Consider the following 40,787-nt stretch of genomic DNA (forward strand, 5'->3'; position numbering starts at 1 on the left):
ATAATTTATTGACGAGCAAGGATACTATACTAATTGATGATGATTTACCTACAACTCCATTTAGCTTCAAGCGATAAATTCCTTTTAAAACAAGCTAAAAACGCCCGATTATAAAATAAATAACGCGATTAAATAGTGCTATTATTTGCCTAGATTTATGACACAACGGTTCAGTATTCAGCAACAATATATTGCACAGAGTAACTCTTGATATTTGATTGAACATCAGTAAACAGCTTTAACAGAGCGCTTGGTGGGTAAGTGGCAGATAAGTGCTAGGTAGGTTCATCATAATAAATAGCTTATTAAATCTCACACACTCAAGAGTTTTATTGTTACATAGAGCAGTGCTAAGCTGATAAAAATGAAAACGATTGCGGCTAATTTAAATATACTTTTTGCGAGCCAATGTTTCATCCGGGCAAACCAACCTTTGGGCATATTGTCAATATTTGGCGTATTAACTAATAAACCTAATATCGCACTTAATAACAAGCTCCATGTAGCTAATAACAAACTCGGTACACCATAGCTATTTTGCTCAGCAATCGAGCCATTAAGAAACAAAATCACAATAAACACCAGGCAGGCAACAAAGGCAAAATTTAATAACGGCTTGATAATAAACAAACGCTGCGCCAACTTCTTAACTGTCATACTTTATGCCTCTTTAACTTAGTTTTAATGTCACTTTAATTAAATCTCACTTAACTTTCATGTCACTTTCATATTAGGTTCATGTGATTAGCCACACAGTCATAGCCTAGTGTGATTATCTCGACAGCTTAACGTTTTTGCCCGCAGACTCAAACCACTAGTTTTATTATTTACACTCATTATCAGTACTTTTTCTGGACCTAAAGTAGCATTCTACAACTTGGTTTTATAAGCCATGCTGCTAAGCTGAAATGATTTTATTGGCCTCTTGATTGTACGCTTTTATTTTTTACTTTTTGATTTTTTACTATGGAGGAAATTTAACATGACTAAATATTTATCGATGTTTATCATCATTGCCATCAGCTTGTTAAGTGCTAGCAGCCTAGCTAAGCCAACGGCATTAATTGGATTTGGCCTTAATCCTGGTGAGCTAAGCGCCAGTTATTTTCAAGGCGCTAAAGACAATAAAAACCTTATTGTTTTGTTACACGGTTGTGCTCAACAAGGGCAAGTGCTCGCACAGCAAACTGGCTTAATGGCTTTAGCAGACAAAAAACAATTTTCGCTACTGATTCCACAGCAAAGCCAAGACAATAATATTCAAGGTTGCTTCAATTGGTTTTCTTCACAAGATATAGAGCAAAACCAAGGTGAAAGCCTGTCAATAAAAAACATGATCACGAGCGTTAATGCTGTTCATCATTTTAACAAAATTTATATTATAGGGTTATCAGCCGGTGGTGCGATGGCAAGTTCGATGTTGGTTAATTACCCACAGCTATTTACTGCTGGCGCCATTATTGCAGGCATACCCTACCCTTGCGCCCATAATTTAACCACGGCTATTGCCTGTATGCGCAGCGGCCCCTCACAAGACCCTGAGCAATTAACCCAATTAGTGCATCAAATAAACAGCTCAACAAACCATTGGCCTAAGCTGTCAATTTGGACCGGTTCTCAAGACACAGTTGTTAACCCAAAAAATTCACAACAACTTGCTATCCATTGGGCTGAACTAACTCAGTCGTCAAAACAGCCCATTATCTCAAAGCACCCGGGCTATAAAGTTAGCCAATGGCAAGGGCAAAACAAGCAAGTGAATGTCGAACTCATTGAGATTGAAAATATGGGCCATGGCATTGCGGTAGCGCCACAGAAAGTTGATGGCGGCAGTGAAGCACCGTTTGTCATTAACACCTCTATTAGCACCGTATTGTACTTACTCGAGGCTTGGGAGCTATAAATGCTTAGCTATTTCGCTAACACTAGGCTGTAGCAATAAATAAAATTATATTTAACAGCTTTAATTACAGTCACTTAAATACGAATACCGACGACATACTACTATAGTACAAATTGTCATCTGGAAAATTTACTATAAAGTTTTAAGCACACTAATGAAGAAATAAAAACCGCGCACATTAGCGATTAATTAGATTTAAAACACAGGGAAATATTATGAAGCATTACAACCTAAGGCTAAGTGTTTTGGCCATCACCATTTCAGCCGCACTGACCAGTCAAAGCATCTTGGCCGCAGCAGCGAATGAACAGCTAAACAATGATCCAACATTGGAGCGGATTGAAGTCACCGCTCGAAAATCATTGGAAAGTTTACAATCTGTACCTGTCGCAATCACTTCTATTGGCGCTGAACAATTAGCACAAAATGGCATTAGTGTGATGACAGAAGTTCAACAGTTCTCACCGAATACGACTTTACAGGCCAGTCGTGGTACTAACTCAACCTTAACGGCTTTTATTCGTGGTGTTGGTCAAGATGATCCACTTTGGGGCTATGAACCTGGTGTCGGCATTTATATTGATGATGTTTATATTGCCCGTCCACAGGGAGCCGTATTAGATATTCTTGATGTTGAACGTATTGAAGTATTACGAGGTCCTCAAGGTAGTTTATATGGTAAAAACACGATTGGTGGTGCGATTAAATATGTCACTAAAAAAATGTCTGGTGATGTAGAACTTGATCTTACAGGAACCTTTGGTACTTACGATCGTAAAGATTATAAAGTTGCGGGTAAAATTCCAGTGATAGCTGATAAATTATATGTTGGCTTTGCTTTGGCTGATCTAAAAAGAGGTGGTTATGGGGAGTTTTTACAATCCGCCTTACCGGGTCAAAACTTAGAGAACTACAATAAAGATATTTTTGCTGGTCGACTTACCATTGAGTTCGAGCCAACAGAAGATTTATTCTTACGTTTTAATTATGATAAAACCATCGACGACTCAAATGCTAAAGGTGGCTATCGTTTATTGCCAAGCATAGTAACTAATGCGCCAGTACCCAATAGTGTTTATGATTCTTACACCAGTATGCCTACGTGGAATAGTGTTGAGTCAGAAGGCTTTAGCCTAACAGCTGAATATATGATCAATGATACTTGGTCAGTTAAATCAATCACCTCAAGCCGAGATAATTATTCAAAAACAAATATTGATTTTGATAATACCGCCGAGCGTATTTTTGATGTCCCTGCCATTTATGATGATGAACAATTTACGCAAGAATTTCAGCTAAACTATAACTCAGATAATTTAAACTTTGTCTCTGGTCTCTACTACTTTGATGGTGAATCATGTGGCCACTTCGACGCTATTTTAGAAAATTTCGGCAAGTCTTTGGCTTTACCTGGGCTAACTCGAGAAGTAACGGGTTGTAATAACAGTGAAAGCTATGCTGTTTATGCTCAAGGTTCCTACAATATTACCGATAAATTCTCCATGACCTTAGGTGCGCGTTATACCAAAGAAGAAAAAATAGCTAAGGTTAATAATGATGTGGCATTTGAAACAGTTTACCCCGAAAGTGGCTGGGTACCCGGTTATGAACGTGGTGATGTTCAATTCCCTGAAGTGCTTAATGATAAAGAAGATTGGTCGCGCTTTACCCCGCGTGTAGGCGCAGAATATCAATACTCAGACGACATGATGTTTTTTGCAAGTTATTCGCAAGGCTTTAAATCAGGTACTTTTAATCCAAGAGCCAGTGGTCCAGAGCCAGCAGTAGATCCAGAAGTGGTAGATTCATTTGAAGTTGGCCTAAAAAGTGAGTGGAATAATAATTTAAGGGTAAATGCGACAGCCTTCTATCTTGATCATAAAGACAGACAATTTGTTACGGTATTACCCACAGCAGACAACAGTGCATTAAGTCAACGTTTAGGTAATATAGGCACCTCGACAGCATCAGGTTTAGAGTTAGAAATTGAATATGCCGTAGCAGATAACTTAAATGTTTTTGCCAGTTTAGGCTTGATTGACTCATCTTTTGACGAAGTAACATCATTTGACAATGACGGTAACCAGATAGATATTAGCGATAGCTTCACTATTACGAATACGCCTGACACTACCGCTAACCTTGGTTTTACTTATAATATCGACACATCGGTTGGTAATTTTGTTGTTAATAGTAACTACTATTATCGTAGTGAGTATGACTTAAACGTTACCGAAAACCTATTAACTCAAGACGGCTATGGCCTACTTAACTTTGGCGTTAATTGGTATAGCAATAACGGAGATTGGACTGCAGCACTGCATTGGAAAAATATTACCGACAAAGAGTACTTAGTTGGTAACTACGCCTTCTTAGGCGCACAAAATAATGATGGCAGTTATCAACCTGGTTTAGGTGGAGATACCACACTGATTGGTTATTACGGGGATCCTGAAACCCTTGCATTGACCATAGGTTATAGTTTCTAAAAATCATGCTGTTTTCAACGCATAGAAAGCGCTGGTTTTTACTGGCGTTTTTTTAATAATAAAAAATTAAGCCGTCTGTTAAATTAGTTCCCGCTGAGGGAATAAAGCTAATAGACTTGATAATACGCCCATTATTTTCAGTGTATTGGGCGACCTCCTAGTGTTGTCATCATATAAAAGGCTGCTGTAATGAAGCAAGCAAAAGTAATTATCGCCGACGATCACCCCTTGTTTCGCACCGCATTAAAACAAGCCATAGTCGAATGTATTGAGGATCACGAAAGCTTAGAAGTAGACAACTTTGACGATCTACTCAAAGCGGTTACCCTTAACAACAGCTTAGAAATCGTTTTTCTAGATTTACATATGCCAGGTAATGATGGTTTTACCGGCTTAACTCAACTGCAAAACCATTTTCCTGATATTGTGGTGATCATGGTCTCATCAGACGACAATTCTGAAACCATGCAAAAAGCGATTAACTTTGGCGCAGCGGCATTTATTCCTAAATCGGCTGATTTAGCCACCATAGCACAAGCCATTGACAGCGTTTTAGCCGGGGGAATTTGGTTACCAAAAAACATCGAATTTAATGCCGACCAAAAAATAGATTTAGCGCACCAGAAACTGGCCAAACAATTAAGCCAACTTACTCCTCAGCAATACATAGTATTAACTCAAATAGCCGATGGTCAGTTAAATAAGCAAATTGCCTATGATCTCGACATCAAGGAAACCACGGTTAAAAAACATGTTTCCGCGATATTATTAAAACTAGAAGTGAATAACCGAACATTAGCTGGGCTTGCTTATCAACAACTCATGCTAAGCCCTTCACAGCATTTGAATCTGTCTTAATCGCCCTAAAACAGCGGCAAAGCTTATAAACCTCTCGCGTTTAACAACAAAGTTTTTCTCAAAATTTCCATGCTCTTTTGGCGATTTTTACTGGTTTAAATCTCTGGCGGTGCTAGTGTTAATCTAGATAAAACAGACAGTACAAGGAAATAATAACACCTGCCGCTTGGCTGTAAATTGAACAGGCTTACAGCCATATTGTAGCCGTGAGTCAAAGTAGAGGTTTAGCCATTTTTATTCGTTACTTAGCGCAAGATAAGCGCTGCAATAAATTCACTGTTAAAAGGATAATGACATGAAAGTAAAATACACAGCGGTAGCCTTACTTATCACCATTTTAAGTGGTTGTGCTACACAAAAACTCATGACTGAGCAGGAAATGTTCGTACAACACCCGACATTGGCTCAGGCTAAAACTAGCATTGAGGCGGCCGAGCGTGAAAACTTAGCACTCTACTCGCCCGTACAGTTGAAAAATGCCGAAAATATTTATCAAAACGCACTTGAACAAGCTCAAAATAGTAGCCCAAAAGTAAATGATAGTGCCAGCGAAGTTATAGCGCGTATTGAAACGGCGAAGAAACAAGCCGTAAAAGCAAAATATGTTTTTGAAGAGGTTTTCAATGCCCGAGACAGAGCGATAAGTGTCAATGCTAGCTCAGCTGCACCTGCTGCTTTTAAAAAAGCTGAAACGGAACTGGCAAAAGTATTAGCCTTACTTGAAGTTGGAGAGGATGAAAAAGCCACACGCGATGTCAATGCCTTGCGCAATCAATATTTAGACATAGAGCTAAATTCGTTAAAGCGTAATATGCTCAGTGTTGCTGAACAAGCGCTAACTAACGCCAAGAAAAATGATCTAGCTGATATAGCACCTAGCACTATGGCGATGGCAGAAGATGAATACCGCCTTGCTTTAGCGACAATAGAAGCCGATCGAACTGATACTCAAAAAGCCAACGTGCATTCTAACCGGGCAATATGGTTGGTACAAAAGGCTAAGGGCATAGTCGATATTGAAACGGCCTTTAAAAATGCCAACTTTGATGCCGAACAAAGAATTCTTTGGTATCAAGATCAACTTAGCCAAGTCGTTAAATCTATTGATACTGATGTTGGCTTCAACCGGCCAAACAAAGAAGTGGTGAATAATCTAAGTGCAGCAGTAGCAAACGTTGTTGAAGAACGTAAAACCTTGTTAACGGGGATGGAATCTGCTGAAACAAAACAAACTCAGTTAGCAAAAGATAAAGCAGAAGCTAAGATGGAATTCGAGCGGGAACAGGCGCAAAAAAGAGCGGATGATGAACGTTTCTCCAGAGTACAGTCAATGTATAACCCTGAAGAGGCCAATGTATATCGTCAGTTAAACAATGTGCTTATTCGCGCCCAAGGCTTTGCCTTTAAGTCAGGTAGTAGTGAAATAGAGTCGAGTAATTTTGTTTTACTGAATAAGATTATTGAAGCCATTAAGAACTTCCCTGGTGCTAACATCATGGTTTCAGGACATACCGATAACCTTGGTAGCGAGGAGTTGAATATGGCGCTGTCGCAAGCACGGGCCCAAACGGTTGCTAATTTTATTACCCAAGTAGGCCTTATTCCCAAAGATAAAGTAGATTCTAGTGGCTTTGGTAAAAACAAACCTGTGGCGTCAAATGAAACCGTAGAAGGTCGCGCTGAAAACAGACGAGTAGAGATATTAATCATTAATGATTAATATTAATTAGACCCGCGATAAAAGCCTGCTTAATACAATTAAGCAGGCTTTTCTTATTTGAACACTGATTATTTAAACGCTAGTTATTCGAACGCTAGTTATTTGAATAATCATAATTATCTAAAAACATAACATTTAAAATAAATAGTTAATTGAAAGGTTTTTTGTGACTGAGTTCATCTTTTCAACGCAAGCAGAAATATGCCCTTAAAACAAAGTACAGCAAGATGATTAATCTTGATGCCAACTAACTTTGCCCTTTTCTTTTTAGGACAAAATATACGCTCAGCAATAGCAGACTTTTTACTCATCAATTTTATCTCTGTAATTAAGATTATCTCGGCGATAAAATCTACATAGTGACTACGTTAACTAGCACAAAGGCTATAAAAACATCATGTAGAAAGCTTGCTTAGTCGTAACACAGAATAAGCACAGAATAAGCACAGAATAAAAAAAGCAACTCAGCTTATACCAGTAATTGCCGCATCATGCGCTTTAATGCTAATGACTTAACGGGTTTACGTAAAAACAAAAAATCAGCATCACTGGTATGTTGTCGAACACTTTCTGATGGGTCAGCAGAACAAATTATCACTGGTAGTTGCCATTGTTGTGCTCGCAACATGGCTCGCACTAAATCAACGCCATTGGTGCCATGTTCAAGGTGATAGTCAGCAATAATAATATTAGGGATAATCTCGCCATTGGCTAATGTTTGCTGGCATGACGGTTGATCATATGCAGTTAACACACAACAACCCCAATCACTAAGCTGTGAGGCCATTGCAGTTAGCATCAGTTGGTCATTATCGATCAATAATACCACCATGTTATTAAAGGATTTTTCGAGTGAACTTTCGGCTATAGCCTCCAAAATTTTATTTAACTTACCTTTATGGTGTATTTTTGCCTTAACGATGGCGGCCTCACTAGCACTGACGCGCGGTATTTCAATACTAAAACACGTACCTTTACCGAGTTGCGATTTAACCGAAATTGACAAACCGAGCAATTTTGCTATGCGCTCTGATATCGCCAAGCCTAAACCTAATCCTGGTATTTCACGGTTTTGCGCTAAACGTTCAAATTCACGAAAGATGGCTTTTTGCTGTGCTAACGCGATCCCTGGGCCGTTATCCCAAACCTCAAGCCTTATCATTGTTTTGCTGCGTCGTATCCCTAATAAAATGCGATTTTGAACCCCCGCTTTTACCCCCTGTTTATCATTGCAATAATGTACGGCGTTCGATAAAAAATTTTGTACTATTCGCCTTAGCATGCGTTTGTCAGAATGCACAACACATTGGCTAACTTGATATGAGAAACGTATGCCGGCTTGCGCGGATAAGGCCGCAAATTCATTCTTGAGTGGCTGTAATAAGTCATCAAGGGCGAATTGACTTTTTACTATTTTTTCAGAGCTACTATCTAAGCGAGAAATTTCAACTAAGTCTGACAACAAGGCTTCGACCACGTTCAATGAATCATCAATATGCTGAGCAAGTGCGGTGAGTTCCTCACCTTGTACTTTGTTTTTTAACATCGAGGTAAATAAAGATAAGGCATTAAAAGGCTGCATAAGGTCGTGACTTGCTGCCGCTAAAAATCGACTTTTACTGCTGTTGGCCGCTTCCGCTTCGGCTTTGGCGTTTTGTAATTCTTGGGTTCGGCTTGCCACACGTTTTTCAAGATTTTCGTTGGCTTTCTGTAAGGACTTTTCAGCTTCTATATGGGCGGTAATGTCTGAAAATGTACTGACAAATCCGCCAGCAGGCATCGACTGTCCACGAATTTCTAATACCATGCCATTAGGCATTTTTCGTTGAAAATGATGGCTATCACCTTTTTTCATATGCGCGATACGTTTGGTGATCATCTGCTCATTATTAACACCACCGGCAATAATGCCTCGCGCAATATTAAAATTTAACAAGGTTTCAATCGGTAGGCCGGCTTGAACAAAACCTTCAGGATAATCAAGCAATTGAATATAACGCTGATTCCACGCCACTAATCTCATATCCGCATCAACCACACTAATGCCTTGTTCAATATTTTCAACACCCGACTGTAATAACTCGCGGTTAAAACGAAACAGTTGGTTTGCTTCATCCACAATACTCACCACATCTTCAAAGGGCATTTGTGCTGACCTTGAGACCGCTTTCATGACCATACGTGTTGAGGCTGAGCCCAGCACACCAGAAAGTTGCACACGGGTATATTCAACCAGATTTACGGGCTCAACGTCAGAGGATACTTGATTGGCTTGATTAGTCTTGGCGATCAACTTAAAGGCATCAGCGGCGTTTTTATCGATAAAACGCATTAATAAACTGTAAAGGTCTTCTGTACTTAACTTACTCTCAATTTGCTGTTGAGCTTTACTAATGAAAATGTCTGCTTGTAATTTTTCACCTAGACTGCGTTGGGTCAATAATGAAACACCGACAAAACAAACGATATTGCTCATTAAGCTATAGAATACGCCATGACTGGTTAAGTCTAAAAAGTTGACGCCAAACAGCGCAGTCGGCTTTAACCAAGCAAGGCCAAAAACGCCATCTTGTACCCACACTAAATTAGGAGCTATGATGGGTAAAAGTAGGGTGAAAAACCACATCAAACTACCAATAATTAAGCCGGTTAATGCGCCTTTAGCATTCGCTTTGCGCCAGTACAAAGCGCCGATAATCGCCGGCGCAAACTGTGATAACAACACAAAGGAGAGTAAGCCAATACTGGCTAAATGACTTTGCTGATTAATACTACGTTCAAAGGCAAAGGCAAGTAACAATATGGTGATAATGGTCAGTCGGCGCTGCTTTAACAACAAGCTAGAAAATTGCGGTGCACCTTCCTTACTGAAATAGTTAAATTTTAAGGTTATTGGCGTTATAACTTCGGTTGAAATCATGGTGCTAAGCACAATAGCAGAAACAATCACCATACTGGTTGCCGCCGCTAAACCACCAATATAAACCACAATACCTAACCAAGCTTGCTGAAAAAACATCGGCAAGGTAAGCACATAAGTGTCGGCATCAACACCGCCGCCAGGAAAGGTAATTAAGCCTGCGATTGCTATGGGTAAAACAAAAATGTTAATTAAAATAAAATACAGTGGAAACAACCATCGGGCCGTTTTTAGCTCTTGTGGGTGATGGTTTTCTATCATCATCATATGAAATTGCTGTGGTAAAACAAAAATGGTTATTGCGCCTAATATCGCCTGAGTCACCGCAAGATAAACCGAATTACCGTCAGTAAATAAGCCCTGACTTTGTTGCTGAGCAGCTAAGTCGGCAAAACCATCAAAAACAAAAAACGTCGCGAAAATACCTACGGCAGTTAATGCTAATAATTTCACCACTGAGCTAAAGGCAATGGCTAACACTAAACCTTGATTTTGCTTACTAGCAGCAATTTGCCGAGTACCAAATAAGATACTGAATACAATTAATACGAGGGTAACGACAAAAGCGGTACTAATACCTGATTGAAAAGTGCCGGTGAGTAAATCAAAGCTGGTGCTAATAGCGCGTAATTGCAAGGCAATATAAGGTATGGTGCCAACTAAAGCGATTAGTGCAACACTAATCGCAATTTTAGGCGAACGGTCATAACGAAAGGCAATAAAGTCGGCAATTGAGGTCAGGTTTTGTCGCTTAATAATGTTTAACATTTTCAGCAACATTGGCCAAGCTAATACCAGACAAAGCATGGAGCCAATATAAATCGGTGCAAGCCAAGCGCCGGTGGTGGCGGCTTGACCCACTGTGCCGTAAAAAGCCCATGAGGTGCAGCTAACCGCTAAAGATAAGCTATATACCCACGGCTTACAGCGCCATTGTTCAGGCGATTGATTTTGGCCTTTATGAGCAACTAAAAACAATAGGCACAAGTAGCCAATAGAAAGAGCGGTGATCAACCACGTATCAATAGATAACCAAGCTAACAAATTCATTCCTTTGTTTTAACAATTGTATACTCGCATAACCACTTATCTCATCTAGCATATCATGCTCGTTTGTTGATGTTAGTGCACTAAGGTAGTACTTATTTCCCTAACATCCTAGGGTAATCTAACCCTTCATTATTAATCAATTTGAAAGTTATTATAGATGAAAATCACTAACAAATATTTAGTAGAAGCTATTGTTTTCTTTAGTTATGTATTATTTGCCATGGCTTGGGTCGGTGGCACCGCTAGCATGCAAAGCATTATGCTTACACTTGACGTGCATAGCTTAGCGTCAGCAAGTTTTATTAGTGGTGCCGTCACGTTAGCTAAAATTGTTGGTACTTTCATTGCGGCTTGGATAGCGATTAAACTTGGTATTAAATATGCTTTTTTTGTGGCCAGTTTATTAATCACCATCGGCTTATTAACCCCTTACGCACCAAATTATGAATGGCTGTTACTCAGTCGATTTTTAATGGGGCTGGGGGGCGCTTTTATGGTGGTGTATTTTAATCCTATCGTATTACAGTTTTTCAAAGCAGAAGAACGCTCAACCATTAATGGCATTAACGCCGTGGCTTTTAATATGGGTACAGCAATAATTTTGTGGCAAATGCAGAGTATTAATCAACTTACCGGTAGTTGGCAGAATAGTTTAACGCTATTTTCTGTGCTTAGCTTGGCGGTTGCCCTACTTTGGCTGTTGGTTAAATTTGAGCAACCATCAAGAGCAAGCAGAGATCAAAATACCTCACCAGAAAATTACACTTACTGCCAAGGCTTAACAGACCGTTTTAATTGGTTATACGGTTTAGCCTATTCAGGCATTTTAGCCTTTTATATTTGTTTATTCACCTTTTATCCCAAGGCCGGTATTGTGCAAAGTAAATGGGTGATTGGCTTTGGTATTGTCGGTACTATCTTTGGCATTATTTATAGTAAAAAAGTGCCCTTACGCTTGCCGGTTATACGTTGGTCGGGCTTAATGGTTATTATTAGCACCGCCGTATTTTCCTTTAGTGATTTATATTGGCTACAAACCTTTGCGGCTATGGTGTTAGGTTTTTTTATATTTTTGCCCGTCACCGCACTTGTTTCAATTCCACATGAGCTGCCAAAAATGACTTCCGCTCGTATCACCATTATCTTTAGTATGTTTTACTCAATTAGTTACATAATATCGACGATAATTCTCTGGGTATTCGGGCGCTTGGTCGATATTAATCAAGGTGATTACACCGGATCGTTTATTTTAATCACAGTACTGAGTTCAACCTTATTTATAGGTAGTTACTTTTTACCTGAAACCGGCCATAAAACTAAAACACTGCAACAAGGAAGTTAATATGCGAGGAAATGTATCAAAAAATTTAATACCGTTACTTGAGCAAGTTAATATCGCTATTGAGCAAGCTAAAGCAAGTAGCGCAGCATTTGAGCCAGCCGTTATTAGGCAAAATTTGGAGAATTTATCCGCCTATATGATACCAGGTCCTGAACTGGCGCTGATAGAAGACAAGATTATGACGATAAATGAGCGTAATATTGCCGCGCGAATCTATCATCCAAACCCAGAAAAAGCACTACCGGTTTTACTGCACTTTCATGGCGGTGGCCATATGTGTGGCAGCATTAATTTATATGACCCCATTAGTCGTGAACTGGCTATTGCCACCAATGCCATTGTTATTTGCATTGATTATCGCTTAGCACCAGAGCACCCTTACCCTTGTGGCTTAGACGACTGTCAATATTTGTTAGAAAATTACCCCGCGCTACTAAAAGATCACCGCCATAGCGACCAACTCTATATTGCTGGCGATAGTGCCGGTGGCGCAATTTGCACCAGTTTAGTGATGAACAACATTGACCAGCCTAATATCAAGATTGATAAACAGATATTGATCTATCCCAGTGTTGATTACACCATGAGTTGCCCGTCAATTACCGAAAATGGCCATGGTTTTCTGCTAGAGGCAGATAAAATGTATTGGTACTTTGCGCAATATTTCAATCTTAAAAATCAAAATATTGGCGAAGAAATAACTAAGCAAACAAAGACACTGATAACCAAGGCATCGCCTTTACTTGGCGTGTTTGATCGCCGAATGCCCAAAACCTTAGTCATAACCGCAGGTTGTGATCCCTTGCGAGATGAAGGCATTTTATATGCTGATAAAGCTAAAAAAGCTGGCGTAAGTGTTGAACATTATCAATTTGATGAACTGATCCACGCCTATATGTTGCTGTCAAAACTGATACCAGAGCAATACCAGCAAACTTACTTGCTGATTAAACGGTTTATTAATGAGTAAGTCACACTCTCTGTCTTGTTAATAAGTTAATAAGTTAATAAGTAATTAAACCTAACTATGCCTTGAATCAAGCAATAACTTTCATGGCATAATTCTCTTATCGGTCAGTCCGATGTGGTGAAGTTAGCTGAGCGAATAAAACATTTAATATAAGCCGATTGACTAAAAACCAACGACAAAAAAGCGACAATAGCGCTTCGTGCTAGATTGTTGTCAGTCGGTATTTACTCCATCCATGGACATTTAATCTCAACAAAAAAATGCTTTATAGCTCAAGATCAAATACCACACTAATTGACGCTGAAAAAACAATACTCTCTTGTAAATAACGCCCAGGTTTTGCGGAGCTATCAGCCATACGAACACTGGTTTTATAACCTTCATTATTAGCGCCATACCGCTGCTGAATTTGAGTTGAGTTCGCATTGATACTGTAAATTGCCCCTAAATTTACGCCAAAGGCTTTTGCCAGTGATTGGCCTCTGCTTTTCGCATCTTCAACCGCAAGCGCATTAACTTCTTGCTGTAGTTGCTTTTCGTTGGAAGATTTTAATTCGATATTGCGAATAGCATTAATTTTCACCTTTAAAGCAAAGTCCATAAAGGCATTCAACTTCGCTATATTTTCTAATGTCACTGTTAAGGTTCGCCGGGCAACATAACCTTCAATTTTATCGCGCTCATCACGGTTATAGGCGTAACGCACTTCGGTTGAAATATTTGACGCCGAGACATTTTTTTCATCAACGTCAAAGTCAGGTAATCCGTTCAATAAATTGTTTACCCGTTCATCGACTTCTTTTTTGGCCGCTAAACTGCTTTTTTGTTCACTTTCAACATGTAGATATACCACCGCAATATCTGGCATCGCCTGCATTTGTGCACTGCCCGTCACGCTAATATGCCTGTTACTGGGTAAACTGGTATTTGAAAAAGCTAAGGTAGAAAAGATAAACAGCACAACACAAATAAATAATTTCATAACATATCCTATTAAAAAGCCCTTTATACTTGCACAGTAAACACAAGCTCGGTGACTACGTTTCTAAATTTACGTTTCTAAATTTACGTTTCTAAACTTAAGTTTCTAAATTATTGGTAGTTTCTTGTAACCACACACTATTTTATGACAATATAAATGAACTTTAGCTGAACAAAATAGTTTTTGGTTTCATCATGACAAATAAATAATCAATAATTAAAGTCATATTTCACTCGATTTGTTGGGTGAAATCATCTACCGTGCACGTTTTAGCGCCAAAGTAAGTCGTTATTGTAGTAATCTACCGGGCAAAACATGATCGAATCTCTTTTAGAAAATAAATCTTTAGTCACCGCTGTATTAGCTATCGCTATTATTACGGTAAAGTTAGTTATTACACGCTTAATTAAACGTCGCGCAAAAAAGAAAAAATTAGATAAACGCTTAAGCGTTAATTTACTGAATAATCTTTTCAATTTTGCACTCATTTGTGTCGTGTTTAATATCTGGTCTGTTGAGATTCAAAAGTTTGCTTTTTCAATTGCTGCATTTGTTGTGGCAATAGTGCTTGTTACACGCGAGTTTATTCAATGCCTTATTGGCTTTATTTATGTAGTATCAAATCGTCCCTTTCGTATTGGTGATTGGATACAAGTAGGTAATTATTGCGGTGAAGTAAACTCTATTGACTGGATCAATTTAACGCTATTAGAAGTTAACATCAGTAATTATCAATTTACCGGTAAAACACTTTACATGCCCAATAATCAATTGGTGACATCGGCAATTAAAAACTTAAATTTCCTTAAACGTTACGCCGTTCATCACTTTACTATTACCCGAGATGGTAGCGTTAACCCATTTGAATTTATTGATGCGCTAAAAATCAAAGCTGACACCTATTGTGCCGACTTTAATGATGTTGCCGTAAGATATAACCAAGTGATTGAAAGTCGATTAGATATAAAAATTGCCGGACCTGATCCTCATATTGAAGTCGCCACGTCAGAGCTTGGTGATACCCAGATTATTTTCACTATTTTTTGCCCAACCGAGCGCGCCATGGAAATTGAAAATAAACTCACCGCTGATTTCATGAACTTTTGGTTTAGTGCAAAAAGTCATAACTAATGACTATGTTTTTAAAAATAAGCGCTAAGCTCGAGATACAGTTTCAGCGCTAAACGAGAAAGTCAGATCAAGATGTGCTGCGCTATAAAAATCAATACCTTAGCTAGTTCAGCCCTTATAGCGAATTAATATTACTTCTTATTTGCGCGTTAACTGGTTAGACTGACTTGTTTTTCAAATGGGTTGTCTGCATGTTTTTCCGCTTTATCGCGCTTTTTTTTACCTTGTTTTTAACATTAACCTCCTATGCTACTGACCTAAATAGCTTAAATAAAAAGTTATCGGCTAATATCGCCAGCGAATTAAAAAAATTTAGTATTCCAGGCGCAGCGTATGCCATTGTTAAAAACAATCAAGTTTTTGCCATGCAAAGCTTTGGCTATACTGATAAAGCGAAAAGCCAAAAAGTAGATCATAATACGGTGTTTCGCCTAGCCTCAGTATCTAAGCCTTTTGCCGCCACTATTACCGCGATGTTGGCACAAGAGCAGCAGCTAAACTTATCAGACCCAGTCACTAAGTATGTGCCTAACTTTGCTTTAGCCACCGAAGGCGCTGCAGACAATATTCAATTAAAACACCTGCTCAGCCATTCAAGTGGCTTGATGCCAAATTCCTACGATAACTTACTACATGAAAATTGGAGTATGGAAAAAATAATTAGTCGCTTTGATCGTATTACACCGATTTGCCAGCCAGAAAAATGTTACGGCTATCAAAATATTGCTTACGGATTTTTACAACCGGCCATTGAAGCGGTTAGTGCTAAAAGCTACGCCACTTTACTACAAGAAAGAATTTTTTCGCCCTTAAAAATGGCCAATGCCTCAGTGGGTATTGAGGTGTTTTTACAACAGCAAAACACCGCCAAGCCTCACATTCTCAGAAAACGGATAAAAACAAGCAAAAAAAATAGAGCAGGCAGAAATATCACACGCTATATTTGGCGTACAGTAGATGTTGAGCCTGACTATTATAAAGTGGCTCCCGCTGCAGGTATTAACGCCAGTATTGCTGACTTATCAAAGTGGTTAATTGCCAATTTAGGTCATAACCCTGAAACACTTTCTCCTGCACTACTGGCTGAACTTACTACACCACGTATTAAAACAAAAAAAGATTTGCGCCGCCGATATTGGCGTAAGCATTTAACTGATGCCCACTACGGATACGGCTGGCGTATTTATCAATTTGACGGTCATCCTATTATTTATCATTCTGGCTGGGTTGCTGGCTTTCGGGCCGATATTGGTTACTCGCCAGAGTTAGACATCGGCTTTGCGATTTTAATTAATGCAGAGTCAAATGTGATTAACAAAATATCGAGCAAATTTTGGTCACAAGCCCATCAATTACTTGTCAACAATGATAAAAATAAATCTTAACGTCTTACTCAGGAAGTAGCAGAATTGCGCTTTGTTGTTTGCAACTAGCTCGCTTTTAAATAATGACTTAATCTAATGCCATTTAAGTAAGTAACAAGCACTGAATTAAACTTTATCTCCAGTAAACTTCAATAGCTGAAAATAACCAAAACAGCGTCAATATACAGTTTTAATAGACTGCTTTAATAACAGAGACACTTTGCTGAAAAATCAAACATACCCGTTGCACTTTAAGGGGTTTATCAATCAAAAACCACACAACAAAACTTATACTAAGCACTTAAAGCCCCTGACATTTTAATTATTTTGCTGACTTTACCGCTCTGGTTACCGTTTAGCTTTTAGTTATTACGCCAAGTTATTAAAAGTCTAATTAATAGCGAAACAAAGACTAAACAGGCAACAAAATTAGGGGCTGCAAAGGGTATTTTCACACTATATCAGTTTGCATTGCCGCGTTTGTTCGACTATTTTTACTTAATTAATGTAGCGAAGTAAGTCATATTTTTTTTGAAATCTGATTCATAACAAGCCTTGAAAGGTACTGTTAAAAGATCCCTGAAAGGTATTGTTAAAAGGTCTTGTTGAGCGTATTAATGCTAAATTAACCTCAGTATTGAATCAGACAAGAAAGACTGGTTGTTAGCCTACCGTATTTGTACCTAGTACATTATCGGGTAGTTGTTCATTGTTTATCACCGCCACGATAATTACTTTTACACAATAAGTGTCTAAGAGGAAGGATCATGGAAACAATGAGTGTTAATGGAAAATTAATTCCTACCAACGATAATGAAAGTATCACTGACCAATATCTAGGTCATTTTCTAAAAATTAGCTACAGCCAAGAAATTTCTGGCCACCCAGTATTTAGTAAGGACAGGGTAGATGTCGAGCTAGACGGTATTTTTAGATTTTATTTACCGCTCAAAAACCTAGTGATTAATGAAGCCGTTAAAATAGCCCTTTTTGCACCTGATGGCGAAATGCTAGGCCAACAAAATTATAGTTACACCAGCTTAAAACCAAGCAATGTCCCTATTAATGTTGTTGATGAAAGTCCAGTCTTCAACATCAAAATCAATCCTAAAGTTATTGCTTTTAATATTGAATCACCGGTAGAGAAAGCCATAAAAAAAATTACCGGTAAAGTCATTGATAGCACAGCAGAGCAGGCAACAGGCGGTTTACAAGTTGTGATTATGGTCAGTGATGACCCTGTTGCTTTACTTGATAGTAGTAGTTTTCATGCGGTGTTTTCTGCTACCACTGATAACCAAGGCTACTTTTATGGTCAAGTGCCAAATAAAAGCATTCAGCAAGCTTTCGGTGTTATTGCCGGTAATCTAACTCAGCCTATTGTCATTGGATTAGACGACAATAGGCTACCCAAAAATATTTTATTAGTCTCTGATTTATCAGCTTTAGAGCAAGACAATGACTGCGCCTGTAATGAAGCCGTCCCCCTCTTACCCGACAGTGATGACCTAGTCAATTCAGGCGCTTTTTCTCAAGACATAGGCGGCAAGTGTGTTGACTTTACCGTGCCTAATAGAACATTAGAAGAGACTAGCTTTTATCATACCGTTAGAACAACAGAGCCTGAAATTAGAGGTTTTATTATCACAGTCAAAGACAGTAAAAAATTTAAATTTGAATTATTTGAAATATCAAAAAATATTTTTACTACCATCAATAAATTAAATGATTCGTTTTCTTCATTATCAATGCAGCCGTTAGTGATAGAAGAAGTTGCGATGAAAGATGACACCGTAAATATGACAAGAGTTATGGCATCGCGGCTAGGTGAAAAAACAGCCCCTGCCCTGCCAAATTATATGCTAAAAATGAACTTTGCTGATACGCAACAATTAAAAATTCACACTCATGACTTACAGAGTATTAATAAAAACTTAGTATTTTCAGATCTTTTAAGCATTCTTAAACAACAAGAGCAACGCAGAAAAAAACTATCGAGTTTACAACATAAACTTGCCGCTGCTTATTGTGGAAAAAATGGCGTGGAAAGTGCCAAAACCTTTTGTGAAACCCTGACAGCAAAAGACACTTTAAATCGCGAAGAAGTTCGAGCATTATTAGGCCATATTGAAAAGAACCTCGGTTTGTTAGCGCTTTCACCTGCCAATAAAAAACACCTTACTAAAGCTATTTTAGAGCTTGAAAAGCTTGTTAATAACACACAAGTAACGGCACAAATGTTAAACAACGCCATTAAAGTGGTCGAGCAAACAATCCTGCTAATCGATGATGTGCCAAATTCAGTTAACCAAGAAAGAATGTTAGGTGACCTAAGGCGCTTAATGATAGAGCTTGCCAATGCCAGTGAGACAACTCAACTAGGGTTTGAGCCTTGCCCTACTGCAACTAAACCAACCACTATGGGTATTATGTGCTTAACCATAGAGTTTGAAAAAATAAAAACTACATTAAAAAACAGTGTGTTACTTTCCTTACCTGAAATAACCATGATTCGCGAATATTACCTTATATTTCAAGATAGCATCACCGCCTTTATTGACTTATTGGACGAGTATTATAACTTCTACCGTAATGGCAGCACTTTTGTGAACGAGCTAGTCGATGATTACTTTTACCGCCATTATGATGAAATAAGAAGTCGATTATTGGGTTTAATGAAACAAATTAGTTCGGGCATTAGCCAAATTGAAAACATTGAACAGGCTTATATTGTCAACCATCCCGGTCGAGTTAATTTAACGGTAGAAAGTAGTATTAATTGGGATGAAAACATTACTATTCATGAAAATACCACTATCGCCAATGGCCATATTTTACATATAAAACAAATTTGGAAAGCGGCGGGGTTTTCTTTAGGCGATTGCTTATATAGCATGCCACTAGCGCCATGTCAGGAGAAACAAATTGCCATAGTCGATTGGGATCGAAAGGAAACCTCCGCCCGCACCGAAGCTCAAATTGTGAGTGAAGAAATAACCGCAGATATTATTCGCGATCGAGATATTACCGAAATTATGCATTCATCGCTAAATGAGTCACTTGTCGCAAACTCAAGTAATAGTACCAGCTCAACCAGCGCAGGTATTGGCGGTGGCATTGGTGGTTTTATTGCGCCCGTAGTGTTTGGTGTCGCCGGTGGTATCTCGCATTCTGGCGCTTCTTCAAAATCAAACGCATCACAAAATTCAGCACGAAATGTTTCTGGTAGTGCTTTAAACCGATTAAAAGATTCCACCTCACAATCAGCTTCTAGCGTGCGAAGCCAACGCAGTACAGTGGTACAAACAATAGGTCAAAATGAATCGGTTAATGTACAAACTGAAGTAATTAAAAATAACAATCACTGTCATGCAGTCACCATCGAATATTTTGAGGTTTTAAAACATTATGCCATTGAACAAAAATTAGTTGATGTTCAAGAATGTCTTTATGTCCCTCTACCCATGAGCCTTTTCGATAATCAAAAAGTATTACGCTGGAGAAACACCTTAAAAAGAGCGGTTTACGGTAAAACCTTACATAGAGGCTTTAGCGCTATAGAACGTATTGAAGATGAATATATTAATGCTGATTTACCTGATGGGCGCTACGTTGATGAAGTAATTCAAAACTTCTCCGGTTACTTTACTTTGTCATTTGAATTAGCCCGTCCCTTTATCAGAATAATAGAAGAAGCGACGAAAACTGAAGAGTATGATCTGTTGATATTATTCCCTTGGTTTCCTGGTCGCATGGTACTAAATTTAGAGCGAGAAGTTCCCTTAACTGAAGCTGAAAAAGACACCATTTTTGAGCAGGAATACGCACCAAAAATTATAAAAAAATTCATTGATACACTGCAATTTGACGCCATTGCTGATGATGGCAGTGAGCTGCAACTCGATTTAGATATGACAATTTTATCGAATTATCGCAAAGGTGCCCCCTTAAAAGTCAATATTGCCAGTAAGTCTATTCCGACAATAACGCGGGCACAAATCAATCACTTAAGGTTACGGGCCAATACTAATGTAAATTCATCATCTAAGATTATTCTTCGCTCGCTTTATTTACATTATAAAACAAAATATTTAAGTGAATATATTGTTCGCAATCATAGGGTTAATAACGACATCATTAATTCAATGCAGATACAGAACTTGTTTGACATTATTACCGTAACTGATGCAGCCTTAATGTATGTTCCTGCCAATACTAATGAATTACGTAACCCTAAAAAAGAAGACAAAGCGGCTGCTTCAGCATTAATTAGCTTTCTCAATGAACATTTAGAGATGGCGCATAAAGTAATTTGGTCAAGTATGGATGCAAGCCGTTTATTTGGCTTGCTAGATGGTTTTATTGCTCCCTACAGTGGCGGTAAAAGTGTCGCGAGTGTGGTTGAGAATAAAATCATGGGTATTGTCGGTAATAATTTAGTGTTAAAAGTTGTACCCGGTGAGCGTTTAGACCCGACCTTTAGAGGCGTTGACGACTTACTGGCCTATTATCAACCCACCACGGCACCCGATCCCTTTAGAGTCAGTGTGCCAACAAAAGGCGTGTATGCTGAGTCGGTAATGGGTCAGTGTAATAGCTGTGAAAAAATTGATGAATCACGCCATTGGCGCTTTAATGATGAGCCTTGCGGCACAACACCCACGGCAATTAATCCTATTGATACCGGTAGCCGACGCAGTGACCCAGGTAACTTACAAGCGAAAGATTTCCCTGCCAGTATCATTAATATGCAAAATGCACCCTCAGCGCCAGACCCTACCAGCTTGGGCAGTGCTTTTGAGCTATTGTCAAAAGCTGATGTCTTTAAAGATATTACTGGCCTAACAGGCACACAACAAAATGCGCTAGCAGCGTTGCAAACCACCTCAAAAAGTGTGACTGATTTAGCCAGTATTTCAAAAGACTTTGCCGGTTTATCTGTGATGGCGAATCAGAAAAAAGATGGTGCTAAATTGATTGAGCAAATCAAGAAACTGAACAAAGAGGGTTATTTAACCGATGATGAAGCTCACGAACAAATTACCAAGGTGCTGGACTCATTTACTGACGCCGCTAAAAGTGTCACTAAAAAAGCAGACGACCCGATAACCACCCAAGAGATTGAAGATGTTGCAAAAACCTCTGATGCCAATAAAGTTGATGTCGCGGTTGATAAAAAATCAGGTACCATCACAACAAAATCGAATAGGAGTAAACCTAGGGTTAGTGCAGTCGAAGCACAGAAAGTGGTGATAGGTTTTAATCTTTCTGATGATAGTGCCCTACCAATGAATGGTTTATTAAGAGCTGACATCCTATTATTACTACCTGATGCAGAACCAGTATTAATAGGTGATTTAATTGTCGATGCTGGTTTAACCAGCGTGACAGCAGAAATGCCAGTTAAGTCAGGCGTTAAAGGTCAGTTACATGTGAAGTTTTTCTCAGCATTTAATCCTTATCAAGCCGCTAATTCGTCGGCAGATATTGACTTAAACAACCCATTTAAAGGCAGTGTTAGCTTTACTATTACTAACGATGGCCAAGCGCTAGTATTTAATATCGTTCCTAAATCGATAGAATACACCATTATTTCATCGAGCAAGCAAGCGGCAATTCAAGCGGTGAGTAATAGTGAAAAAGTCACTAAAGGCGGCAAAATATATGCCGAAGCAGAAGGCAGTATTCCTTTTATTTCTACCGTAAAAGCCGGTGTTGAAGTCAGTGGTAGTTTAGAAAATGATACCACCATCGTTGATACTAATATGGTTGAAGGTGAATTAGGCATTTCCTTTAAAATGCGACTACCTACAGGGGGTTTAATCATTACCAAAGGTTAAGGCAGTAAACGCAAAGTAAGACAAAGAAAGACAAACTGCCCGTGTAATGCTGGCAGTTTAATCAATTACAGCAAGGCCTGGTTAGCCAATAGTTTAGGGTAGCTAAGCCTTTTTTTCTGATAGTAAATGCTCAAGTAAATTGAGTTACGACCAGGTAACTTTATTAAACCTAAAATAATGGCTTTAGTGCTGGGTAAAATCCAGTCAACGCAATGCTAATCCAACAAAAGAATCAGCAAAAAAAATTTAATTTTAAGTAACAAAGTCTACTTAACTACATAGATTAATAACCATTAACTTTACTGACCGCTTTGGGTATCTCACCAGTCGCCCGAAAAATCATAATGTTTTTAGCGACAATATCACAAGCACTGTTCAGGTTTGTGGGCGCCGATATATGAGGCAGAATAGTGATGTCAGGGTGATGCCAAAGTTCGCTATTAGCGTTTAATGGCTCATGTTCAAAAACATCAAGCACGGCATGGCTAAGGTGATGACTGTTTAGCGCATTTAACAGTTCATCAGTATTAATGATGCCGCCACGGGCAAAATTAATTACCGCACTACCTTGAGGTAATTGCGCTAATAATTCTTCATTCACCATACCGCGTGTTGCAGGCGTTAATGGTAGTAAACACACTAAAATATCACTTTGTGCTACCATTTCAGCCAAGCCCTTATTTCCACTGTAACTGCTAATATTTGCTATTTTTTTAGCCGTGCGGCTCCAGCCCATGACCTTAAAACCATTTTGTTGTAATTGCTTTGCGCTAGCTTGGCCTAATGCTCCTAAGCCAAGAATACCAATACGCCGTTCACTTGCTGGCACAAGTTGATGTTGCTGCCAGTGCTTATTTTTCTGCTGCTTAGCATATCGTGGCATGTCTCGATGAAGATATAAACTCCAGGCTAACACCGCTTCAGACATAGCTCTACTTAGGGTTGGGTCAATTAAACGCACCACGTCAATCGGCGAGTTATCCAATGACATCATCAAATGTTCAACACCGGCCCAAACACTATGTAGCCATGTTAAATTTTCAAATTCAGCCAATAACTCAGTATTTGGGTTGGCAACAATCGCCAGCTGACAGTGTTTTTTTTCTGCCGGATTGACCTCAGAAAAAGCAACAATATTTTCATCAGGCAAGGCCTGATTAAGTGCTGTTATCCAAGTAATTTCTTCATCTTTAGGTAATTGACTAATAAATGGGATCATATGGCTTTGCGTTTATGTTGAAGAGATTTTATTATATTACCCAAGATTTACCTAAACCAGACAATGTTTTAATTTTTTGATAAATAAAAAGTTATACTTTTGCTCTGGCATCCAACGCCCAACTAAGGTATAACGGCGCTATGAAAGTACCTAAACGCATACAGCCACTTGTTAATGATGGCTTAATAGATGAAGTAATAAGCCAATTAATGAGTGGAAAAGAAGCCACCGTTTATATGGTTCGTTGCGGCGACGAAGTTCGCTGCGCTAAAGTTTACAAAGAAGCCATTAAGCGTAGCTTTAAAAAAGCAGCGCAATATCAAGAGGGGAGAAAAAGTAGAAATAGCCGTCGTGCCCGAGCGATGGAAAAAGGTTCAAAGTATGGTCGCGACCAACAAGAGTCTGCTTGGCAAAATGCTGAAGTTGATGCACTTTACCAGTTAGCAGAAGCTGGCGTTCGTGTACCGCAACCTTTTGGCTGTTTCGACGGTGTTTTATTAATGGAACTTGTCACCAATGATACTGGTGATGTAGCACCGCGCTTAAATGACGTGGTAATGTCAGCGGAACAAGCACAAGAAGATCACACGCTCGTTATGCATTATGTCCAGTTAATGCTTTGTGCCGGTATTATTCATGGCGATTTATCAGAATTTAATGTTTTAGTTGATGATTATGGCCCGGTCATTATTGATCTACCACAAGCGGTAGATGCATCAGCCAATAACAATGCCAAAGCTATGTTAATGCGCGATGTTACCAATATGACTAACTATTATGGTCAATTTAGCCCGGCGTTAAAACAAAGCAAGTATGGCCAGGAAATGTGGGCACTGTTTGAAAGTGGTGAGCTAACACCAGAATTAACACTGACCGGCTTATTCAAAGAAGACACAGCCAGTGCAGACGTTGATACGGTATTAGAAGAAATTAAAGCTGCCTTTGAAGAAGAAGAAGCCAGAATAGAACGTATTAGTGACGCTAATGCGGTTGATAGTGACTATTAATATTGCTGATAAATGGTCACTATTTTTTTGATTTAGTTTGATTAAACCCAACTTGTTTGTTCGGCTTAATCAAACTAAATAAAACTAAATAAAGCTAAATCAAATTGAATAAAGTAAAGCTGAGTCTGGTTAAGTTATGTGAAATCGCCTTGCTACAGCAATATTGCTAATAAAAAAACATGATACCCGCAATAATCAAACTCGCTAAAAATATCGTTTCACAGCCCATCAACATCACCGGTCGCCAGCCAAGAGAAAGCACTTGTTTTAATGAAGTTTTAACACCGATTGCCGCAATCGCAATCACTAATAAATGACTCGACAGACTGCGAATAAAATCAATGAGCCAAACGGGCAAGACACCAACATTTTTTAAAAATGCCAGCACAAAAAACATAATCAAAAAGCCTGGAATAAAGGCACTAACACCCCCCGACATTTTGCTATTTTTTTCTTTAAAAGCAAAAAACACCATCATGACTATTGGCATTAACAACGCTACTCTGAGCAGCTTAATATAAGTTGCTACATCGCCTGCTTCAGGCGATATGGTATAACCCGCACCAACCACTTGAGCCACATCATGAATGGCGCCACCAATAAAAACTCCGGCCAATTCATCTGAGAAACCTAAATAACTGGCAACAACAGGATAAAGTATCATTGATAAAGTACTAAAGGTGGTAATACCTATCACGGTAAAAGCAAAGTACTTTTCTTGAGATTTATCGTTTGGCAGCACGGTTGAAATCGCGGCTGCCGCTGAGACACCACAAACCGCCACCGCGCCACCAGACAATACCCCGAAAATTTTCGACAAGCCTAAAGCTCGCGCAAACAACACCCCAAAAACCATGGTCAACGCCATGCTCACCATCACAATTAAGGGCGGAGTAATACCGAGCGAAACAATATCAGCAAAAGCAATACGCACACCCAATAAACCCACACACAAACGTAATAGCTCTCGTGAGCAAAAGTTAACACCCGCTTGAATATTTACCTTGCTGTAAAATGAATGCAGACTCAAACCCATTAATAATGCAAAGAGTATAATGGGTGCTTGATAACGCGTGGCAACGATTGTGGCAATAATGCCAACCAATACACATAAGGCAATACCTAATAATTTAGCTTGTAAATTTATCAGCATTTTTAGTTTAACCGTAAGATTTTGTTGCTAAAAAAGAGGTTGTAAATTGTACCACTAGTGGTAACACTTATATTGTTTTTTCTAATGCTAAGCATTAAAAAGCCTGCAAGTGCAGGCTTAAAATATAACAGATTATAGGGTTTAAAAATCAAACATAATAGCGACTAACTAAACCCGTGGTTATTATTACCTTTGGCCGCAAAGCGCAGTAATATTAAAGCAACAGTATCAAAGCAATAGTATCAAAGTAATACTAATCGGCATTATTTACCGCCAAGCCCGAAGACGATATCAGCAGTATAGAACCAGCTAGCTATCACAATAAGGTATCACAATACTTTCTAGGTTTGGCTTACCGTTCGTCATAATATAACTTAATGATCATTTAAAACTGCTAAAAACCTTAGGTTATTTATAGCACAGATATCAGTTTGTTAAGTGTTACTATTCACCCCAAATATCTTTAGGTTTAAGTTTTAGCACTTTACGTTCACCGGGTTTGCGTTCAACTTTAGTTTTATTCGGGTTAACATAAATTTTACTGGCCTTAGCATTAGCTGAATTATAATTTTTATCCGCTAAAACCTCTTCTAACTTATCTTTAACCTCTTCAACTACTGGCTTTTTTACCTGTTCTTTCGCACGACGTTGGACATGAAATTTCTTGTCAACGCCCTGTAAAAAGTTGCGTAATACCTGATCTTTACATTCACGATAATTTTTATGATCTGGCTTGCGAGAAAACGCACTCAGCTCTGGTTTATTTAAACGAAAGTTTGCTGATTCCAACATCTCGATAATATCTTCTGCTTTTAAATTAAAAGCAATTTTCAATTTAGTGAGAATAATATTATTGTTTAAACGCTTTTCAACCTTGGCTGGTTCGCCTTCTTTTTTACCGCGGCGCTCATTAATAAAGCCATTTAAAAATGCAGCAAACGTCGTATCAGGGCAATTGACATAAGCAGGGTCTTCTTCTTGCTTTAGCCAGTTACTTATTTGATCTCGGGTCACGGTTAAATCACCGGCGGCAAAAATAGCAATAACCTTTTGATCGTTAAAATTAAAGGTATATCTCAGGCGACGTAAAACATCGTTGTTAGTCACAAACTTCTCCAAAAATCCAACGAGTGTCGCTGGTTAGTTTTACTTTCAGGCTAAACAGGCTGACATTAGCCCATGAGCGACTAGCAAAACTCTAGTGATTCAATTACACGATATTATACACGCTTTAAATAAGCAGATCTTTACCTGCATGCGCTATTTATTAATTGAATAATGTAAAAGCATTAAGGCGTTAAATTTAGCGGTTAAAGATCAGGTAAAACTCATGTTAAGATACTAGTAATTTTGATGTAAACGGCATTTACTGGTGCAAATACTAAAGTTTAAAAACACCAAGGTCACGGTTCAGTAAAATGCTTCACTAGGTTTCTTTTCAACGCAATTAAATTACGAGCAGTCATGAGCAAAAATGTTAATCTCTTCAATCCGGTATTAGCTAAAGGCCGGGGTAAAAGTGCCGATAAAAAAGTTTGGCAAAACCTACCCGGTAGTAGTGCCACTGTCGCTATTTTTCACGGCGCGTTATCAACGCAACAGCCCATATTACTACTTACTCATGATACGCCATCGGCATTGCGCTTAGAGCAAGAACTCACCAGCTTAAATCAACAAGCTCAATTACCTATTTGTTTATTTCCTGATTGGGAAACCTTGCCGTACGATACTTTTTCGCCACACCAAGATATTATTTCCCAGCGTTTAGCCACCTTGTATCAATTATCGCGTATGGATAAAGGCATTGTTATTGTGCCCATTTCTACTTTAATGCAACGTTTAGCACCAAAACAATACATTGAAGCCAATAGTTTAATTATCCAAAAAGGCGATAAAAAAGATTTACATCAATTAAGACAAAGCTTAGAAGCCAGCGGATATCGCTGTGTTGAACAAGTAATGGAACACGGTGAGTTTTCTGCTCGTGGTGCCATTCTTGATATATTCCCTATGGGCAGTAAAACACCGTTCCGTTTAGACTTTTTTGATGATGAAATTGACGAAATTCGCTTATTTGATCCAGAAAACCAACGCTCTAGTGACAAAATAGAGGGCATAAATTTATTGCCCGCGCATGAGTTTCCAACCGATACTGACGGCACTAACTTATTTCGCAGCCAATACCGCGAACAATTTACCAGCACCATTGACAAAGCATCTATTTACCACCAAGTCAGTAATGGCATTATGCCCGCAGGCATAGAATATTATTTGCCTTTGTTTTTTCAGCAAACCAATACCTTATGTGATTACCTTGCTGATAATACCTTAGTAATTATCAGTGGCGATATTGATAAAGCCTTAGCCCATTACTGGACCGATATTGACTATCGCTATGAAGACAGACGCTATGATCCCACTCGGCCACTATTGCCACCAAAGCATTTATTTCTCAATAGTGAAGAGCTCTACAGCGCCTTAAAACCTTTTGATCGAATCAATTTAAAACCCGAAGTCATCGAAGACGAATTAAAAGCGTCACAAGTGCAGTTTGACGTACACACCTTGCCAGATCTGACCATAGATCATAAATTAAAGCAGCCATTTGAATTACTCAATAACTTTGTTAACAGCAAAGAAACACCAAGCAAACTCTTATTTGTTGCAGAGAGCCAAGGTCGACGTGAAAGTGTCTTAGAGCTACTAGAGCGTAATCAAACCAAGCCAAGTATCTTTAAGAGTATTGAAGACTTTGTTAACAGTGACGCGCTCATTGGTATTACGGTTAACGCCTTAAGTGCTGGCTTTATTTTTCAAGCTAAAGGCAGTGCGAAAAAAAATGCCATTGCCTTAATAACAGAAGCTGAATTACTCGGCGATCGCGTCCGTCAAACTCGCCGTCGAAATAAACAACAAGAAATTCAAAACGACGCAATATTTAAAAATTTAGCCGAGTTAAGTATTGGCCAATCTGTGGTGCATATTGATCACGGTATTGGGCGCTATATGGGCTTACAAACCATTGAAAATAGTGGTATTACCACAGAATTCTTAATGCTCAGTTACGCAAAAGAAGCCAAATTATATGTGCCGGTTGCCTCACTACATTTAATTAGTCGCTACTCAGGCGCTGATGCAGACCACGCACCGTTACATAAACTGGGTAACGATAGCTGGAGTAAAGCCAAGCAAAAAGCCGCAGAAAAAGTACGTGACGTAGCCGTTGAACTGTTAGATATTTATGCCAAACGCGCCAGCAACCATGGTTATAGCTTTAAACGAAATAAAGATGATTATCGCGCTTTTGCTGACAGTTTTAGTTTTGAAGAAACCTTTGATCAAGCACAAGCCATCAATGCGGTCATTAGCGACATGTTATCGCCAAAAGCGATGGACAGGTTAGTCTGTGGTGATGTCGGTTTTGGCAAAACCGAAGTGGCCATGCGCGCGGCATTTATTGCGGTGAACGACGGCAAACAAGTGGCGATATTAGTGCCAACTACCCTGCTTGCTCAACAACACCATGAAAGTTTTCGTGACCGTTTTGCAAATTGGCCTGTTAACATTGAAGTTTTATCACGCTTTAAAACCGCTAAAGAACAAAACGCTATTGTCAAAGAAGTTGAATCTGGCCAAATAGATATTTTAATTGGTACCCATAAGCTTTTACAAAACAGCATAAAATATAAAGATCTAGGGCTTTTAGTGGTTGATGAAGAGCATAGGTTTGGTGTTAAACAAAAAGAAAAAATAAAACAGCTGCGGGCAAACGTAGATATTTTAACACTGACCGCAACCCCAATCCCACGCACCTTAAATATGGCCATGGGCGGCATGCGCGACTTATCAATAATAGCCACACCACCAGCAAAGAGATTAGCGGTAAAAACCTTTGTACGAGAGCGTGATGACGCCTTAATTCGCGAGTCAATCCTGCGGGAAGTATTGCGTGGTGGTCAAGTCTACTTCTTACATAACAATGTCGACACCATAGATAAAACCGCTGCAGACATTCAAGTATTATTACCCGAAGCGAAAATTATTACCGCTCATGGACAAATGCGTGAGCGCGAACTTGAACGTGTGATGAACGACTTTTATCACCAACGTTATAATGTGCTGGTTTGTACCACCATTATTGAAACTGGCATCGATGTGCCCACCGCTAATACCATCATTATGGATCGAGCTGACCACTTAGGTTTAGCACAACTACACCAATTACGTGGCCGTGTTGGGCGCTCACATCATCAAGCTTATGCCTATTTATTAACCCCGCATGAAAAACGTATGACCAAAGATGCAAAAAAACGCCTTGAAGCCATCGCCTCATTAGAAGACTTAGGGGCCGGCTTTACTTTGGCGACTCACGATTTAGAAATTCGTGGCGCCGGTGAGCTATTAGGCGAAGATCAAAGTGGTTCAATGAGCCAAGTGGGTTATACCTTATACATGGAAATGCTTGATGCCGCCGTTACCGCATTAAAAGAAGGTAAAGAATTGTCGCTTGACCAAGTGACAAAAACTCAAACTGAAGTAGATTTACGCGTAGCGGCACTATTACCTGATGACTATATTTTCGATGTAAGTTTACGCTTAAGTTTATATAAACGTATTGCCAGCTGTAAAAATAAACAAGCACTCGACGACGTGCAAGTTGAGCTAATAGACCGTTTTGGCTTATTACCACAAGCAGCAAAAAATTTAGTGCATATCGCCAAGCTGAAACTTAAAGCAGAAAAAATGGGTATTACCCGCATTGATGCAGGCCCTGCTGGCGGTTCATTTGAATTTAGCAGCGAAACTAAAGTAGACCCTATGTTTATCATCGGCTTAATTCAACAACAACCGAAAATATATAAAATGGAAGGTGCGAATAAATTGAAATTTAAGCAAGTGACCGAAGATGCAAAATCTCGCTTTATTTTAATCGCTACCATGCTGAACGAATTGGCAAATCACCTGCGTGCTTAAACACCACAATGATCAATACGTAAAGCTAGCCTAGTTATCTTTTATATTGAACAGATAACTGATTGAGAATTGATTGATAAGTGATTGATAACTAATTGAGAACGGATTGACAATATAAGTATTGATCAACCTTTGCTATTATCACTGGGTAAAATAAACATTAACTGGATACTGAATGAAATTAACTCAACTATTTTTATGTTCTGCCGTCTTAACATTTCCACTAACGTTAAATGCGACGACACAAGAAAATAATGACCGATGGTTTGATGTCGAAATTATTCTTTTTAGCCAATTAGGTGATAAAAGCCAGTTAAAAGAAAACTTTCCAGACAGCAGTGAATTACCAAAACATCAACGTGTGGAAGATTTACTCAACCGCTATTTAAACCCTGACATTCGCACGTTAAAGCAACTATTACCCCAATGTGATTCACCACACTATGTCGGGGATTTAGCGAAAAAAAATGCCAAACTCCCTGCGCTTTTTAATGAAAAATCATTAGTGCAAATAGCACAATTAGCGCCAGAGCTTTCGGTGTCAAACCAAGTTATAGGTTTAGGGCAAGATAGCACCAACCTGCTTGATTCTAACAACAATGTGACACAGCTTTCAGCAGATAATGACACAGCTAGTCGACATATTTTTACCGACAATACCGGACTAAATAATGCAGGGCTAAACCGTGAAATTGCTCGTGCCGACCCAGAGAATAATCCTGCTATTAGTGACGCTACCATTAATAACGCGATTATCAATAATAATACCCCCGGCAACAGTGACATCAATGCCATAGCCTTACCAACCACCTTGTCTGATGAAGAGCAGGCAAATATTCAACGTTTAGTACTAGCAGCTGAACAAGAATTTCAAGCGCTTAAATTTCAGTATCCCGCCAAAACTGAGCCCATATTATTATGCCGAATTGACCAAGCATACTTTGCTGACTATCAAGTCGAAAATCCTGACTTTGACTATCACGGTTTTTCTGTTGATAAAGTGCCATTATTGATTGATGGTCCAGAAGATATCGACAACAATAAAACACATTTGCTGAGCAAAAACTCATTACAGCTTAATGATATTATTCAAGACTTAAGGTATAGCAAAAACTTTCGCCCTATGTTGCATATGGGCTGGCGACAAGTTGCTCGACCTGAAAAACAATCTGTGCCCATGAAAGTGTATGCCGGTGATAATTTTGTTATCCCTTACCAAAAACAATTAACTAAATTCAACGAGCAAAAAAATCAGCAAAGAAGCCACTTGCTTACAGAAACTAGCAAGAAAAATCTGCTTGAGCCTTTACCTGTGCAAAACCAAACTGAACAGCTACAACAAGCTAAAAAAGCGCGTCTCGAACAAATTATTGCGCAAATAGCACAGGTAAACGAAAACACCGACGAACTATTAGCAGCACTTGACCAACAAGACTTATCGCTAAAACTTACTGATCAAATGCCCTTAGCGGCCACAGAAAATACGCCACCAATAGCGCCTATTCAACAATGGTTTATTGAGGGTTTTTTCAATATTCATTTAAAACATTATTTATTTATTACCGCTGATTTTAATATTTTAGATAAAAGCTTAGCAGAACTGGCCACAGCAAGATTAGCCCCAACGTTACCCACTGATGTAAATCTAAATAGCGCAGCAAATACGTCGACACCAATACAGGCCAAAGCTATTCGTTTTCAACAAAACCGACGTGTTATTAGTGGCGAAGTGCATTATTTCGACCACCCCTACATGGGCATGATAGTGCAAATTAGACCTTATACAAAACCAGAGCCCGAACCAGAACCAGAGTCTGAGCCTAAAGAAAGTCTTTAGAGACTGATTAATGGCTTCATTATATTTTTACCAATAACACTTTCGAGGATACTATGGATAAAGAAGTTGAAATTCAAGCGGCGGTATTTCGTCGTTTACTCGCGCATTTAGATGATCGTAAAGACGTACAAAATATCGAATTAATGAACCTTGCCGGCTTTTGTCGTAACTGTTTTTCTAAATGGACAGTGGCTGAAGCTGAAAAGTTGGGTGTTAACGTCGATATTGATACGGCACGCGAACAGGTTTATGGCATGCCATATAATGAGTGGAAAGAGAAACATCAACTGCCGGCAACAGATGAAAAGCTAGCGAAATTTAACCAGTTAAACGCAAAGAAATAATTTTAGCTCGATTTTTCTAGGCGATTAATACGCTACCCTGGCCTATTACATGAATGAAATCTGTCGGGCTGTATCTTGCAGTACTTAGTTATTGTCAGTGGTATGTAATAGTATCAGAATAAACAAACAATATTACGCTAAGTAGAAGCACTACAGCCTGGTCTTTAAGCGAATAAATGATCACCGCTAGGTACTTAATGCTTGGTTTAAGGTTAGGGTTTAGGTTAAAGCCAAATTTAAACGATCACGTTCAATGCTGTAGCTCTGCGATCATTTCGGTTACGTGACTCCAACCAACGCCCTCGTTTAAATCGTTGTTGACGCCGATCGCCGCCAGAGCGGCGCTCATCTTCAGATAGCGTTGAACAAGCTATTGTAATTTTCAACTGCTCAGTCAAAGAATTAGGCGTTTTTTTTCTCTGTTGTTGTTGTTTCTCACGGCTGTCTTTTTCCAAACGCTCTGCTTTGGCTGTAAAACTGGCCGGCAATAAACTTGCAAAAACATCCATAACTATTCTCAACTCCCTTATTAATAGTAGTTACAACCCTCTGGTTAATTAATCGGCAGTTAGTGGTAAAAGTTTAATCTTTTTTAAGCCACAATAGATCCTTGCTGAAGTTTTAGTTTTAGTTTTAGTTTTAAGAAGAGTCGAGCGCAGCAAGGCTAAAGAAGTAATTGCTACTGAAAAGTTATTTATAACACTTTGCTATAAGAGGTTTGTGAAAGCAGATGAGTAAAGGGCAGTAAGAGTAAGGCGCTTGATTAGCTAGCCGCTAACCATTGCAATTAAAAAACAAGCTACCACTGTGCTTTTATCAACCGGCAGGGTAAGAAAAAATTTATGCAAATAACCAATAGTAATCATCTGCAATAACTAAAGCTAAGCGTTTATAGAAAGGCACTGACTTCCTCGGTATTTAAATAACGCCACTCACCTAAGGGTAAATCAGCCAGTTTTACTGGCCCTATTTGCTCGCGATGCAAACCCAGCACCTGATTACCAACCGCTGCAAACATGCGTTTAACTTGATGATATTTACCTTCGGTTATGGTCAATAAGACTTCTTTCTCGGCAACTTGCTCTAACGTTGCAGGACGAGTTAAACCATCTTCACCTTGCAACTGCACGCCATGAGTAAACTTCTCTGCCGTAGTGTTTTTCAGCGGGTCACGTAGCCACACACGATAAACTTTTTCGCACTGTTTCTTAGGTGAAATAATATTATGCGACCAGAGACCATCGTCAGTAATTAGCACTAGCCCTGTAGTGTCAGCGTCTAGGCGGCCAGCAATGTGCATATCAAATGCCTTATCAACAGCAATTAAATGTAATAACGAGGGATAGATTTCATCAACATTAGAGCAAATGGTAGCAAGAGGTTTATGCAAAATGATATACCGAAAACTACGCGCAGTCAGTGCTTCGTCTTCAATGCAAATATAATCATCTTCATCTACCTGTGTGGCAGGGTCTTTAATTACCACATCATTCACCGTTACTTTGCTCATTTTAAGCAATTTTTTAGCTTCAGTGCGGGTAAGTTCAGTACTTTTGCAAATAAATTTGTCGAGACGCATAGTCAGTAATATCGCTAAAAGGTAATGAAATAAAGGCGCCGCTATTATCGCTATTTGAATATTTTTAGCAAGGCTAGCGTGTACAGGCATTACAAAAATATTCATTAGCATTAGCTTGGATTAAATTGGATAGCATATAACAGAATAGAAGGATGCCCAATAACTAGCCTTGGTTAAGTGAATGCACAAAACACCAACATATTGAGCTACTCAACAATCAAACTGACTAAGTTTTACCTGGCGCTATTTATATGTCAAATGAGCTTACGTATTAATAATTTAAGTATTAATAAGTTAAGTATTAATAAATTTACCTGACAAGGCTAAACCGCTGCGATGATGCAAAACACTGTGACATTGCGCTAAAATAGACAAGGCAATTGACTCAGGCAACTCACCACCAATATCAAGGCCAACCGGGCCATTAACATGACGCATTAACCAAGCTCTGTCTTCAATATTAGCAAGCATTTCAACATTACCTCTTCGTTCAGTCGGGCCTAATAAACCAATATATTTTGCAACGTTATTTTCATGCAGCAAACTTAACCAAGCAGCGTCCAAATTCAAATTGTGCGTCATCAACACGGCGGCATCAAGTTGGCGAAATTGCGCTATTTGAGAAAAGTCGTTGGGATGAATTCTAAAGATTTCTGAGGCCTGCTTAAAGCTGCTGCTGCGGGCATAGCTAGAGCGATGATCAACAACCGTTACCCGCCAGCCCATCTGCGCCGCCATCGACACTAAAGGAATGGCATCTGAGCCACCACCAAAAATCCATAAATTAGTTGGTGCCGATATTTTGGTTATCGACAGCTGATCTTCGCCAATGGTGATATTGCTGTGCGCTGTATCCTGTTTTATCATTTGCATTAGGGCATCATGCTTAAGGTTTTCTTGTCCCTGAGCTGTTGTTATTAATAACTGGCCAGCATTATCAAACAAACTGATGTTATTTAACGCCTGCGGTGTTGATTCATCAGTTAAAAATGTTTGTTGTAAATAGCTTGCTTGCCCCTCTTGCATGCGCTTAAAAAGCTCGGCAAATAATACTTGATGTGCAGCTGTGACATATTGTAATAATACGCCTATTTTACCTTTGCAGCCTACGCCTAGCTCTGCTGCATAACCATCTTCTTCTAGCATATCGTATACAACGTAATGGGTTTGTTTGCTATCAAATACTTTTTTCGCATGTAAAACAATATTGGCCTCTAAGCAGCCGCCACTGACTAAACCAAGCGATTGTCCCACGCTATTAACCAGCATAATAGCACCGGGTGAGCGATAACTTGAGCCCGCTTTATTTACTATAGTGGCAATTACCCACTCAAGTTTTTCGCTATGATTTAAGTAATGTTCAAGCAGGGAATAATGAGAGTGATTATTAAGCAATGGTAAACCTTAAAGTTATTGAGAGCTGGTCACGGGTCTTTAATTTATTATAACAAGTTAGGCAAAGTTAAAAAACGTCAAATTTGTATCTGTTTACTCAGTGTATCGGTCAAAATCGTAGCTTTAACATCGACTGACATGCCGGTGGATATGCTGTGCAGTCATATGTTTAGATGAAAACATGTCATTAGAGTAATGCTGGAGTAACTAACAAGATGGCTAAGATTGGCAGTTTTCTGATCATACACCACTTTTTATATTAAAAAAAAGCCACTTTACAGTGGCTTTTTAATTAAAAGTAAAACTCGCTAAGAATTATTTAACAACTTCTTCAGTGGCTTTAGTTGTTTTAGCTGCTTTAGCTGGTTTATCTGTTTCAGCCTCTTCAGGCAGTTTATTTTTTGATAATAACGCTTCACGTAAACGTGTATCAATTTCTTTTGCTATTTTAGGGTTTTCTTTCAAATACTTAGCTGCGTTTGCTTTACCTTGACCAATTTTGTCGCCTTTATAACTATACCAAGCGCCGGCTTTTTCAACCATTTCATTTTTAACGCCAAGGTCAACTAACTCGCCTAAACTATTAATACCTTCACCATATAGAATTTGAAACTCAGCTTGCTTAAAAGGTGGCGCTATTTTATTTTTAACCACTTTAACACGTGTTTCATTACCAATAATTTCGTCACCATTTTTAACAGCGCCAATACGGCGTATATCTAAACGCACAGAAGCATAAAATTTTAAGGCGTTACCACCTGTTGTGGTTTCTGGGCTGCCAAACATTACACCAATTTTCATACGAATTTGGTTGATAAAAATAATCATGGTATTTGATTTTTTCAAATTACCGGTTAATTTACGCATGGCTTGCGATAACATACGAGCCTGTAAGCCCATGTGTGAATCACCCATATCGCCTTCAATCTCAGCTTTTGGTGTTAACGCAGCCACCGAGTCGACTACAATAATGTCAATAGCACCTGAGCGAGTTAACATGTCACAAATTTCAAGCGCTTGCTCACCGGTATCCGGTTGAGAAACCAACAATTCGTTAATATCTACACCCAATTTTGCCGCATAAACAGGGTCAAGTGCATGCTCAGCATCAACAAATGCACAAATTTTACCATTACGTTGTGCTTCAGCAATAACTTCAAGGGTTAGCGTTGTTTTACCACTTGACTCTGGACCATAAATCTCAACAACACGACCTAGAGGTAAGCCACCAGCACCTAAAGCAATATCTAATCCTAATGAACCGGTAGAAATTGTTTCAACGTCCATGGTGTTATTGTCACCTAACTTCATGATAGAACCTTTACCAAATTGACGTTCGATTTGGCTTAAGGCAGCTGATAATGCTTTTTCTTTGTTATCGTCCATTTACTACTCCACGAGGGGTTTAGGTGCTTAATTCGTTTTGATGAAGCAAAGTATACTGTATAGTCGTACAGTATCAAGGTTTTTATTAAATTATTTTATTTAGATATAAAAATAAAATAATTTATAAATTTTAACTATTGAAAAATAACGGTTTTATTAACATAAGTAACTTTATAAATTTTTAACTTGAAAAGTTACTAATACAGTTATTAGTCGTTAAATAGTGCTTTTATATGATTAGCTTACTGAGCATTTTTCTCAAAAATAGAAAGATTTGATCGCCTGCATTATGGCATAATCTATGCCCTTAATACCTTCATCAATTTTAGTTACGGCAGTTCAATGACAACAATAACAAAAGACCTTTCCTCTCACACCCCTATGATGCGTCAGTACCTGACTATTAAGGCGGAATTTCCTAATATTTTAATTTTTTATCGTATGGGGGATTTTTATGAACTTTTTTTTGATGATGCTAAAAAGGCATCTGATTTGCTTGATATCTCATTAACTGCACGTGGAAAAACTGGCGGTAATGCTATTCCAATGGCTGGCGTGCCTTATCATGCGGTGGAAGGCTATTTAGCTAAGTTAGTCAAATTAGGTGAGTCAGTCGCTATTTGTGAACAAATTGGCGATCCGGCTACTAGCAAAGGTCCGGTAGAGCGAAAGGTAGTACGTGTGGTTACACCTGGCACAGTCAGTGATGAAGCGTTGCTTAGCGACCGACAAGACAATTTGATTGTTGCTGTTCATCAAACACTACAAGGTTTTGGCCTCGCTTATTTAGACATGACCAGTGGCCGTTTTGTGTTGGTTGAGCCTAAAACTGAAGAGCAAGTTCAAGCCGAGCTACAACGTTTATCACCGGCAGAATTGTTATATCCCGAATCATTAGTCGCCACTAGTATTATTGCTGGTCGCAAAGGTTTGCGTCGACGCCCCGATTGGGAGTTTGATTTAGACACCAGTAAAACCTTACTTAATAAACAATTTGGTACTCAGTCATTGTCGGGCTTCGGCGTTGAAGATAAACCGCTAGGTATCGCTGCTGCAGGTTGTTTATTTCAATATGTTAAAGATAGTCAGCGTACTGCACTACCGCATATTAGAGCCATTATTGGTGAAAGCTCATCGACTGCTGTTATCCTTGACGCCGCCACTCGCCGTAATTTGGAATTAACCCAAAACCTGCAAGGGGGTAATGAAAATACCCTAGCCGCAATTCTTGATAAAGCTGCTACCCCCATGGGCTCTAGATTACTAAAGCGTTGGTTACACTTTCCACTGCGCGAGCTAAATACACTCAATAATCGTCAAAATGCAATTGAAGAGATCTTACAGCAAGACTTACCCTTTGAACTCAACACTAACTTAAAGCAATTTGGTGACATTGAACGTATTGTTTCCCGTATTGCTTTGCGATCAGCTCGCCCGCGCGACTTTGCACGTTTACGCAATGCCTTAATGCATTTACCTGATTTGCAAACACTTATGATTAGCTGTACTCAACCGCATTTAGCGGCATTAGTTGAACAGTGTCAGCCTATACCGGCAACACAAGCACTATTAGAAAGAGCTATTGTGGAAAACCCACCGGTATTAATTCGTGACGGTGGCGTTATCGCTCCAGGTTATAACGACGAATTAGATGTACTGCGAGATTTAAGCGATGGTGCAACCGAGTTTTTAGCGCAACTTGAAGCACGCGAAAAAGAACGTACCGGCATTCAATCACTCAAAGTTGGCTATAATAGAGTCCATGGTTTCTATATAGAAATGAGTCGCACCTCTGCCATTGATGTACCTGATGATTATATTCGTCGACAAACCTTAAAAAATAACGAACGCTTTATTACTAACGAATTGAAGCAACATGAAGAGAAAGTGCTCTCCGCGCAAAGTAAATTTCTTGCCCTTGAAAAGCGCTTGTATGAAGCGTTATTTGAGCAAATATTACCTGAGTTAGAAAAATTGCAGCTCCTTGCGCAATCGCTATCTGAAATTGATGTCTTAAATACTTTTGCCGAACGGGCCGAAAGCTTAAATTATGTTAAACCTATACTGCAAGAAGCCAGCGGTATTAATATCGAAGCTGGACGTCATGCTGTTGTAGAACAAATGACCGCTGAGCCCTTTATTGCTAATCCAGTAGTGCTAAACAGCAGCCGAGAAATGCTGATTATTACTGGCCCTAACATGGGCGGTAAATCTACCTATATGCGCCAAACAGCGTTAATTGTGCTACTGGCACATATAGGCTGTTATGTACCAGCAAGTGCCGCCCAAATAGGCATGGTAGATAGAATTTTCACTCGTATTGGCGCTTCTGATGACTTAGCCAGTGGTCGTTCAACTTTTATGGTAGAAATGACAGAAACCGCTAACATTTTGCATAATGCCACCAATAAAAGTTTAGTATTGTTAGATGAAATTGGTCGAGGCACCAGTACCTATGACGGTTTATCACTGGCTTGGGCCTGTGCTGAAATGCTAGCGATAAAAACGAAAGCTTTCACGCTTTTTGCTAGCCATTATTTTGAGTTAACCTTACTGGCTGAACAAATTGATACTTTAGCGAATGTTCATCTTGACGCTGTTGAACATGGTGACAGCATTGTCTTTATGCACACAGTGCAAGAAGGTGCTGCAAGTAAGAGTTTTGGTTTACAGGTGGCGCAACTTGCTGGCGTACCAAAAAGTGTCATTGTGCGGGCAAAACAACGTTTAGCTGAACTTGAAAATATGCAAGCACCTTCGGTGATGAGTGCTGTTCCCCAAGCTTTTGAACAACTGTCTCTCATGGATAGCCAACACCCGGTTGTTGAACAGCTAAGTGCAACAGAGGTGAACGACTTGAGCCCTAAAATGGCCTTAGATTTATTATATAAATTAAAAGAATTAATTTAAAAAAGGGGACTATTTACATTAGCATGCCTATTTTGGGCGGCACAGATTAAAGTGTAGATCGGCTTTAATCTGTGCGAGCTGACAGTATTAATCCGAACTAGAAGAACGATTATCCAACTCTATATTGTCACCTGTGGCAATATAGAGTTCAATCTTGGACTTTAGTTCATCAAGTTAAATGAAATTAAACCGTTTTCGATAAAATGCCTACCTACACAAAATATCTGCTGCTAATATTGTTGGCCCATCGGGTTAATTGCTTTCTACACGGTTGACGGAGTGAAGTCCGACCTTGTATCTCTCTAAATAGAGTAATGAGCTATTATTCTATGACGAGAACTAAGAGAGTTTGAGTCCAACCTTAAAGCATTGACTTTGGTCTGTAGATAAAACCCTTAGTTCATTTTATCTTAA

The 40,787-nt window shown here is 39.0% G+C and carries 23 protein-coding genes and 1 pseudogene; 14 read left to right on the plus strand and 10 right to left on the minus strand.

Features of this window, described 5'->3' with window-relative positions; all coding sequences use genetic code 11:
* Positions 1 to 312: 312 nt before the first annotated feature.
* Positions 313 to 657 (minus strand): hypothetical protein, encoded by a 345-nt coding sequence (locus tag H4J65_RS08545; protein ID WP_182197535.1) that lies wholly within the window; start codon positions 655 to 657, stop codon positions 313 to 315.
* Positions 658 to 982: 325 nt separating this feature from the next.
* Here H4J65_RS08545 and H4J65_RS08550 point away from each other — a divergent pair, with 325 nt between their 5' ends.
* The 4 genes from H4J65_RS08550 to H4J65_RS08565 all read left to right on the plus strand — a co-directional run bounded on the left by H4J65_RS08550 (position 983) and on the right by H4J65_RS08565 (position 6,970).
* Complete coding sequence (locus H4J65_RS08550) at positions 983 to 1,903, plus strand: PHB depolymerase family esterase (RefSeq protein WP_182197537.1); 921 nt, start codon at positions 983 to 985, stop codon at positions 1,901 to 1,903.
* A gap of 215 nt (positions 1,904 to 2,118) precedes the next feature.
* Positions 2,119 to 4,392: a TonB-dependent receptor gene (locus H4J65_RS08555; protein ID WP_182197539.1), complete on the plus strand. Its 2,274-nt coding sequence runs from the start codon at positions 2,119 to 2,121 to the stop codon at positions 4,390 to 4,392.
* A gap of 189 nt (positions 4,393 to 4,581) precedes the next feature.
* The gene (locus H4J65_RS08560; RefSeq protein ID WP_182197542.1) at positions 4,582 to 5,250 is read left to right on the plus strand and encodes a response regulator transcription factor; all 669 of its coding nucleotides are present in this window, start codon (positions 4,582 to 4,584) and stop codon (positions 5,248 to 5,250) included.
* A 295-nt stretch (positions 5,251 to 5,545) separates the two neighbouring features.
* A complete protein-coding gene (locus tag H4J65_RS08565) occupies positions 5,546 to 6,970 on the plus strand; it encodes an OmpA family protein (protein ID WP_182197545.1) in 1,425 nt (474 codons plus the stop codon).
* 469 nt (positions 6,971 to 7,439) lie between these two features.
* On the opposite strand, the gene H4J65_RS08570 is transcribed toward H4J65_RS08565, so the two are convergent.
* Positions 7,440 to 10,940, minus strand: a complete 3,501-nt coding sequence (locus H4J65_RS08570) for a PAS-domain containing protein (protein ID WP_404851944.1) — start codon at positions 10,938 to 10,940, stop codon at positions 7,440 to 7,442.
* Positions 10,941 to 11,097: 157 nt separating this feature from the next.
* On the opposite strand from H4J65_RS08570, the gene H4J65_RS08575 reads away from it, so the two are divergent.
* Positions 11,098 to 12,282 carry an MFS transporter gene (locus H4J65_RS08575; protein WP_182197558.1) on the plus strand — a complete coding sequence of 395 codons (1,185 nt, stop codon included), beginning with the start codon at positions 11,098 to 11,100 and terminating at the stop codon, positions 12,280 to 12,282.
* 1 nt (position 12,283) lies between these two features.
* Positions 12,284 to 13,252, plus strand: a complete 969-nt coding sequence (locus tag H4J65_RS08580; protein WP_182197560.1) for an alpha/beta hydrolase — start codon at positions 12,284 to 12,286, stop codon at positions 13,250 to 13,252.
* 265 nt (positions 13,253 to 13,517) lie between these two features.
* Here the strand turns inward: H4J65_RS08580 and H4J65_RS08585 are convergent, their stop codons facing one another.
* Positions 13,518 to 14,234 carry an SIMPL domain-containing protein gene (locus tag H4J65_RS08585; RefSeq protein WP_182197562.1) on the minus strand — a complete coding sequence of 239 codons (717 nt, stop codon included), beginning with the start codon at positions 14,232 to 14,234 and terminating at the stop codon, positions 13,518 to 13,520.
* Between the two features lie 315 nt (positions 14,235 to 14,549).
* Here H4J65_RS08585 and H4J65_RS08590 point away from each other — a divergent pair, with 315 nt between their 5' ends.
* From H4J65_RS08590 to H4J65_RS08600, 3 genes are all read left to right on the plus strand, one after another.
* Positions 14,550 to 15,365 (plus strand): mechanosensitive ion channel family protein, encoded by an 816-nt coding sequence (locus tag H4J65_RS08590; RefSeq protein ID WP_182197564.1) that lies wholly within the window; start codon positions 14,550 to 14,552, stop codon positions 15,363 to 15,365.
* A gap of 191 nt (positions 15,366 to 15,556) precedes the next feature.
* The gene (locus H4J65_RS08595) at positions 15,557 to 16,750 is read left to right on the plus strand and encodes a serine hydrolase (protein WP_182197566.1); all 1,194 of its coding nucleotides are present in this window, start codon (positions 15,557 to 15,559) and stop codon (positions 16,748 to 16,750) included.
* A gap of 746 nt (positions 16,751 to 17,496) precedes the next feature.
* Positions 17,497 to 22,569 carry a hypothetical protein gene (locus H4J65_RS08600; protein WP_182197569.1) on the plus strand — a complete coding sequence of 1,691 codons (5,073 nt, stop codon included), beginning with the start codon at positions 17,497 to 17,499 and terminating at the stop codon, positions 22,567 to 22,569.
* Between the two features lie 283 nt (positions 22,570 to 22,852).
* On the opposite strand, the gene H4J65_RS08605 is transcribed toward H4J65_RS08600, so the two are convergent.
* Positions 22,853 to 23,788, minus strand: a complete 936-nt coding sequence (locus tag H4J65_RS08605; RefSeq protein ID WP_182197571.1) for a glyoxylate/hydroxypyruvate reductase A — start codon at positions 23,786 to 23,788, stop codon at positions 22,853 to 22,855.
* 140 nt (positions 23,789 to 23,928) lie between these two features.
* On the opposite strand from H4J65_RS08605, the gene H4J65_RS08610 reads away from it, so the two are divergent.
* Positions 23,929 to 24,795 carry a PA4780 family RIO1-like protein kinase gene (locus H4J65_RS08610; RefSeq protein WP_182136143.1) on the plus strand — a complete coding sequence of 289 codons (867 nt, stop codon included), beginning with the start codon at positions 23,929 to 23,931 and terminating at the stop codon, positions 24,793 to 24,795.
* 166 nt (positions 24,796 to 24,961) lie between these two features.
* Here the strand turns inward: H4J65_RS08610 and H4J65_RS08615 are convergent, their stop codons facing one another.
* A complete protein-coding gene (locus H4J65_RS08615) occupies positions 24,962 to 25,948 on the minus strand; it encodes a YeiH family protein (RefSeq protein ID WP_182197573.1) in 987 nt (328 codons plus the stop codon).
* 657 nt (positions 25,949 to 26,605) lie between these two features.
* Positions 26,606 to 27,055: pseudogene (locus H4J65_RS08620) on the minus strand (DUF1456 family protein); the annotation flags it as partial.
* 357 nt (positions 27,056 to 27,412) lie between these two features.
* Between H4J65_RS08620 and mfd the strand changes: the two are divergent.
* From mfd to H4J65_RS08635, 3 genes are all read left to right on the plus strand, one after another.
* On the plus strand, positions 27,413 to 30,922 hold the full coding sequence (gene mfd / locus H4J65_RS08625; protein WP_182197575.1) for a transcription-repair coupling factor: 3,510 nt from the start codon (positions 27,413 to 27,415) through the stop codon (positions 30,920 to 30,922).
* Between the two features lie 175 nt (positions 30,923 to 31,097).
* The gene (locus tag H4J65_RS08630) at positions 31,098 to 32,759 is read left to right on the plus strand and encodes a CsiV family protein (protein WP_182197578.1); all 1,662 of its coding nucleotides are present in this window, start codon (positions 31,098 to 31,100) and stop codon (positions 32,757 to 32,759) included.
* Between the two features lie 53 nt (positions 32,760 to 32,812).
* The gene (locus H4J65_RS08635; RefSeq protein WP_182197580.1) at positions 32,813 to 33,103 is read left to right on the plus strand and encodes a DUF1244 domain-containing protein; all 291 of its coding nucleotides are present in this window, start codon (positions 32,813 to 32,815) and stop codon (positions 33,101 to 33,103) included.
* A gap of 236 nt (positions 33,104 to 33,339) precedes the next feature.
* Here the strand turns inward: H4J65_RS08635 and H4J65_RS08640 are convergent, their stop codons facing one another.
* From H4J65_RS08640 to recA, 4 genes are all read right to left on the minus strand, one after another.
* Entirely contained in the window at positions 33,340 to 33,612 is a 273-nt protein-coding gene (locus tag H4J65_RS08640; protein ID WP_182136149.1) for a hypothetical protein, read from the minus strand.
* Positions 33,613 to 33,992: 380 nt separating this feature from the next.
* Positions 33,993 to 34,682 (minus strand): pseudouridine synthase, encoded by a 690-nt coding sequence (locus H4J65_RS08645; RefSeq protein WP_182185312.1) that lies wholly within the window; start codon positions 34,680 to 34,682, stop codon positions 33,993 to 33,995.
* A gap of 294 nt (positions 34,683 to 34,976) precedes the next feature.
* Positions 34,977 to 36,077, minus strand: a complete 1,101-nt coding sequence (locus H4J65_RS08650) for an XdhC family protein (protein WP_182197583.1) — start codon at positions 36,075 to 36,077, stop codon at positions 34,977 to 34,979.
* A gap of 315 nt (positions 36,078 to 36,392) precedes the next feature.
* The gene (recA, locus tag H4J65_RS08655) at positions 36,393 to 37,463 is read right to left on the minus strand and encodes a recombinase RecA (RefSeq protein WP_182136151.1); all 1,071 of its coding nucleotides are present in this window, start codon (positions 37,461 to 37,463) and stop codon (positions 36,393 to 36,395) included.
* 342 nt (positions 37,464 to 37,805) lie between these two features.
* On the opposite strand from recA, the gene mutS reads away from it, so the two are divergent.
* A complete protein-coding gene (mutS, locus tag H4J65_RS08660; RefSeq protein WP_182197585.1) occupies positions 37,806 to 40,373 on the plus strand; it encodes a DNA mismatch repair protein MutS in 2,568 nt (855 codons plus the stop codon).
* Positions 40,374 to 40,787 lie beyond the last annotated feature (414 nt).

The organism is Colwellia sp. MB02u-9, assembly GCF_014077085.1.
Classification (GTDB): Bacteria; Pseudomonadota; Gammaproteobacteria; order Enterobacterales; family Alteromonadaceae; genus Cognaticolwellia.

What these genes read in the sequence shown, in the direction of transcription:
- mutS (WP_182197585.1), top strand. Translation starts at nt 37,806, where the DNA reads ATGACAACAATAACAAAAGACCTTTCCTCTCACACCCCTATGATGCGT.
- H4J65_RS08550 (WP_182197537.1), top strand. Translation starts at nt 983, where the DNA reads ATGACTAAATATTTATCGATGTTTATCATCATTGCCATCAGCTTGTTA.
- H4J65_RS08645 (WP_182185312.1), bottom strand. Translation starts at nt 34,682, where the DNA reads ATGCGTCTCGACAAATTTATTTGCAAAAGTACTGAACTTACCCGCACT.
- H4J65_RS08560 (WP_182197542.1), top strand. Translation starts at nt 4,582, where the DNA reads ATGAAGCAAGCAAAAGTAATTATCGCCGACGATCACCCCTTGTTTCGC.
- H4J65_RS08590 (WP_182197564.1), top strand. Translation starts at nt 14,550, where the DNA reads ATGATCGAATCTCTTTTAGAAAATAAATCTTTAGTCACCGCTGTATTA.
- H4J65_RS08570 (WP_404851944.1), bottom strand. Translation starts at nt 10,940, where the DNA reads ATGAATTTGTTAGCTTGGTTATCTATTGATACGTGGTTGATCACCGCT.
- H4J65_RS08580 (WP_182197560.1), top strand. Translation starts at nt 12,284, where the DNA reads ATGCGAGGAAATGTATCAAAAAATTTAATACCGTTACTTGAGCAAGTT.
- H4J65_RS08610 (WP_182136143.1), top strand. Translation starts at nt 23,929, where the DNA reads ATGAAAGTACCTAAACGCATACAGCCACTTGTTAATGATGGCTTAATA.
- H4J65_RS08585 (WP_182197562.1), bottom strand. Translation starts at nt 14,234, where the DNA reads ATGAAATTATTTATTTGTGTTGTGCTGTTTATCTTTTCTACCTTAGCT.
- H4J65_RS08545 (WP_182197535.1), bottom strand. Translation starts at nt 657, where the DNA reads ATGACAGTTAAGAAGTTGGCGCAGCGTTTGTTTATTATCAAGCCGTTA.
- H4J65_RS08595 (WP_182197566.1), top strand. Translation starts at nt 15,557, where the DNA reads ATGTTTTTCCGCTTTATCGCGCTTTTTTTTACCTTGTTTTTAACATTA.
- H4J65_RS08600 (WP_182197569.1), top strand. Translation starts at nt 17,497, where the DNA reads ATGGAAACAATGAGTGTTAATGGAAAATTAATTCCTACCAACGATAAT.
- H4J65_RS08615 (WP_182197573.1), bottom strand. Translation starts at nt 25,948, where the DNA reads ATGCTGATAAATTTACAAGCTAAATTATTAGGTATTGCCTTATGTGTA.
- H4J65_RS08565 (WP_182197545.1), top strand. Translation starts at nt 5,546, where the DNA reads ATGAAAGTAAAATACACAGCGGTAGCCTTACTTATCACCATTTTAAGT.
- H4J65_RS08630 (WP_182197578.1), top strand. Translation starts at nt 31,098, where the DNA reads ATGAAATTAACTCAACTATTTTTATGTTCTGCCGTCTTAACATTTCCA.
- recA (WP_182136151.1), bottom strand. Translation starts at nt 37,463, where the DNA reads ATGGACGATAACAAAGAAAAAGCATTATCAGCTGCCTTAAGCCAAATC.
- H4J65_RS08640 (WP_182136149.1), bottom strand. Translation starts at nt 33,612, where the DNA reads ATGGATGTTTTTGCAAGTTTATTGCCGGCCAGTTTTACAGCCAAAGCA.
- mfd (WP_182197575.1), top strand. Translation starts at nt 27,413, where the DNA reads ATGAGCAAAAATGTTAATCTCTTCAATCCGGTATTAGCTAAAGGCCGG.
- H4J65_RS08575 (WP_182197558.1), top strand. Translation starts at nt 11,098, where the DNA reads ATGAAAATCACTAACAAATATTTAGTAGAAGCTATTGTTTTCTTTAGT.
- H4J65_RS08605 (WP_182197571.1), bottom strand. Translation starts at nt 23,788, where the DNA reads ATGATCCCATTTATTAGTCAATTACCTAAAGATGAAGAAATTACTTGG.
- H4J65_RS08555 (WP_182197539.1), top strand. Translation starts at nt 2,119, where the DNA reads ATGAAGCATTACAACCTAAGGCTAAGTGTTTTGGCCATCACCATTTCA.
- H4J65_RS08635 (WP_182197580.1), top strand. Translation starts at nt 32,813, where the DNA reads ATGGATAAAGAAGTTGAAATTCAAGCGGCGGTATTTCGTCGTTTACTC.